This is a genomic window from Methylobacterium planeticum (assembly GCF_008806345.1).
Taxonomy (GTDB): domain Bacteria; phylum Pseudomonadota; class Alphaproteobacteria; order Rhizobiales; family Beijerinckiaceae; genus Methylobacterium; species Methylobacterium planeticum.
Genome location: NZ_VZZJ01000008.1, coordinates 1 through 54,317, shown reverse-complemented (window position 1 = coordinate 54,317; position 54,317 = coordinate 1). Strand labels below are relative to the sequence as shown.

Below are 54,317 nucleotides of genomic sequence, written 5' to 3'. Positions count from 1 at the left end.
CGATCTCGTTCACGAGCAGCGCCAGGGCTGTCGACTTCTCGGCGGCCACCACCACGGAGGCGAGATCGAGCTCGACCCGGATGTCGCGGCGGCCCGTGGCGCCGACGAGATCCGTCACGAGGTCGCGCACGAAATCGGCGACGTCGAAGCGTGAGACGGTCTCCGACTGGTGCAGCAGCCGGTGCACCGTGCTGAGCGCCTCGATGCGCTGGAGCGTGTCCGACAGGGACCGGCGCACGGCGGGGTCGGGGATGCTCTGGCTCTGCAGGACGATCATGGCCGAGATCATCTGCAGGTTGTTCTTCACGCGGTGGTCGATCTCGTGGATCAGGGTGGTCTTCAGGTCGAGCACCCCCTGCAGGGTGCGGTTCGCCTGCTCGCACTTCTCCAGCATCCGGTAGCGGTCGGTGACGTCGTGCTGCGCGGCGAAGAAGAAGCGCAGGCTGCCGTCGTCGCCGTGCACCGGGCTCAGGTAGAGGGCGTTGTGGAAGGTCGTGCCGTCCTTGCGGTAGTTCAGCAGGTCGATGTGGATGTCGACCTCGTCGCGGATCGCCGCGCGCACCCGGGCCACCGCCTCCGGGCAGGTGCCGGGGCCCTGCAGGAAGCGGCAATTGCGCCCCGTCACATCCAGGCGCTCGTAGCCCGTGAGCCTGAGGAAGGCCGCGTTGGCGAAGACGATCGGGTTGTCGTGCCGGCGCGGATCGGTGACGATCATGGGCATGCGGGCCTCGCGCATGGCGGCGGCGAATGCGGCGCCCCTGCCGAATTCCGCCTGTTCCGAACCCGCAAGGCGCCGTGCCTCGGCCTGCTCCATCTCGCTCCCCCGGCCGCCCGTGGCGCGGCATGCGCCCTTTGGGCTGCAGCGCGCTCGGATGGACGCTAGCCCGCGACCGCGCTTCGTCAAGGTCAAAACGAGCACCGAATGTCCAGTCGGGGATTTTGCCTGGAAGCATCGCACGTCAGAGCCCGTCGACGGCCAGACTAGCCGGCAGGATGAACTGTTATTGGTCTTGGCGAATCCCTGCGCGGCGCCGGCGAATCAGCGCGACGCCCGCGCGGACCTGCGCGGCACCGGCCCCGCGCCCGGGCCGGGGCACCCGATCCGGCAAGCGGCGCCTTTCGTCTTGCCGGTGTCGCGGCTGCATGCGACACCGCCCGCCGATCTTGGACGGGAGATGTGGGACCGATGCTGGAGCGGACGTTCGAGCGGGCTTTGTTCGCGTGCCGGTGGCTGCTGGCGCCGTTCTACGGCGCCCTGGCGGTCGGCCTGTTCGTGCTGCTGGTGAAGCTCCTGCAGGAGCTCGCGCATTTCGCCCTGCACGCGATCGAGTCGAACGAGTCCCAGACGATCCTCGGGGTCCTGACCCTCGTGGACCTGTCGTTCACCGCCTCGCTGCTGATCATCGTGATGTTCTCGGGCTACGAGAACTTCGTCTCGAAATTCGACCATTCCGACCACAAGGACTGGCCCGAATGGATGGGCACGATCGACTTCACCGGGCTGAAGCTGAAGCTGATGTCCTCGATCGTGGCGATCTCGGCGATCCAGCTCCTCAAGGCCTTCATGGACCTGAAGGCGAACACCGACCGCGAGCTCGCCTGGCTCGTCGGCCTGCACATGGTGTTCGTGGTCTCGGGCCTGCTGATGGCCCTCACCGACCGGGTCGCGGCCGGGCACCACGACAAGTAGGGCAGCCCCCGGATCATCCCCGAGGCGCCGGGAGGCGCGCGTCGCCTCAGCGGGTCTTGAGCACCGAGCGGCAGGCGGCGGGGAGCGCGGCCATCGTCATCGGGGGCCTGGGCTTCGGCTTCACCTTCGGGGGCTTGGGGTGCAGCACCGCGTCGCTGAACCAATAGGCCAGCTCCTCGCCGCAGCCGTCGCCCGCGGGCGGGGGCGCCTGGTCGCCGCACTCGCCCGCGCCGTCCGGGCAGGCGAGGCGGATATGGTAGTGGTAATTGTGCCCGTACATCGGGCGCACCTTGGTGAGCCAGCCGCGATCCCCGCCCGCCTCGCGGCAGAGCGCCTTCTTGATCGCCGCGTTGACGAAGATGCGCGCCACCTCCGGCTGCTGGGCCGTGAGGCGGATCAGCCGCAGGTGCTCGGGCGTCCAGACCCGCGGGTCGATGTCGAGGCGGTCGCCCCGCACCATGTCGGTGGCGGAGGTCTCCTCGCGCTCGGCCCGGCTCATGCGGTGGCTCGGCATCGGGGTCAGCCAGACATCGGCGTCGAGGCCGAGCTGGTGCGAGGCGTGGCCCGTCAGCATCGGGCCGCCGCGAGGCTGGGACATGTCGCCCACGAGGAGGCCGGTCCAGCCGACCTTCGGCGCCTTGGCGGCGAGGCGCTCGATGAAATCGACGAGGTGGGGCGTGCCCCACATCCGGTTGCGGGAGAGCCGCATCACCTGCCAGGTCGCCCCGTCGACGGGCAGCGCCTCGCCGCCCGAGAAGCAGCCCTTGGCATAGGAGCCGTAGGGATGGGCGGGGCCCGGCGCCGGGGTGGCGGCGCGGCCGAACAGCTCCTTGGCGGGGGTCGAGGGTGCGTCGGGGTCGGCGAGGGGCGGCAGGGGCCTCGGGTTCACGCTGCCCTTGTCCTGAGCTCCGGCCGGGGCCGTGAGGCCGAGGAGCAGGAGGGCGGCGAGGGGGGCGAAGCGCGGCTGTGTCGGCATGCGGGGCAAGCTATCCGGTCGGGCGGGGCGGCGTCGAGGGCGGCGCAGCGCGCGGGCGGCCCCGCGCGCTGCGCCGGAACGTCGCCGTCGCGGGCGGCGTTTTTCGGGCAGACGCAAACATCCTTGTCCGGGAGTGACGCCATGGAGACGGCCACCATCGAGACCAGCCCCCGCAGCCTGATCGCCAGCGACCGGGTGATCGGCACCGGCGTGCGCCGTCCGGGCGGCGAGCGGGTCGGCACCATCGAGCGCCTGATGCTTGACAAGCAATCCGGCCGGGTCGCCTACGCGGTGATGAGCTTCGGCGGGTTCCTGGGCCTCGGCGAGGGCTACCACACGCTGCCCTGGAGCGTGCTGCGCTTCGAGCCCGAGCTCGACGCCTACGTGGTCGACATCACGGAAGAGCAGCTGCGCGACGCGCCGCCCCGCTCCCCCGAGGGCACCGACCCCTCCCAGGACCGGGACTGGGAGGACCACATCCACCGCTACTACAACGCCACGCCCTACTGGGGCATCTGAGCCCGGCGGGGCATCCGAGCCCGGCGCGGGGGCCCCGCCTCACGCGGCCGGGCCGCACCAGCCCGGCAGGTAGGCGGCGTCCGGCGACTTCGCGTGGCCCATGGCCGCCTCGAGGGCTTCGGAGAAGTCGCCCTCGATGCGCTTCGCCTTGACGCGGTGGCGCAGGAAGTCGGCCCACAGGAACTCGCTGAAGGGCGTCGTGTCCTTGGCGAAGCCCCCGGCGCGGCGGAGCTCGCCCGCGAGGCTCCGGTAGGGGTCGTCGGCGAGGTCGGCGACCGCCTTCGGGATGTCCTGGAAGCCGACGCGCACGCCCTCCGCGTCGTAGGGATGGGCCCACGCCTTGTGGTCGCAGACCGTCCAGAAGGCGGCCTTGTCGAGGTTGTGCAGGTCGGCCACCACGGTCACCAGCACGTTCTCGACGCCCTCGAGCTGCAGGGCGCGGGCGAGGTGGTGGTGGTCGATGACGTAGTGGCGCTTCTTCGGCCCGAGCAGGGTCGGGATCATGTGGGCGCCGAGGAACTCGGCCTTCTTGTCGGCGTCGTGATCGCGCCAGCGCCGCCGCTTCTCCTCGACCTCGCGATAGCCGACCGTCATCTGGGTCGGGCGCAGCTCGGCGATCGGAACCGGCTTGAGAAGGGGTTCGCGCAGGGTCATGGGGGCATCTCCGGATTGAGGGCGCGCTGAGCCGCCAGAGACACCCGCAGCAGCCTGGGGGATAGGGGGACGCCGCTCACGCTTGTGTGTTCAGGCCAGGCCCCCGAGGGCGCGGATCCGCCGCCACTCGGCCTCGGTCACGGGCTGGACCGAGAGGCGGGAATTCGTGACGAGCACCATCTCGGCGAGAACCGGGTCCGCCTTGATGGCGTCGAGGCCGACCGGGCGGGGCAGCGCCTCGACCGCGCGAAGGTCGACCATGCCGAAGCGGCCGGTCTCGTCGGTATGGTCGGGATAGTAGGGCCGGATCACCTCGACGATGCCGACCACCGCCTTGCCCTCGTTCGAGTGGTAGAAGAAGCCCCGCTCGCCGACCTCCATCGCCATCAGGTGCTTCTTGGCGAGGTGGTTGCGCACGCCGTTCCAGTGGGTGCCCGCCGCCCCGGCCGCGACCTGCCGGTCCCAGGACCAGGTCGCGGGTTCGGACTTGTAGAGCCAGTACGCCATGCGGGGACCCCTTCGCGGATGCGGGGGCAGGTTTAGCGCAGAATGCCGGGCCGCTCCCATGGGTCCGGGGGCGTCATCCCGCCCCGCGAACGGGCTATCCGGCCTCGGCCCTGAGCGGGCGCGCGAGGAGGCCCGCCACCACCGCCTCGACGCTGGCTCCGCCGGACACGATGGCCGCGACCGCCTCCGCCACCGGCATCTCGACCTCCCGGGCGCGGGCCAGCGCCACGAGGGCGGCGGCCGTGAAGGCGCCCTCCGCGAGCTTGCCGCCGGAGGCCGCCTCCGGCGTCGCGCCCTCGCCGAGGCGCTGGCCGAAGGCGAAGTTGCGCGATTGCGGCGAGGAGGCCGTGAGCACGAGGTCGCCGAGGCCCGACAGGCCCATCAGGGTCTCGGGCCGCCCGCCATAGGCGCGGGCGAAGCGCATCAGCTCCGCGAAGGCCCGGGCGATGAGGGCGGCGCGGGCGCTCTCGCCGAGGCCCCGGCCCGCGACGATGCCGGAGGCGATGGCCAGCACGTTCTTGCCCGCGCCCCCGATCTCGACGCCGCGCACGTCGTCGGTGTGGTAGAGGCGCAGGCTCGGGCCCGACAGCATCCGGGCGAGGCGCGCGGCGAGATCCGCATCCTCGGACGCCAGGGTGACGGCGGTCGGCAGGTTGCGGGCGACATCCGCCGCGAAGCTCGGCCCGGACAGGACCGCGACGGGGGTGCCCGCCGGCAGGCCCTCGGCCGCCACCGCGCTCATGAAGGCGTCGCTTCCCCGCTCGATGCCCTTGGCGCAGAGCACGGCCGGGGCGCCGGGCCTGAAGGCGGGCCCGAGCTGCGCCAGCACGCCCCGCAGGGTCTGGGCCGGGGTGACGAGGAGCACGGCCTCCGCCGTCCGCAGATCCGCGCCCTCGGCGGTCGCCCGGATGCCCGGGTGCAGGGGCACGCCCGGCAGGTAGCGGGCGTTCTCGCGGGTCCGTTCCAGGCGCTCCGCGGCCCCGGCGTCGCGCAGCCAGAGGGTGACGGGCCGGCCCGCCGCCGCAGCCGCGTTGGCGAGGGCGGTGCCCCAGGCGCCGCCACCCACGACCGCGATCGTGCCATTCGGTTGCGCGCTCATGCCCGTCCTCCCGCCGCCGCCCCGTCCTGCGCCCCGAACGCGGCGCCGGTCAGGCGATACAGCACGTGCCGCCGCAGCGGGTCGTCGGCGGCGAGCGCCGGATGATCGAAATCCTCGGCCGGGTCGCGGGTCATGCCGAGCCGCTCCATCACGCGCCGCGAGGGCGCGTTCCCGGCGGCCGTGAAGGCCACCACGGCCGCGACCCCGCAGCGGGCGAAGAGGTCGCGGAGGGCGAGCCGGGCCGCGCGGGTGGCGAGCCCCCGGCCCCAGCCGGACTGCGCCAGTCGCCAGCCGACCTCGACCAGGGCGCCCGGCCGCTCGCCCCCCGCGAACGGCATCGGCCGCATCAGCCGCATGGCGCCGACGAAGCCGAGGAACGGCTCCGCCGGCGCGGCTCCTCCCTCGAGGCCGACGGCCCAGGGGCCGAACCCGTCCGCCTCGAAGCGCCGGTCGAGGGCACGGGCCTCCCACAGGCTCTCGCTCCGGTTCTTGAGATCGGGGAAATGGCGCATCACCGCCGGGTCGGCGTTCAGGGCCGCGAAGGGCGCGTCGTCGCCCCGGCGCCAGCGGCGCAGGATGAGCGCTCCGTCCCGCAGGCCGTCGGGGGCGGCCGGCACCTTGCGCTTGCCGCGCCACTGCAGGGAGCGGCGGTTGAGGAGGTCGAGGTCGGCGCGGTCGGCCAGCACGGCCTCGCCGAGGTCGATCGCGGTGGCGAGGCGGGCCGGCGGCATGTTCGCCCAGGCCGGAGCCGTCACGCTCTCGCGCCAGGGACCGCCGCAGGCATTGTCGAGGAGGATGCGGGCGAAGCAATGGTCGAGGCGCACCGGCCAGCCGGGCCGTCCCCGCGCGGCCTCCGGCAGGCGCCGGTCGACGAGGTCGCGCCAGCGGGCCTGGATCTCGGGCGGGGCGCCCGCATCCGCCGGGAGCGGCGCGGGCGCGAATGCGGGCTCGGGTGCGGCGGGGGGACGAACCGCTTCCAGGAAGTTGCCCCGCGGCAGGACGAGGCGCCCGGTGCGCCTCACGCGGCGGGGGCCTCCGCGAAGGGCCAGCGGGCGCGGGCGGGCGCCGTGAGGTCGTCGACGAGGCCGAGGCGCAGGCGCTCCAGCCCGGCCCAGGCGATCATGGCGCCGTTGTCGCCGCAGAGGGCGAGCGGGGGCGCCACGAAGGCGAGGCCCGCCTGGCCGGCCTGGGCCGCGAGGGCGCGCCGGATGGCGCCGTTGGCGGAGACGCCGCCGGCCGCCACCAGGGCGGTCGGGTGTCCGGCCACGGCCCCGAAGCCGCGCAGGGCGACGCGCAGGCGGTCCACCACCACGTCCACCACGGCGGCCTGGAAGCCGGCGCAGAGATCGGCGACGTCGCGCTCGGCCAGCGGCGCGATCCGCTCCGCCTCGATGCGCAGGGCCGTCTTGAGCCCCGAAAGGGAGAAGTTCGCCTCGCGCCGGCCGAGCATCGGGCGGGGCAGCGCGAAGCGCTCGGGATCGCCCGCCTCCGCCATGCGCTCGACCTCGGGGCCGCCCGGGTAACCGAGGCCGAGGAGCTTGGCGACCTTGTCGAAGGCCTCTCCGATGGCGTCGTCGATGGTAGTGCCGAGCCGGACATACTCGCCGACGCCCTTCACGGCGACGAGCTGCGTGTGGCCGCCCGAGGCGAGCAGCAGCAGGTAGGGGAATGCCAGCCCGTCGGTGAGCCGCGCCGTCAGGGCATGCGCCTCGAGGTGGTTGACGGCGACGAGCGGCCTGCGGGCGACGAGGGAGAGGGTCTTGGCCGTCACGAGGCCGATCAGCACGCCGCCGATCAGGCCGGGCCCGGCCGCCACCGCGATGCCGTCGAGATCCGCGAGCCGCATCCCGGCGGTTTCGAGGGCGCGGGCGATCAGCCGGTCGAGCACCTCGACATGGGCGCGGGCGGCGATCTCCGGCACCACGCCCCCGTAGGCCGCATGCTCGGCGATCTGGCTCAGCACCTCGTTCGCCCGGATCAGGCCGCGCCCGTCCTCGCCGGGGGAGACGATGGCCGCGGCGGTCTCGTCGCAGGTGGTTTCGATGCCGAGGACGTTCATGGCGATCAGTCGCGTTCCGCTGCCGGGGACGGGCCGGCACCCTACCCGCCAACGCCCCCGGGGGGCAACGAGGGGCAGGGCACGGCAGCCCGGCCCCGCGCCCGCGGCGCTACTCGACGGGGGCGATCGCGATCTTGATCGTGTCCCGCTTCGCGCCGCTGATCTCGATGATCACCGGGGCGGTGCCGAACTGGTAGCGCAGGCTCTTGCGCAGGGTCGGGCAGGCGGGATTGAGGGTGTGCGCCATCGGCGGCCGCGTCGTCTGGCCGTCCTGGCTGACGTCGATCCAGGCCTCGTCCGAGAGGGTGACCTGGTAGATCCCGGGCTGGATCGGGGCGGGGAAGCGCAGCACGCCGCCGTAGCTCCCCGGCGGGGGGACCTTCGAGGGCGAGACCGGGAAGGCGACCTCGGCATCGGGCTTCAGCGCGAGCACGGCCCCGGGCATCTCCGCCCGCACGGCGTCCCCCGAGGCGACCTGCGCCAGCCCCGGCGCGGCGAACCACGCCTCCTCGCGCATCAGCGACCACGCGAAATCCGTGCAGGCGGAGGGGACGGGCGCGGCCGGACCCGACGCGGGCCGGGCGGCGGCCCCGGCTTGGCTCTCCGGCGCGGCCTGGCCCTCCGGCGCGGGCTGCGCCCGCGCCCCGGCGCCCGCGAGGACGAGGGCCAGACCGAGGAGCGCCCGGCGCATCCGCCTCAATCCACCGCCACCATCACGTCGGAGGCCTTCACGACCGCGTAGGCCTGGCCGCCATTGGTGAGCTTGAGGGCGTCGACGGAATCGTTGGTGATCGAGGCGGTGACGATCTGGCCGGGGGCGATCTCGATCTTCACGTGCGCGGTGGTCGCGCCCTTCTCGATCGCCACGATGGTGCCCTTGATGACGTTGCGCGCGCTGATCTGCATGTCGTGTCGCTCCTGTCGGGCCACCGATCGCGGCGGCCTCTCCCTAACACCGGGCCGGCGTGACGGTTCGATCACGCGCGGTCAACAATCCGCGGCCCCGTCAGGGGTCCGTATCCCCAGCCGTCGGATCACCGTCCGCCTCGGGGATGGGCGGAGCGCCCCAATCCGCCAGCACGGCGTTCAGCGCGTCGAGGACGAAGTGGCGGGCGCTGTCGCGATCGTAGCCCTCGGCGAGGAGATCGTCGTAATCGGTGAAGGCATGGCGGGCATACGCGATCAGCGCGAGGCGCGCCGCGGTGTCGGGCGCCGCGCGGCGGAGGCCGGGGCTCGCGAGCGCCCGGTCGAGGGCCGCCTCGGCCTCGAAGGCGGGGAGCCGCGGGGCGAGGCGGCGCAGGCACGCGGCGACGGCCTCGCGGCGGTTCGACGGGGGCATCCCGGTGGCTGGTCTCGGCAAGGCCTTCTCCTGAGCCCGCACTTTTCGCTTGCGGCGAAACGCTTTGTCGACACCCTGCACGCCATAATTTCCGCCACTCCGCGCGCTACCGCGCGGGTTGCAGCCGGTTGACGGCCTGCCCCGGCCCGAGTGTCGAGGCGGGCCGCGGCACCTCATCCTGGGGATCACAATCCATGCGCCGCATCCTGGCCGCAACAGCCCTCGTCTCGACCCTCCTGACCGGGGCCGCCCTCGCCCAGGAGCCCGGCCGCTCGGGAGCGCCCCCGCGCAACATCACGTCGACCGGCGTCACCAAGCCGCCGGGCGGCGGCTCGCCGATGGCGCCGGCGGCCCAGGCCGAGATGGCGAAGGCCCAGAAGGCCGCGACCAACCGCGACAAGGCCTGGGACTCGAAGATGCGCACCACCATGGGCTCGATCTGCAAGGGCTGCTGAGGGTGGGCGGCTGAGGCCGCGCCCGTGAGGACGGGCCGCTGAGCCCGCCACCCCGGCCGCGCCCCTCGCGCGATCGCGGCCGGCCGTGATCCGGTTCGAGGGCGTCTCGAAGCGCTTCCCCGGCTCCGCCGACCCGGCGGTGGACCGGCTCGACCTCACCATCCCGGAGGGCACGACCTGCGTGCTGATCGGTCCGTCGGGCTGCGGCAAGTCGACGACCCTGCGCATGGTCAACCGGCTGGTGGAGCCCGATTCCGGCCGCATCACCGTCGGGGACGCCGACGTGATGGCGATGGACCCGATCGCGCTCCGGCGCGGCATCGGCTACGTGCTGCAGGGCATCGGCCTGTTTCCCCACCGCAGCGTCGCCCAGAACGTCGCCACGGTGCCGCACCTCCTCGGCTGGCCGCGCCGGCGCATCGCCGAGCGGGTCGAGGCCATGCTCGACCTCGTCGGCCTCGATCCCGCGACCTTCCGCGACCGGCGCCCCGAGGCGCTCTCCGGCGGCCAGCGCCAGCGCGTCGGCGTCGCCCGCGCCCTCGCGGCCGACCCGCCCGTGCTCCTCATGGACGAGCCCTTCGGGGCGGTCGATCCCGTGGCGCGCGGGCGCCTGCAGGCGGAGATCGGCGCGATCCTGCGGCGGCTGTCGAAGACCGTGATCATCGTCACCCACGACATCGACGAGGCCATGCTGATGGGCGACCGCGTCGCCCTGATGCGGGCCGGGCGCCTCGTCCAGGCGGATGCGCCGGCCGAGATCCTGGCCCGGCCTGCGGACGCCTTCGCGGCCGCCTTCGTGGGGCAGGACCGGGCGCTGCGGCGCCTCGCCCTCACGACGGTGGCGGAGGCCGCCGAGCCCGGGACGGCACCGGAGGCGGCCGAGATCGCCGCCGATGCGCCCCTGCGCGACGCGCTCTCGGAGATGCTGGCGCGGGGTGCGACGCGCCTGCGGGTCGCGGGCGACCCGGACCGGGTCCTGACCCTCGAGGCGATCCGCGCGGTGGCGGCGGTGGCGCGCACCCCCTCGGATTAGGCTCCCCGAACGCGGAAAGGGCCGCCCTCGCGGGCGGCCCTTCCGGATCTCGATGATCGTCTCGGCGACGGGCCGGGATCAGCGCGAGTAGAACTCGATCACGAGGTTCGGTTCCATCTGCACCGCGTAGGGCACCTCGCCGAGGCCCGGGACGCGGGTGACGCGCGCGGTCATCTTCTGGTGGTCGACCTCGATGTAGTCGGGCACGTCGCGCTCGGCGAGCTGGCTCGCCACGACGACGATCTCGAGCTGGCGAGAGGCTTCCTTCACCTCGATCACGTCGCCGGGCTTCACGAGGAAGCTCGGGATGTTCACGCGGCGGCCGTTGACCTTGATGTGGCCGTGGTTGACGAACTGACGCGCCGCGAAGGGGGTCGCCACGAACTTCGCCCGGTACACCACGGCGTCGAGGCGGCGCTCGAGCAGGCCGATCAGGTTCTCGCCGGAATCGCCGCGCAGGCGGATCGCCTCGGCGTAGTAGCGGCGGAACTGCTTCTCGGTGATGTTGCCGTAATAGCCCTTGAGCTTCTGCTTGGCGCGCAGCTGCGTGCCGAAGTCGCTCATCTTGCCCTTGCGGCGCTGGCCGTGCTGGCCGGGGCCGTACTCACGGCGGTTCACGGGGCTCTTCGGGCGGCCCCAGATGTTCTGGCCCATGCGGCGATCGAGCTTGTGCTTCGCCTGAATCCGCTTCGACATCGCGTGTCCTCTCGGTATCCGAGTCTATCGAGGAACGCGCCCTCCTCTTCCCGATGGCGAGACGCCGCCGGGACGACAGAGCGGGGCTGAGCCCGCTCACGGGTGCGTATGAAAAAGCCACGGGGCCCCTCATCGGAGCCCCGCGAACCCGGCGTCCTTAGTGCAGCCGGGCGGAATGGTCAATCCTCGGCGATCGACGCACCGGCGGGGCCGGGTCTTGCCGGCCGGGGCTTGCCGGCCGAGCCCTATTGCAGGGCGAGCGGCATCGCCTCGAGCGTGACCTCGGCGAGCCCGCGGCCCGCGAGCGAGGCGCGCAAGGGGGCGTTCAGGCCCTCGCCCCCCGTGAAGGCGCCGAGGACCGGGGCGTCGCCACGCACCGACCGGTCGCCGGGGCCGAGGAGCTGCGTCACCCGCCGGGCGATGGCGGGAGCCGGGTCGATCCAGGTCACCGGCCAGGGCGCGAGGCGCTCGAAGCGGGGGAGCAGCAGCGGGTAATGGGTGCAGGCGAGGCAGACGACGTCGGTGCGCCGGCCGTCCTCCGCCGTGACGAAGCAGGGGGCGAGCTCGGCCATCAGGGCGGCGTCGTCGACGGGCGTGCCCGCGAGCTCGGCCTCGGCGTAGTTGGCGAGGTTCGGCGAGCCGACGAGGGCTACCCGGCAGGCGCCCGCGTAGGTCCGGATCAGGTCGTGCGTGTAGGCGCGGGCCACGGTGCCGGGGGTGGCGAGGAGCGAGACGAGGCGCGAGCGCGTGGTCTCGGCGGCGGGCTTGATCGGCGGCACGACCCCCACGAAGGGCGTCTGGAAGGTCTGACGCAGCCCCGGCAGCACGAGGGTCGAGGCCGTGTTGCAGGCGATCACCACGAGATCGGGACGGTGGCGCGCGAGCAGCCGCTCCATCACGGCGAGCACCCGGGCCACGAGGGTCGCCTCCGAGAGCCGGCCGTACGGGAAGGCGGCGTCGTCCGCGGCGTAGACGTAGCGGGCATCCGGCCGGGCGCGGCGCACCTGCTCCAGCACGGTCAGGCCGCCGAGGCCGGAATCGAAGACGAGGATGGTGGGCTCCGGCGCCGCCCGGAGGACGGCAGCGGACAGGCTGGCCCCGGCCATGAGATCGATCCGCATCTGACGCGCGTTCCGGCACCGTAGGAAGGGCACAGTGTCGGGCCCGAGGGTTAAGGCCATCTCACTGAGTCCGGAAAATGGCCGTCGAACGCGGAGGCGATCTCGTAACCGCACCGTTAGGTGCGAGACGGCACGGGGCGGGATGCCGCGACGAACGGTGCCACGGCCCCGAGCGTTGCCGAAAACCTGTGGGCACATATTTCCCTCGGCCACGCCTCCCCGTGGGACGGGTTTCTCCGTCGCGCGGGCAACAGGGGACGATCGTCATGGCAGCGACGGCGGCAATCCGCCCGATGGGCTCGTATCAGGCGCAGGCCGCCTTTCCGCCTCCCGCCCTCTCGGCGCGTCCGGCCGACCGGCAGGCCTGGATCGCGGCCTTCCGGCATGTGCGCGACGAGACCGAGCGCCGCGCGGCCCCCCTCTCGCCGGAGGATCAGCAGATCCAGTCGATGGCGGATGCGAGCCCGACGAAGTGGCACCGCGCCCACACGACCTGGTTCTTCGAGCAGTTCCTGCTGCGCGAGCACGCCCCCGGCTACGCCATCTACGACGAGCGCCTGCACTACCTCTTCAACTCGTATTACGTGGCCGCCGGCCCGCGCCAGCCGCGCATCCTGCGCGGGCTGATCACGCGGCCCACCGCCGGCGAGGTCGCGGGCTACCGCGCCCACGTGGACCGGGCCGTCGCGGCGCTCCTCGCCGGGGCGACGCCCGCGGCCCTCGACGTGGTGCTGCCGATCCTCGAGATCGGGCTCTACCACGAGCAGCAGCACCAGGAACTCCTTCTCACCGATATCCTGCACGCCTTCGCGCAGAACCCCCTCGGGCCGGCCTACGACCCGGACTGGCGCTTCCCCCGGCCCGAGGCGTGCGCCGGCACGGTCGACCTGCCCGGCGGCGTCACGACGGTGGGGCACGCGGGCGAGGGCTTCTCCTTCGACAACGAATCGCCGTGCCACGACGTGCTGATCCTGCCCGTCCGCATCGACCGGGCGCTGGTGACGAACGCGCAATGGCTCGCCTTCATGGAGGACGGGGGCTACGCCCGGCCGGATCTCTGGCTCTCGGACGGCTGGCTCGCCGTGCAGGCGGAGGGCTGGGAGGCGCCGGGCTACTGGCGCCGCGACGCGCAGGGCAGCTGGGCCACCATGACCCTGGCCGGCCTCCGGCCGGTCGATCCGGGCCTGCCCGTCACCCATATCAGCTACTACGAGGCCGACGCCTACGCGCGCTGGGCCGGGCGCGACCTGCCGACCGAGCAGGATTGGGAGGTCGCCGCCCGCGACGGGGCGCTGGACGACGCTTTCGGCCTCGTCTGGCAATGGACCCGCAGCGCCTACACCGCCTATCCGGGCTACCGCCCGATCGCGGGAGCGCTCGGCGAGTACAACGGCAAGTTCATGTCGAACCAGTTCGTGCTGCGGGGCTCCTCGGCGGCCACGCCGGACGGGCATGCGCGGGTGCCCTACCGCAACTTCTTCTACCCGCATCAGCGCTGGCAATTCACCGGCCTGCGCCTCGCCGAGGTCCATTCCTGATCGGACATCGCGCCCCGTCCCACACCCCGCGTTGCCATCGCGTTCCTGGAGAGAGCCCGTGACCATCAAGCCCGTCTTCAAGGACGCGACACCGCTCAGCCGCCTGCCCGACGATCGGGACTTCCTCGCGGACGTGCTCGCGGGCTTCGCCAAGCCCCAGAAGCAGCTCGCCGCGAAGTACTTCTACGACGCGGCCGGCTCGGACCTGTTCGAGGCCATCACCCGGCTGCCCGAATACTACCCGACCCGGACCGAGCTCGGCATCCTGGACGCCCGCGGGGCGGAGATCGCGGCGGCGCTGCCGCGGGGCGCGAGCCTCGTCGAGTTCGGCAGCGGCTCCACCGTCAAGGTCCGGCGCCTGCTGCGCCACCTGCCCGAGCTCGCCGCCTACGTGCCGGTCGACGTCTCCGAGAGCTTCCTGCGCAGCGAGGCCGAGGCCCTGCGGGCGGACTTTCCGAGGCTGCGCGTCGAGCCGGTCGCGGCGGATTTCACGCAGCCCTTCACGCTGCCGCAGGATCTCGGTGGCGCGGCCTTCGCGGGCTTCTTCCCCGGCTCGACCATCGGCAATTTCGAGCCGTTGGAGGCCGCGCGCCTCCTGGCCCAGTTCGGGCAGGAGCTCGGGGCCGGCGCCAGCCTGATCGTCGGCGTCGACCTCGTGAAGGATCCGTCCGTGCTGGAGGCGGCCTACGACGACCGGGCGGGCGTCACGGCGGCGTTCAACCGCAACCTGCTGACCCGGATCAACCGGGAGCTCGCGGGCGATTTCGACCCCGAACGCTTCCAGCACCGGGCCGTGTTCAACGCCGCCGCCTCGCGCATCGAGATGCACCTCGTCAGCACCCGCGCCCAGACCGTCACGGTGGCGGCCCGGCGCTTCGCCTTCGTGGAGGGCGAGACGATCCATACCGAGAACAGCTACAAGTACACGATCGACAGCTTCCGCAGCCTCGCATTGCAGGCCGGCTGGACATCGGCCGCCGTCTGGACCGACCCGCAGGCCCTGTTCTCGGTCCATGCCCTGACGCGGGCGGAGTGAGGAGGGGTCCGGCGTCCCGCGAGGGAGCGCCGGCACACGACCCGAGACGGTGTCGCCGACGCGCGGGATCTCGCCTCAGCTCGCCAGGACCCGCAGGACCGCCGCCGCGGCGCGCGCGCCGTCGAGGGTGGCGCCGCCGACCGTCATGGCACCCCCGTCCGCCAGCGCCTCCCCCGCGAGGAAGACCCGGTCGGCGATGGGACGGCGCAGCCCGAGGCGGGCCTCGGCGCATCCGGGCCTGGCGATCGAGTAGCCGCCCCGGGCGAACGGATCGGTCCACCAGCCCGCGAGACGCCCGCCCGTGACGGCGCCGCGGGCCTCGGTGCCGAGGATCTGCACGAGGCGGTCCGTCGCCTCCGCGATGGCGGCGGCCTCGCCCGCCTCGCAGAGGGCGCGGGCCCCGTCGCCCCCGAGATTGGCGATCGCGAGGGGACGCCCGAAGGGCGCCATCTCGAAATAGAGCGTCAGGTCCCGCTCCCCCCGCCGCGCCACCGAGACGGCATCGCCGACGGCCTTCAGATCGAGTCGGGCCGGGTCGAGGCGCAGCGCGATCTTGGTGTAGGCGCCCATGCCGAGGCCGGCGAGGGCGGCCTCGGTCCCGGGGGGCAGCCCGGGCGCGAAGCGGATCGCCCCCGAGGCCAGGACGCCGACCGGCACCGTCACGATGACGGCGGCCCCCGCGAGCGTGCCCCGGCTCGTCGCGACCGTGACCCCGGCCCCCGACCAGTCGATGCCGGTGACGATGGTCTCGCGCCGCACCGGCAGGTCGGCATGGTGGCGCGCCACGAGGGCACCGTAGCCGTCGACCCAGAGATCCTCCCCCGACCAGAGCCGGTCGTAATCGGCGAGGGAGACGCGCTCGGGCTCCTCGCCGAGGGACAGGCGGGTGAGGTTGGCGGCCGCCTGCGCGGCCCCGGCGCCGCCGACCTGCGCGGCCGCCCGGATCGAGCGGTCGTCGCCCGAGGGGACGAGGAGCGCCGTGAGGGTGCCGAAGCCCGCGCGGCGCGCGTCGCGCTCCGCCTCGGTGGCGGGCCGGCCGTCGATCAGGAGGGTGCGGGCCCAGCCGGAATCCGCGCCGATCCGGGCCTTCTCGCGCTCCGCGATCCCCCGCCAGGGATTGCGGTCGGCCCAGTGGATGTACTGCGCCCCCGCGTCGAAGGCGGCGTCGGGGCCGAGGCTCGCATCCGTGAAGGCGCGTCCGCCGATGCGCCCGCGCGCCTCGACCAGCGTGAAGGCGTGCCCGGCCCGGCGCAGGACCTCGGCGGCCGCGAGACCGGCGGCGCCCGCGCCGACGACGATGACGGGACCGTCGCGCTGCGCGGCCCGCAGGGGTGGGGCTGCCAGCAGGGCAACGCCGGCGAGAAGGCTGCGACGGGTGAAGTCCATGGGTGACCGGACGCGCTCGCGGATGCGGCGGGCTGAAGATCAAGTCCTGCGCCGGCCGAAAGCTCCCGGGCGCGGGGTCAGCTCCGCTTCTCCATCATGGCCTTGACCTGCATGAGCTGGTCCCAGACCTGCCCCGGCGAGGTGCCCAGGAGATCGAAGCCCGCGCTGATGCCCCAGTAGATGCCGAGGATGATCACCGGAACGAGGATCCAGGCCAGGATCTCCTCGCCCCGCCGGCGGCGCTTGCGCCGGCGCCGGCGCTCCTCGCGCCGCGTCAGCTTCGGCGGCGGAGCCTGGCGGGAGACCGGCGTGAGGGGGCCCTCATGCAATTCGCTCGTCATGTTGCCCCCTCAACGTCCCGCGCGGCACCTGCGCGCCGCGCTCTTACCCTCTGATCACGAAAGACTGAAGCCTCGGCGGGCCTTTCCGGCGCTCGTGAGCGGATTAGGCCCGCACGAGCGGCACCTTGGGCACGGTGCGCACGCCGCCCGAACCGCCGGACCCGCCGCCCTTGTCGTCCTTCTGGGCCTTTTTGCGGGTGGTCGCGCGGGGCTTCGAGCGCTTGTGCTTCCGGGTCGCGTTGGTAACGTCCTTCTCGGGTTTCGGCGTCACGGGGCCGGCCGGGAACTCGAAGCCGAGGCTGTCCTTCTCGCCCGCCTTGGCCTCCGCGTCCTCCGGCTTCTTGACCACCACCTTCACGGCACCGCCATCCTTGAGGCGTCCGAACAGGACCTCGTCGGCGAGCGGCGTCTTGATGGTCGACTGGATCAGCCGCGCCATCGGGCGGGCGCCCATCGCGTCGTCGTAGCCGTGCTCGACCAGCCAGTCGCGCGCCTCGTCCGAGAGCTCGATGGTGACGTTGCGGTCGGCGAGCTGGGCCTCGAGCTGGAGCACGAACTTGTCGACCACCTTGGCGACGACCTCCTTCGGCAGGTGGCCGAACGAGATGATCGCATCGAGGCGGTTGCGGAATTCCGGCGCGAACAGCCGGTTGATCGCCTCGACGTCGTCGCCCGAGCGCTTGGTCTGGGTGAAGCCGTAGGCCGACTTCGCCAGGTCGGACGCCCCCGCATTCGTCGTCATGATGATGATGACGTTGCGGAAATCGACCTGCTTGCCGTTGTGGTCGGTCAGCTTGCCGTGGTCCATCACCTGCAACAGGATGTTGAACAGGTCCGGATGCGCCTTCTCGATCTCGTCGAGGAGAAGCACGCAATGCGGGTGCTGGTCGATGCCGTCGGTCAGCAGGCCGCCCTGGTCGAAGCCGACATAGCCGGGGGGCGCGCCGATCAGGCGGCTTACGGTGTGGCGCTCCATGTATTCCGACATGTCGAAGCGCAGCATCTCGATGCCGAGGGAGGCGGCGAGCTGCTTGGCGGCCTCGGTCTTGCCGACGCCGGTCGGGCCGGCGAACAGGTAGGAGCCGATCGGCTTGTCGGGATCGCGCAGGCCCGCCCGGGCGAGCTTGATCGCCGAGGTCAAGGCCTCGATGGCGTTGGTCTGGCCGTAGACCACCCGCTTCAGGTTCTCGGTGAGGTGCTGCAGCACCACCGCGTCGTCCTTCGAGACGGTCTTGGCGGGGATGCGGGCCATCGTGGCGATGGTCGCCTCGATCTCCTTGACGCCGATGGTGCGCTTGCGGCGCGCCTCCGGCAGCAGCATCTGCGAGGCGCCGGTCTCGTCGATCACGTCGATCGCCTTGTCGGGCAGCTTGCGGTCGTTGATGTAGCGCGCGGACAGCTCGACCGCCGCCTTCACGGCATCGGTCGTGTACTTGAGCTTGTGGAACTCCTCGAAATACGGCCGCAGACCCTTCACGATCTCGATCGCGTCCGGGATCGACGGCTCGTTCACGTCGATCTTCTGGAAGCGGCGCACCAGGGCCCGGTCCTTCTCGAAGTACTGGCGGTACTCCTTGTAGGTGGTCGAGCCGATGCAGCGCAGCGTCCCCGAGGCGAGGGCGGGCTTCAGGAGGTTCGAGGCATCCATCGCGCCGCCCGACGTCGCGCCCGCACCGATCACGGTGTGGATCTCGTCGATGAACATGATGGCGTTCGGGTGCGCCTCGATCTCCTTCATCACCTGCTTGAGGCGCTCCTCGAAGTCGCCGCGGTAGCGGGTGCCGGCCAGCAGCGTGCCCATGTCGAGGGAGAAGACGGTGGCGTCGGCCAGAACCTCCGGCACCTCGTGCTGGATGATCTTGCGGGCGAGGCCCTCGGCGATCGCGGTCTTGCCGACGCCGGGATCGCCGACGAGGAGCGGGTTGTTCTTCTGCCGGCGGCAGAGCACCTGGATCGTGCGCTGCACCTCGGATTCGCGGCCGATCAGCGGGTCGATCTTGCCGTCGCGGGCCTTCTTGTTGAGGTTGACGCAGTAGGCGTCGAGGGCGTCGCCCTTCTTCTTGGTGCGGCTCTCCCCGTCCTCGCTGCTCGGACGCTCGCCCGAGCCCTCCTCGTCGGCCCCGCGCACGGGCTTCGCCTCGGAGGCGCCGGGGCGTTTGGCGATGCCGTGGCTGATGTAGTTGACCGCGTCGTAGCGGGTCATGTCCTGCTCCTGCAGGAAGTAGGCGGCGTGGCTCTCGCGCTCGGCGAAGATCGCCACCAGCACGTTCGCCCCCGTCACCTCCTCGCGGCCCGAGGACTGGACATGGATCACGGCGCGCTGGATCACGCGCTGGAAGCCGGCCGTGGGCTTGGCGTCCTGGCGTCCGTCGCCGGTGAGGTTCGAGAGTTCGGTGTCGACATATTCGACGAGGCTGCGCTTCAGCGCGTCGATCTCGACGTTGCAGGCCCGCATGACGGCGGCCGCGTCCTGATCGTCCACGAGGGCGAGGAGCAGGTGCTCCAAGGTCGCGTATTCGTGCCGGCGTTCGCCGGCGAGCGCCAGGGCGCGGTGGAGGGCTTGTTCTAGGCTACGTGAGAAGCTTGGCAAAGCGCTGCCCTCTGTCTGGGGTGCCTATTTCTTTTCCATAACGCACTGGAGAGGATGTTGATGTTTGCGGGCAAAGTCCATCACCTGCGTCACCTTGGTCTCCGCGACCTCGTAGGTGAACACCCCGCACTCTCCCACCCCGTTGTGGTGGACGTGCATCATGATCTGGTAGGCGTCCTCGTGGCTCTTGTTGAAGAACCGCTCGACGACGTGGACCACGAACTCCATCGGCGTGTAGTCGTCGTTCAGCAGCAGCACCCGGTAGAGGCTCGGGCGCTTCGTGCGCGGCTTCGTCCGCGTGATGATCGCGGTGTTCGAGCGGTCGTCGCCCCCCGGTGCACGCGGATCCGAGGCGGCGACGACCGGGGTCCGCTCTGTGCCCGGCCGAGGCGCGGCAGGCAGGGATGCGGAGCCCCGCATCGTCGGGACGTGAGACATCTGAATCGAACCGACCCCATCTGGCGGCATGGCTGCTCGCGGGGCGCGCCGGCGAGGCGCGCTCGCTACGACGGCAATCTATAGAGCGGGACGCGACTTCGCCAGTCGGCTGCGCGCACTTGTCCGTCACTCCGCGTCGATCGGTGCGAAGCCCGGCGACGGCCTGTGCGCCGGGGCACCGGGCCGCGCCGGGCGCAAGGCCTTGATCGAACACGGGAAGGCCGTCCGGCAGGGCGCCCGGACGGCCAGGAGCGCCCGGACGGCCAGGAGCGCCCCGACCGGGGTGCGGGCGTCAGGCGACCTTGGAGGTCAGGCCCGCGAACGGCTTCGCCAGGTCCCGGGCGAGGGCCACGTAGAGATCGCGCAGGGTCGCGGCCTGGGCAAGCGAGCGCTCGTAGGAGCCCTTCACGTAGGCGGTCTGGACCTCCACCGCCTTGCCGAGGCTGCCGGCCTTCGTGAGCTTCTCGGCGGTCGCGACGGTGTCCTCGAAGGACTGCTTGGCGAAATCGACCATCTCGATGCCGATGGTCTGGGTCGTCTTCGAGGCGGCGCCGACGCTCTGCATCACGGCGCTCATGCCGGTCTTGAGGGCGGCTTCGGTGGTCTCGAGGCTGTTGCTCATCGTCGATCCGGCGCCCCGCTCGGGACGCCCCTTCCAGGTTGGAGTGTGCAAGGGCGCCGGATCCGGCTCGCCCGAGGCGAGCCTGCCGGCAAGCCAAATATGTGCACTGCAACATGGATCGTCAAGACCATGTTGCAGTGCGAAACAAAGCCGCGAAAGCGCCTCAATCCATTAACCGGCCCGTAACCGCATCCTCCTACCGTAATTGACAGACGTTGCGAGGGCACGGCGCAGGCGCGCCCCTCGTGCAGATGGTGCGTTGCAAACCGGCGATGCCGGAAGGTCGGGGGCGGTCAGTCGTGATGCGTAGCGTATCGAGCCGCTCCGGGATGTCCCGCGCGCTGCCTGCCGCCCTCGCCGCCGCCGCGGTGCTCACCGCCCTCGCCTCGCCCGCCGAAGCCCGGCGCCGGCACGGCCATGCCCGCGCGGGCGGCGGCTACAACCCGCCCTACGCCGCGATGGTCGTCGACGTGAAGACGGGCAAGACCCTGCACGCCGTCAACGAGGATTCGCTGCGCCACCCGGCCTCCATCACCAAGGTGATGACCCTCTACATGCTCTTCGAGCAGATGGAGAAGGGCCGGTTCGCCCTCGATTCCGAGCTGACCATCTCGGCCCGTGCCGCCGCCCAATCGCCCTCGAAGCTCGGCCTGCGCCCGGGCTCAACCATCGAGGTCGAGGACGCCATCAAGGCGATCGTGACGAAGTCGGCCAACGACGTGGCCTGCGCCATCGGTGAGAACATCTCGGGCTCCGAGGAGCGCTTCGCGCAGGCGATGACGGCCAAGGCCCACGCCCTCGGCATGAGCCGGACGAACTACGCCAACGCCTCCGGTCTGCCGGATGCGGACCAGGTCACCACCGCGCGCGACCTGACGATCCTCGCCCGCGCCATCCAGGATCGGTTCCCGCGCTACTACCGCTACTTCCAGACCCGCTCCTTCGCCTTCCGCGGGCGGGTCATCGGCAACCACAACCACCTGCTCGGCCGGGTCGAGGGCGTGGACGGCATCAAGACCGGCTACACCCGCGATTCGGGCTTCAACCTGATGACGGCGGCGAAGTCGGACGACCGCCAGATCGTCGCCATCGTGCTCGGCGGCAAGTCGGGGGCGAGCCGCGACCGGATCATGGCCGACCTCGTGCGGGCGAGCCTGCCCCGCGCCTATGCGGGAGCCCGCCAGACCAGCCCGACCACGGACGTCGCCGAGCGCACCCGCCCCGCGGTCGTGGCCGACGCCGTCTCCCGTACCCGCACGCAGGTCGCCTCGGCGGAGGACGACGAGATCGAGACCACCGCCTCGACCGACCGCAACCAGCCCCTCGACATCAGCCCGAACCGCGCCACCACCACCCCCGGCAGCGCCGGCATGGCCTGGAAGTCTGGCCCGCAGGCCCTTCCGAAGGCGGCCCAGGCCTACGCGGCCCCGGCCGGCGGCCAGGCGCCCTTCCCGGGCTCCGCCAAGTCCGAGGCGCGCCTCGCCTCCGTCGATGGCGGCCAGGCCCGCACCGAGGCGCCGAAGCCCCTGTCCGGCCCCCGCGTCGTGCCGAGCCCCTGGGTGATCCAGCTCGGTGCGATGGACGACGAGGACAAGGCGAAGTCGATGCTCGCCGAGGCCCGCAGCCGCGGCGGCGGCGCCCTCGCCAAGGCCTCGCCCTACACCGTCAAGGTCGAGCACGGCGGAGCCACCCTGTTCCGGGCGCGCTTCTCCGGCTTCTCCGAGCAGGATTCGGCCCAGGATGCCTGCAAGGCCCTGAAGCGCAGCGGATTCAACTGCTTCGCCACCCGGAGCTGAGGCTCCGTCGACGGGATTCGGGGGCGGCCGTCAGCCGTTCCCGCAGAGTTCGCCGCAGGACGCGGGGTTGAACCCGGCCGCGGCGAGGACCGGCGCGCGCGCCGGTCCCGAGCGACGCCGCGCGGGGCCCGGGAGGGGCGCCGGGCGTCACCACTATCTGGCAACGCGCGTGGAGTATCAGCGATGTCGGTTCGTCAGTCTGTCCCGAGCCGCGTTGACGCGCGCGGCCCGCTCGGCGGTTCCGCCCTGGTCGGGGTGAAGCCGCTTCATCAGCGCCCGATGGGCCGTGCGGATCTCCTCTGGGGACGCCCCGCGCTGAAGCCCCAGGACCTCATAGGCCTCATCCTGCGTCATCGCCCCTGGGTCCGCCGGGCGGCGCGCCCGCGCGTCGGCATCGCGCTGAGCGTCTACACGCCAACCGGGGTGCCGGCCGTCGAGATACGCCTCTAGCAGGCGCGCGCCCTCGGGGTCGCGCAGGCGGCAGATCCCGAGCAGGTCGCGCAGGACGTCCGGTGCCAGCCGGTCGAGGGGCTCCCCCGCCAGCGGTCCGGCGCGCACGAAGCCGGGGCCGAGGCTGCCGTCGGGGAGGATCGCGAGCTCGATCACCGGGGAGCGGCGCGGCCGGGCGGCCGGCCGCAGCCGCTCGGCGAGGCCGCGCAGGCCGGCCGCACCCCATAGGCCCCGGGCGCCCGGCTTGCCCTTGAAGACGCCGCGCAGGCGCCGCCCGAGATTCTCCGGCCCTTCGAGGAGCCAGACCCCGCCGAGCCCGAGGACGAGCGCGAGGTCGATGCGCCCGCGCAGCAGGAAGAACGCCGCCAGGACGAGGGCGCCCCAGGCCGCCACGCGCCGCAGCAGCCGCCCGGTCAGGGCCGGGCCGAACCGGGCGCCGTTCTTCGAGAACCACCAGAGGGCGAGGCAGGCGAGCAGGCCGAGCGCGAGGGCCATGCTCAGCGCCGCACGTCGTAATCGGCCGAGACCCGGCCGCCGATGCGCAGCTTCACCCCGTTGCCGAGGTCCCGGAACCCGTCGGACGCGGCCGCGGCGCGCGGACGCGCCTGCGGGCCGCAGCCCGGCTGCGGCGGCAGGCGCACCCCCTCCGGCGCGTCCTCCGGGCAGAGGCGCGCGCGGGCGGGACGCTCGCCGGCCGGAGCCGGGGCGGCGGCGAGGAAAGCCGCCATCAGCATCAGGGCTCTCACAGCCGGTTCTCCGCGACGTCCGTCGTCGTCACCCGCACCGTGCGGGTGCGCCCGCCGCGCTCTACGGTGAGATCGATCGGCTTGTCGATGCCCGCCGCCTCGATCGCGGCCGTGAGGTCGGCGAGCCGGTGCACCGGGCGGTCGCCGACGCCCACGATGACGTCGCCGATGTCGCCGGTCTGCAGGTCGACGCCGCGCAGGCCCGCCTGGGCCGCCGGGGAGCCGCGCAGCACCCGCAGCACCACGACGCCGTCGATGCCGAGGCGGGCGGCGGTCGCCTCCTGGCCGGCGATGATGCCGATGCCGGGGTTGCGCACGCGCCCGTTGCGGATGAGGTCCGGGACCACCCGGTTCACTACGTCGACCGGCACCGCGAAGCCGATGCCGGCGCTCGCGCCCGAGGGCGAGAAGATCGCGGTGTTGACGCCGATCAGCCGGCCGGCGGAATCGAGCAGGGGCCCGCCGGAATTGCCGGGATTGATCGCCGCGTCGGTCTGGATGACGCCGGACAGCTCCCGCCCCTCCCCCGTGGGCAGGCGGCGCTGCAGGGCGCTGATCACCCCCGTGGTGAGGGTGTGGTCGAGGCCGAACGGGTTGCCGATGGCGTAGGTGGCCTGCCCGACCTTGAGATCGGCGGAGGTGCCGATGGCGAGGGGTGGCGGCGTCCGGGTGAGGCGCCCGAGCTGCAAGACGGCGAGGTCGTAGGCCGGCGCGGTGCCGACGACGCGGGCGGAGACCACCTCGCCGGAGGAGAGGCGCACCGAGATCGAGCCGCCCGACTGCGTCGCGCCCTGGACCACGTGGTTGTTCGTGACGACGTGGCCGGCCGCGTCCCAGACGAAGCCGGTGCCGGTCTGCGTGCCGCTGCCCTGCCCCTGCCCCTGGCCCTGCTCCTCCTCGTCATCGAGGCTCATCAGGGCGCGGCCCTGCGCGGCGGCCTGCGCGAAGACGTGGACGACGGAGGGGCTCGCCCGCTCGAACAGCGCGACGGTGGTGGCTTCCGCGGGCGCGAGGTCGCCCCGTGCCGTGATGGCGCGCGGCGTCTCGACCGAGAATAGGAGGGCGGTGAGGTAGGGCTGCGCGACGAAGAGCGTGAGGAGCACCAGCACCGCGGCCAACGCGATGCGCGCGAAGCGATCCGGCACGAGTGAACACTCCACCCCGTTCGTCCTGAGGCCGCAAAGCCACAGGGCACGCGCGTCCCGACGCGGGACGGACGCCCTTAACTGGGCGTTCAGGTTGCGGGCTTCAACGCTTGATGACGCCTGAACGCCGAGGTGTGGCAGCGCACGGTTGCACGGCGGCAGTCAAGCTAACGAAATGGTCACCCCTCGGGCTCACAATCTTCATCAAGTGAATGGGGAGCATCCTGGGGCGGCAGCCGAGCGCTTTGTGTCGAAATCATGGAGCGCGACGCGTTTAACTTGCGTCAATAGTTTGACCGACGACAGCAATGTGGGCGGAATGACCGCAAAGCCGCCCAAGTGATGCTTCCATTTGCAGGCAAACACATCCGGCCTTGGCTGACCCGTCTACTCAGGCCGTCAGCCGGCCCTCTACGGACGAACACGGTTCGGAAGGAACAGACTGAGATGGAAACCGAAGCTCTCGAACGCCCCGCCGATCTGACGATCTGGCGCACCGTGCCGGCGACCTCCCCGCTGGCGCAGCCCGAGCGCTATGGCACCCTGCGCGAGGCGATCGCCGCGGCCGCCGGAGCGCTGGCCGACCCCGCCAAGCAGCCCTGGATCATCACCGAGGAGGGCGAGATCCTCTCCCCGAACTGGATCCGCACCTACCTGAACTGAGGACCGCCCGAGGATTGCGGGGATAACGCCGAGGCGACTTTCGCCCGAGCGACCTCCGATCCGGCCCGGTCCGCCAACGACGCGGCGCTGCCGCCCGGGACCGTTCGGTCCGAGGGGCGGCTCCGTCGACAGGTCTGGGCAGGAACGGCCGACGGAGCTGTCGGACGAGGAAACCGATCCGACCGGCTCCGAGGGTCCCGAAATCCGATCCAAGCCGCATTCACAGACTTGAAGCCAGGCGGCAGAGCGTCGGCCGTGCGAAGCGCACCCTCGCCGAGCGCCGGCCCGCCTCCTTAGCCAACGTGAAGGTCGCCCCTTCCGGGCCGGATTAGCGTCGCTCTCCGGCAAGGCCCGGAGAGGAGACCGTGATGGCGCGCTACTTCTTCCATCTTCTGACCGGCCGCACGTTCAGCCGCGACGAGGAGGGCGTCGAGATCGGCACCCTCGACGATGTCCTGGCCCATGCCGCCGTCCTCGCCCGCCGTCTCATGGAAGAGACCTGCCTCGCTGGGTCCGCGACGCGCAGCGCCTTCGCGGTCGAGGATTGCGAGCGCCGCCTGATCCTCCACCTCTCGTTCTCGTCCCTCGACGGCTTTCGCCTCCACAAGTCCGGCCTCGACATGTCCGGGCTCGACACGCCCTGCGCCGACGCATCCCGGCCCGATCCCGTTCCTCCGACCCTGCACTGAGGCGCGGCACCGGCCTCTTCGGCACCCGCGCGCGTCGGGTCAGAGGGTCGCAGGCGCGCCGTTGCGCCCAGGTGCCGGAGGGCCGGCGCGGCCCCCCTCGATCACGGTGACTAACGCACGTTAATCCGGGGCCCCTGGCCCGCCGCTAAGGTCGCGGCGTCGCGTATCGAGCCGTCTGGATCCTGGCTGGTGGACAATCCGATCATCCGCAGGCTGGAGGGGTTCACGCGGCTGTCGCGCGACGAGAAGCAGGCCCTGGCGGAGGCGGCCTCGCAGCGGGTCCGGCGGCTCGGGGCGCGCGAGGACATCCTCGTCGAGGGCGAGCTGCCCCGCGACGTGCACCTCGTGCTCGACGGCTGGGCCTGCCGCTACAAGACCCTGGAGGACGGGCGGCGCCAGATCATCGCCTTCCTCGTGCCGGGGGATACCTGCGACCCCCACACCCTCGCTTTCCGGGAGATGGACCACTCCCTCGGCGCCCTGACGGCCGTGACGCTGGCCGAGATCTCGCGCGAGGGGCTGCAGAGCCTCACCGAGACTTCCCCGCGGCTGAGGCAGGCGCTGGTCTGGACGATGCTCGTCGCCCTGGCGGTGCAGCAGGAATGGACCGTGAGCCTCGGCCAGCGCACGGCCCTCGAACGCCTCGGCCACCTGTTCTGCGAGCTGTTCCTGCGCCTGCGCGCCGTCGGGCTCACGGACGGGAACAGCTGCGAGCTGCCCCTGACGCAGGGCGATCTCGGCGACGCCACCGGCCTCTCGAACGTCCACGTGAACCGGGTGCTGCAGGTATTGCGCAATTCCGGCTTGATCATCCTGAAGGGACGCATCCTGACCATCCCGGACCTGGCGCGACTGCAGGAGGTCTCGTTGTTCAGCGCCACCTACCTGCATCTCGACCGGGAGGGAGGCTCGCTCGACGCGAACGAGCCCTGAGACGGGCTCGCGCACGGCGCGAGCGTACCGGAACCGCGGTTTCTCTCGCGCTCTTCACGTATGTGAATGTCGCCTCACCCACCCCGCCCTACCCATGGTGGGGCCGGAGGAGCCAACCCCCCTCTCGTCCGGCTGGCACCGCCGGTCGAACTTTCCCCCGATCGCTTGAGCCGGCGGTGCCTATTTCCCGACAGCACCCGGATCGGATCGCGCCGCGCGCGGTCACTCGGCCGCGTCGCGCCCCCGAAAGCCCTCGATGCCCCGGCGCTCCGGGTTGATCGCCGCGAGGGCGCGCTTGGCCGCCTCGAGAGGATGCTCGGATTCGATGCGCACGGAGGTCAGGTCCGGGCTCTTGTAGACCGTCACGATGGTGTCCATCACCTCGGTCAGGGTGGTGCGCTTGTCCTCGGGGGCCGCGATCAGGAGTTGCAGGCCCCAGGCACGGTAGAGGTCGACGAGCCCCTGGGAGTTGCGCACGTCGAGTTTGGAGAAGGCCTCGTCGAGGAGGCAGAGGCCGAGGCCCGGATTCTCGTCGCCCGGCCGGTCCCCCGGATAATAGGCGCTCGCGAGGGAGGCCGCGATCGCCACGTAGAACGGCGCCTGCGCCTCGCCGCCCGAGCCCCGCAGCGCCCGGCTCGACATGGTGGTGCGGTTGCCCGCCCGGTCGCGCATGCCGATCTCGTAGACGAAGTAGTTGCGGTAATCCGCGAGGCGGGCCGCGTCCTCGCTGCCCGCGATGAGCTGCGAGATCTCCTCGAGCGCCGCCGCCATCGGCCCGTCGCCGGAGGCCGGCAGGACCGTCTGGGCCGCGTCCGGCGAGCGGGCGACCTCGGTGGCCAGCGCGTGCACGGCGGCGTAGCGCCGGTCGACCGTCGCCTCGAAGGCGTAGGTCTGGCCCGTGAAGGTCTGCGAGGAGAGACGCTCGTTCAGGGCATCGAGGCGGGCGCGCACCCGCTCGAACTTGTCGGCGAGGCGCGTCAGCAGGTCCTCGGTCATCAGGCGCCGCATCTCGCCCTCGGCCCGCTCGGCCTGGGCCCGGTAGCGGCGCAGCTCGTGGCCCGCCACCTCGTCGTGCTCGCGCTTGGCCCAGGCGTAGCCGAAGGTCGCCGGGACGTCGCCCTTGGCCAGCGGATTGTCGATTCGCCACTGCGCGCAGTACTCGGCGAGGTCGCGCTCGGCGGCACGCCCGTGCGAGCGGGCGCTCTCGGCGGCCTCCTTCGCGGCAGTGCGCTCGCTCGCCGCGAAGGCGCTGATCTCCTTGGCCTCGAGGCCGCGCAGCTCCGCCCGCACGCCCGCCGCCTCGGCGGGATCGAGGGCCTGGCCGCGGGCGAGGCGGATGCGGAGCGCATCGCCGCTGCGCAGGCGGTGCAGCGCGCCGCGCCGCGCCACGAGGGCGGCCCGGACCGCCTCGCGGGCGGAGGCGAGGCGCGCCCGGAGCTGCGCCTCCTCGCTGAGCAGCGCGTCGAGCTTGGGCTCCAGCATCTCGGCGAGCTCGCGCAGATAGGCGGTGCGCTCGGCCGCCAAGGCCTTGATCTCGGCCGCGATCCCGTCGGTGTCGCGCTTCTCGATGGCCTCGCGCTCGGTGGTCAGGGTGCGGCGGCGGCCCTCGATGCCGTCGGCCTCCTCGCGCAGCACGTCGATGTCGAGATCGCCCCGGGCGATGCGGGCGCGGATCTGCGCGGCGGCACGGGCCGCCTCGCGCAGGACCACGGCCTCCTGGCGCAGGCGGCGCGCCTCCACCACCGCGGCCTCGTGGTTGCGGCGGCTCTCGGGGGTCGGGCCGCGTTGGCCGCGGGTCATCAGGAGGTCGACGGAGCGCGTCACCGAGTAGGCCATGCCGGCGGTGGTGCGCCCGCTCGGCGCCACGGCGCGGCTCATCTGGGCGAGCTGCGCGTCGTTGGCCGCGAGGTCGTAGCCGCCGAGGCGCACGCCGAGGAACGCCTCGGCATGGGGATCATGGGTCTCGATCACCGACATGGCGCCGTCGTCGTAGCGCCGGGCGCGATGGCGCGCCGTGTCGGTGGTCTTCACCAGGATGCAGCGATGGTACTGGTTGCGGCCGGCCTGGAGCACGCCGAGGGCCTCCTCCAGCCGATCGGGCGGGACTACGAGGGCCTCGCGCGCCCGACCGAGCAGCGCCTCGAGGGCCGCCCCCCAATGGGGCTCGGCCACCTCGGCGAGCTCGCAGATCGGCACCGCGTCGATGCCGCGGCGGGCGAGCTCGCTCCGGAACGCCACCGTGTCCGGGGAGAGCCGCGCCGCCGCGGACCCTCCGCCGGCCGGCGGGGCGCAGCGCTCGGCCTCGACCTCCTGGGCGCGGGCCTTCAGGGCCACGTCCTCGGCGGCGCGGTCGAGGGCCTCGTCGAAATCCGGCAGGCGCGCGAGCCCGTCGAGGAGGCCGGCCAGCACGCCGTCCGGCCGCAGGGTCTCGTCGAGGGGCGCTTCCTTGCGCAGGCCCGCGCGGGCGCAGGCCTCCGCGAGCCGGGCCGCCTGGGGCGCCGCCTGCCGCAGGGTCGCGGCGACCGCCTGGAGCTTGCCCATCTGCTGGATCAGTCCGACGCAATCGGCGACGCGGGCGTTCAGCTCGCGCCGGTCACGCTCCAGCATGGCGAGGCCCGCATTCGAGGCGGCGAGCCGCCCCTCCGCGGCGCTGCCCGCCACCAGGGCCTTGCGCTCGGCGATCTCCCCGTCGATCTCGCGCACGAAGCCCTGGCTCGTGCGCACGCTGTCCCGGGCGATGCGCAGGGCCTCGCTCCCCTCGCGCAGGCGCCCGCGGACGGCCAGAAGGTCGACGGTGCGCCGCCGCAGGTCGGCGAAGGCGGCGCGGGCCTCGTGGGTCGCGGCGGCCAGCACCCCGTCGCCCCAGGATTCGTAGCGGCCGACGAGGCGGCCGAGGCGCTGGAGCTTGGCCTCCAGCTCCTCGATGGTCTCGAGGAGCCGGCGCCAGTTCTCGACGGATTGGCGCACCCGGGCGACGTCGAGGGGCTCGGGATCGAGCACGAAGGAGCGCACGAAGGCGCTCGAATCGAAGATCGGCTTGAACGCGACGGCGTTCGAGAAGGTGCGCAGGAAGTGGCGCGGGTCCGGCACCGGCGCGCCCTCCCGCAGGGTGGCCAGCACCTCGTTGGTGAAGCGTTCGCCCGAGGTGCGGAACTCCTCGAAGCGCTCGGACCGGGCGCGCAGGTCGGCGGCAATCTCCGACCAGGGGGCCGTGAAGCTGCCGTCCGGCGTGCTCCGGGCGTAATCCGCGATCTCGAAGCGATGTCCCGTCGCGATGAAGCGCGACAGCACCTCCTCCTTCGGCTCGTCGGAGCGCGCGGCGAGCGCGAGGCCGAAGGACACCGTGCGCCCCGTCACCTCGTTCTCGAAGACGAGGCAGATCACCGTCTCGCAGGATTCCCGCGTCGGCCGCCCGCCCTCGGCAGGGTCGCTGATCCAGCCGAGGCAGTAGTCGCGCACCGTGCGGGCGCTGCGGCCCGAGGCGGAGGCGTTCAGCGCCAGCCGGCTCGCGTTGTTGCCGGCCAGAACCGTTCCGACCGCGTCGAAGATCGTCGACTTTCCGGCTCCCGTCGGCCCGACGAGCGCCGCCGCGCCTCGGATCCGGATCTGTTCACGCCGGATGAGATACCAGTTCGAGAGGGCGATGTCGGTGAGGAGATACAAACCGGGCTTTCCGGCCGCGACGGCGGGGAGGTGGACGGAGCGCCCAGTTGGCCGGACTTTCCGGGCGATACAAGGGCGGCGGCGACACGGTTGGGCGGTGATCGCGCCCTGCCCCCGTCGCCGGGGCGGGCCTGCCCTAATCCTCGCCCGCCTCCGACCAGGCGCGGATCGCCTCGATCCAGGCATCCGGCGCGATCACCGCGATGCCGGGAAGGATCGAGACCGGGGTGATGCGCTCCGTGCGGTCGCGCTCGCCCAGGCGCAGCGCGCCGCGGCGGGCGAACAGGCGCAGGCACTCGATCAGGCGCGCCTCCTCGGGCGGCTCGCTGCGGGCGGCAGTGCGGATGCGGTCGGCGATGTCGTCGGTGGTGCACTCGACGAAGCCGTCGGTGGTGACCCGATGGTCGCGCAGCCCCTCCTCGTAGGCGAGACGCAGCGCCAGCAGCACCAGGGTCTCGTCCTTGCGCAGGCGCTCGGAGGCCATGTCGTGGCGCACGCCCGCGGGGGGCAGGCGCAGGCAGACCATCTGGTCGCGGTGGGCCACCTCGAAGGCGTAGCCGAGGCAGGCGAAGTAGTCGCGGAAGAACGGGGCGTAATGGCGGGCGAGCTCGTAGGAGCGGCCGATGCCCGGGGTGTCGGTATAGATCACCTGCGTCTTCAGGAGCACCTGCAGCGCGCGCGCGAGCTCGTCCGCGTCCGGCGCCCGCGCGCCCGGGGGCGCCGGCTCGTCGCCGTCGACGATGGCGCGGAAGGCCTCAAGCATGGGGCCTCGCCCGGGACTTGGTTGCGGGGCGGCCCTGAACTCCGAGGCCGGACCCGGCCCCGCGTCGCTCGACCACGAAATCAGGGCATTCGAGCCAGCCGTTCGAGACCCGGCCCTCGGCGCGCGACAGGGTGTAGCGCTGCATCAGGTGCCCGTCGAACAGGACGTCGATCTCGCGCAGGCGCTGGAAGATCACGAACTCGTCCACGTCCGCCACCGGGATCTCCGAGCCCCGGATCGCCGCGGCGCGGCCGAGCTTCCCCTCGAGGAAAGCCACGATCGCCTCCGGCGTGACGGTGGTGCGGCGGCGGAACTCGGCCTTGGCGTTGACGAAGGCCTCGATCGCCGGATCGAGGACGACCTCGGGCAGGGCCTCGACGGTGACGGGGGCCCTGCGCTGGCGCGGCCCGTAGAGATGGCCCTCGCCGATGGGCGGGCGCAGGAGCGAGAGCGCGGCGGGCAGGTCCGGCGGCTCCGGCGCGGCGCCGACCGCCCGCAGGGCCGCCGCGGTCCGCTCGATGCCGAGGGAATCCGGCCGGTCCATGTAGCGCACGGCCGCCGCGATGCGCCGCTCCATCCGCGCCACGATGTCGTCGACGACCTCGAGATGCCGGTCGAGGCCCTCGAACACGGCGAGGATCTCGGCGAGGTCGAGGCGCACCGCCCGCTCGGCCGCCGCGAGGTCGGTGGCCCGGCCCTCGCGCAGGCGAGCCTCGGCCAGCGCCCGGATCAGCAGGAAATCGCGCAGGGCCTGGCCCGCCTCGCGCACGATGGCGGAGCGGAAGCGGAATGGGTTGAAGCGCGTGTGCAGCGTCCGGTAGTCGCTGATCAGGTGGCGCTCGACGAAATCCTCGAAATAGAGGCGGAAGGCCGCGCGCAGGTCGTCCTCGCGCAGGATGCGCTCCTCGATCTTGCGCATCGAGCCCGCGAGGGAGCGGACGTGGCCGAGGAAGGTGCGGGCCGCCTTGGCGGCGTTCGAGAGCGCCTCCGAGCGCTCGCCCGGATTGGCGACGGCGCTCTCGAGGCTGCCCAGCACGTCGAGGACGGCGCCCCCGTAGGAGCGGGTCTCGCCGCGCTCGAGGCGCGACAATTCCTCGAGGAGGAGGCGCGCCTCCGGGTCGAAATCGACCACCGGCACGTAGCGCTCGCGCCGCTCGACCAGCCAGCCGGATTCGGTGAAGCGCCGGTAGAGGGCCGAGCGCCGCTCGACCGGATCGGCCGGGATCGCCTCGTCGTCGGCGATCTGCTCCGACGTCCAGCCGGCGGCGAAATCGCCGATCGCGGCGAGGAGCTCGCCCTTGCGGATCGGCTCCACCGAGGCACCCATCACCCGCCGGTGCAGGTGCAGGAGGAGCGCCGCGTTGAAAGCCCGGCTCGGCGAGGCGAGCGGCCGGAACAGGTCGTCGGCGAGGTGCGTGAAGAGCATCGTTCGCCCCCGCCGGGACCGTGGATGCGCCTACTTGGCGCCGAGGAGCTCGACGTCGAAGATCAGCGTCGCGCCCGGGGGAATCAGGCCGCCGGCGCCGCGGGCGCCGTAGCCGAGCTCGGCCGGGATCACCAGGGTGCGCTTGCCGCCGGTCTTCATGGTGGCGACGCCGAGGTCCCAGCCCTGGATCACCTGGCCTGCGCCGATCGTGAAGGTGAAGGGCTGGTTGCGGTCGCGGGACGAGTCGAACTTCTTGCCCTTCTGGCCGCTCTCGTCGAGCCAGCCCGTGTATTGCACGGTCACCTTCTGACCGGCCTTCGGCTCGGGGCCGGTGCCCACGACCTCGTCCTTGTACTTGAGGCCGGACGGCAGGGTGACGTAGTCGGCGGCGTTGGCGCTAGCGGTCATGGCGATCAGCACGGCTCCGGCAAGGGGTAGGATCGAGCGAGGCATGGGTCCTCCGAGGGGTCCGATGTCGCGGACCTTCGCGGGGCCTCTTACGAGGTCGGGCGCCCGGACGCCAGCCGCGGGAAGCCCGTGCGCGGCGAAGCCGGACGGAGCCCTCCCGGCCCCTCGCGCGTTCTCCGGCCTTCGAGCCGCCGAGACGGAAGCCCCGGAGATCCGATGAGCGTCACCGCCGAAGACTGGGATGCCCGCGTCACGCGCCTTTCGGAGAAGATGCCGGACAACCTGCGCCGGGCCGTCGACTGGCTGCGCGAGCCCTCGCGGCTCTGGATCCGCGTCATCGCGGCGATCCTGCTGATCCTCGGGGGCATCTTCTCGATCCTGCCGGTGCTCGGCCTGTGGATGCTGCCCCTCGGCCTCGCCCTCCTGGCCCAGGACGTACCCGTCCTGAAGGTGCCGATGGAGCGGGCGGCGCGCTGGATCGAGGCGAAGTGGGCGGCGTTCCAGGCCTGGCGCAAGTCCTGAGCACGCCTCAGCGGCAATCGCCCCAGGCGCCGAGCGTCTCGGTCTCGTCACGGCTGATGTTCTCGGAGGCCGCGGCCGGGGGCGCCTCGTCGCAGAGCCGGTCCCCGCCGATCGCCGAGAAGGCCGCCCGCACGTCCGGATCCGCCAGCGCCCGCGCGTAGGCCGCCCCGTCGCGGCAGGTCAGGCGGCCCCGGTCGAGGCTGGCATAGACCCGGCCGGTGGCGTGCTCGGCGAAGCGGATCGTCGCCATCCGTCGCGCGCATTGGCGCAGGAAGTCGGTGTTGCGCTCGGGCGCCATCTGGCTCGGGTCGGGATAGACCGCCTCCGGCCCGTCCGCGTCGATGTTGATCTTCCGGAACCGGTCGACGTCGAGGAGGAACTTCAGGTCGAGGATCGTCATCACGCCGTTGACCCCGAAGGCCACGGTGCGCGGGCGCTCGCCCTCGGGCACGCTGTTGTCCAGGAACTCGTAATGGACGCGCTTGTCCGCCTTGAGCGCCCAGGTGAAGAACAGGCGCGGCATCCCCGTATAGGCCTCGACATTGTGCGCGAGCAGGTCGTCCACCGCCTTGTAGCGGCCGAACTGCTCGCCCCGCTTCCAGGCCCGCTCCACCGTGGCGTCCGGGGGCGTGATCATGAACAGCATGAAGACGAGATGGCCGAACCGGGTGAGGAGCTGGCTGCCATCCTCGCTGCTGGCATCGGCGTTGAAGCTGTCGAAGCGGAAGCGGTCGATCAGGAGGTGCGACATCCGCCCCTCGCGGGCCTTGCGGGCCATGTAGCGGTCGAGCTTCTTGTCAACGACCTCCACTTCATGGCCCGTCAGGGTGCCGGCGTAGCGGCGCGCGGGCCCGAGGGAATCGTAATCGAGGAGGTACTTGCGCCAGATGTCGGGGGTGATCACGGCGAAGTCGGACCATTGCACGCCGATGCGCCCCGCGAGGGCCCGCTGCAGCGGGCGCATCGTGCTCTTGCCCGAAGCGGAGGCGCCCTTCACGTTCATGACGATGGGGTGTTCCTGCGCCGCGAGCGCGTGGTAGCCCTCGCGGACCGCCGCCTCATGGAACCAGGGCTCGATCAGGCGCCCGATCTGCCGGCTGCCGTAATCGTTGGTCACGAGGGTGCAGGCGAGCGAGCGCAGCAGCGCAGCGTCTCCGATGAGCTTGCCCCGGTGGCGGATGATCGCCGAGACGACGCGCTGAAGGGCCGCCGCGGCCGCGGCCGCGAGGGAGCCCGCATCCGCCGCCTCCCGCGCGCGCCATTCCGCGATGTGGCGCTGCGCCCGCTCCTCCAGGCTCTCGCGCACCGGCGCGACGGGGGGCGGGGCGCGGTCCCCGAGACCGAGCCAGGCGCGCCAGGACGAACCCCTCCGGATGTCCGGCGCGGGTGCCGGGCCGGGCGACAGGATGGCGGCGATCTCGCGCTCCAGAAGCGCCTCGGCCTCACTCCGCACCGCCTCGAAGCTGCGGCTGATCTCGGGGGCGTGCGGGGTGATGAAATCCGACAGGATCGTCGTGACGATGCGGCGGAAATTGACGCCGAGATCGGCGTATTTCTCGCCCACCGGCACCGAGAGATCCGCCATCACGCGGATCAGAAGCTCGTGCACGGCGAGGCGTTCGGGCCGGAAGGCCGCGAGATCCTGCAGGGGCAGGCCGGAGAAGCTGCCGAGCTCGAGAGCGTCCTCGAGGCGGGTCGAGACGTTTTCCGGCCGGTATATCGTGGCGAGGGGCAGGTAAGCCCGCGGCAGCGCGGATTCGATGCCCGGCCGCCAGGGGCCGAGGTCGGACGTCTCATGCTCCGTCGTCGCGCTCGTCACCGGCATCGGCCCTCGCCTGTCCGTTGAAGCGTGCCGCGATCCCCACCCTTCGCACCCCGGAGGCGCGCGGCGATGCGGCTCAGGCGGCGGCCGGCTCCGCCCGGAACAGGCTGGCGCAGCCGGAACTGCGGTGCATGCTCAGGATCGAGGCGCGGTCGATATCGGGGTTCTTCTCGAGGACGCTGCGGACGCAGGCGACCACCTTCTCGTACTGGCCGGCGTCGTAGTTCTGCTCGAGCGGGCTGACCGCGATGTAGGTCTCGACCACGAGGACGCGCTCGGCGCGCTCCCGGGTCACCTCGACCGCAATCCAGGCGGATTTTACCAAGCGGCTGCTGGCAAGCATGGGCGAACCTCCAAGTTTCGGCCGGTCTGACCGGCTCTTGCGGCAAGAATGGACCGCGAAGGCCTGCCTGCCAAGACCCGCTCCGCCCCGATCCGGCAGGTCTCGGGGGATCCGTGCCGGAGTTCATCGCAACATCGCGCGGCCCGAACCCTCGTCAGAGACTTCGCGGGACCCGTCCGGCGAGCGGGAGCCTCAGCTCTGGTAGGCCCGGCTGATCGTGTCGAGGATGATGCGCGAGGCCTCCGAACCATCCGGGTAGAACGCGATCAGCGACGACAGCAGGCCGAGCGCGACCACCAGCAGGACGGTGAGCTCGTCGCGGCCACGCTCCGTCTGGGCGATGGCGAGACCGGCGAAGGGGACGCTCTGCAGGACCAGGACTGCGGGAATGTTCATGGTTCGGGTCCGGAAGGTGGAGGGCCGTGTCGGCCTGCGATGGATGTTTCGGAGAGGTGCCGGACTCCTGGCACCAAATCTTTTTCGGAGGGAGTGGATTAAAAACGCATCAGATGCGTGTTTGGAATATTGCATACCAGAGACGATTGTTCCATCCTTGCGGGAACGGCCCCCGGGTCGCCAAAAAAGGAATCAGGGATGGAACGTCAGGATCCACCGTCGGCCAAGTGGCGCCAGCTCGCCCTCGGCGTGCTCTGCATGGCGATGATCGCCAACCTGCAATACGGATGGACGCTCTTCGTCGATCCGATCGACGCCCAGTACCATTGGGGCCGCGCGGCCATCCAGCTGGCCTTCACCTTCTTCGTCGCCACCGAGACCTGGCTGGTGCCGATCGAGGCCTGGTTCGTCGACAAGTACGGCCCGCGCATCGTGGTCTGCTTCGGCGGCGTCATGATCGGGCTCGCCTGGATCCTTGACGCCTACGCGTCGTCCCTGCCGCTGCTCTATCTCGCGGCGGTGATCGGCGGCATCGGGGCAGGCTCGGTCTACGGCACCTGCGTCGGCAACGCGCTCAAGTGGTTCCCGCACCGGCGCGGCCTCGCGGCGGGCGCCACCGCCGCCGGGTTCGGCGCCGGCGCGGCGCTCACCGTGGTGCCGATCGCCAAGATGATCGCCGCGAGCGGCTACCAGACGGCCTTCCTGACCTTCGGGATCATCCAGGGCGGCGTGGTGATCCTGCTCTCCTTCTTCCTGCGCAAGCCCTCGGTGGCCGCGCCGGTGCAGCGCAAGACCCTGCGCCTGCCCCAGGCCCAGTTCGACCGGACGCCGCGCGAGGCGGTGCGCACCCCGGTCTTCTGGGTGATGTACGCCATGTTCGTGATGGTGGCGGCGGGCGGCCTGATGGCGGCGGCACAGATCGGGCCGATTGCCCACGACTTCGAGGTCGCGGACGTTCCCGTCAGCATGCTGGGCTTCCAGATGGCGGCGCTTACCTTCGCGATCTCCCTCGACCGCATCTTCGACGGGTTCGGGCGCCCCTTCTTCGGCTACGTCTCGGACAATATCGGCCGCGAGAACACCATGTTCATCGCCTTCAGCATCGCGGCCCTCGCGGTGATCCTGCTGATCTCGAACGGGCACAGCCCGATCGTCTTCATCCTGGCGACAGCCGTGTATTTCGGCGTGTTCGGCGAGATCTACTCGCTGTTCCCGGCGACCTGCGGCGACACGTTCGGGTCGAAATACGCCGCCACCAACGCGGGCATGCTCTACACCGCCAAGGGCACCGCCTCGTTCCTCGTGCCCTTCGCGAGCCTGGTCTCCACCGCCTATGGCTGGTCGGCGGTGTTCGCGATGGTGATCGGCCTCAACGCGGTGGCGGCGATGCTCGCCCTGTTCGTGCTGAAGCCCCTGCGCACTCGCTATCTGACGGCCGAGCCCGCCGGGGCCGTGCTCAGTCCGAACTCCGCCCGGGCGGCCTGACCCCGGCCCCCGGCCTCGCCTTTTCCAGGAGCAGCCGACCCTGCGGCGGCGGATCCCGAGGGGTCCGCCGCCGTCGATGTGTCCGGACCGGTGGCGCCGCGCCTCGATCTTGCGCGCATTTTCAGCGACACTCGCGCGGCGCCGGGCGGAAGCGCTGCAGTGACAAATTTCAGATTTGACACTTGGTATCTGGTATGCCAGATTTCGATCGTGCGCGAACCGGCTTTCCGGTTTGCGCCGCGCTCGATGGGCCGACCGGGCGGGGCCTTCGCGAGCGTCTTGCCGCAGGATCGAGCGCGCCCGGCCAGACGCACGAGGCTGCCCTCGCGCGGGTCTGACGAACCCGCCAGGCCCTCCCCGATGCTTGAGACCCACGCGGACGACGTCGAATCGACGCGGCGCGCACACGACGCCGCGCGAGGCCATCGCGCGTGCGAACCGGAGGAAATGGCCATGGAACAGGAATTCCGCGTCCGGGCGCGCGCCGCCGCGGACGCGCCGCGCCGCAGCATCCGCGACAGGCCCAGGATCGGGCTACGCGACCGGTCCGAATGCGCCGCGATCCCGAATATCCCCGTGCGGGCCGACGTCTGGCACCTGAAACCAGACGATGTATAAGTCATAGGATATACCGCCTACCACGCGCCGGGCCCCGCCCTGGTCACCGCCGACCTGCCGTGCGACGCCCCGCAAGCCCGAAGACCGGGCGTGGCGCCGGCATCCCGTTCACTCGTTCAGGACTGAGAGTAACCCATGGACAAGGCTCTCGAAGGCGTGAAGATCCTCGACTTCACGCACGTGCAATCCGGCCCCACCTGCACCCAGCTTCTGGCCTGGTTCGGCGCCGACGTGATCAAGGTCGAGCGTCCCGGAGCCGGCGATGCCACGCGTCAGCAGCTCCAGGACATCCCGGACGTGGACAGCCTCTATTTCACGATGCTGAACCACAACAAGCGCTCGATCACCCTCGATTCGAAGAACCCCAAGGGCAAGGAGGTGCTCTGGCGCCTCGTGAAGGAGTGCGACGTCCTCGTCGAGAACTTCGCTCCCGGCGCCCTCGCCCGCATGGGCCTGACCTGGGAGAAGATCCACGAGGCCAACCCGCGCATGATCCTGGCCTCGGTGAAGGGCTTCGGCCCCGGCCGCTACGAGGATTGCAAGGTCTACGAGAACGTCGCGCAATGCGCCGGCGGCTCGGCCTCGACCACGGGCTTCCGCGACGGCCTCCCGATGGTGACGGGCTCCCAGATCGGTGATTCCGGCACGGGCCTCCACCTCGCTCTCGGCATCGTCACGGCCCTCTACCACCGCACCCATTCGGGCCTCGGCCAGCGCGTCGACTGCGCCATGCAGGACAGCGTGCTCAATCTCTGCCGGGTGAAGCTGCGCGACCAGCAGCGCCTGGCCCACGGCCCGCTCCACGAGTACAGCCAGTTCGGCGAGGGCGTGCCCTTCGGCGACGCCACCCCGCGCGCGGGCAACGATTCCGGCGGCGGCCAGCCCGGCCGCATCCTGAAGTGCAAGGGCCACGAGAACGATCCGAACGCCTACCTGTACTTCATCACCCAGGCCGCGGTCTGGGAGCCGATCTGCGACATCATCGGCGAGCCGGGCTGGAAGTCGGACCCGAACTACGCGACCCCGAAGGCGCGCCTGCCGCACCTCAACGAGATCTTCACCCGCATCGAAGCCTGGACGATGACGAAGACTAAGTTCGAGGCGATGGACATCCTCAACGAGTACGACATCCCCTGCGGTCCGATCCTTTCCATGAAGGAGATCGCCGAGGACGACGCGCTGCGCCGGACCGGGACGGTGGTCGAGGTCGATCATCCGACGCGCGGCAAGTACCTGACGGTCGGCAACCCCATCAAGCTCTCGGCGAGCCCCTCCGAGGTGGCGCGCTCGCCGCTGCTCGGCGAGCACAACGACGAGATCCTGCGCGACGTCCTCAAGTACACCGACGAGGAGATCCTCGAGATCTCCGGCTCCGGCGCCATCGGGGCTGTGCAGAAGATCGCCGCCGAGTGATCCTTCGCGGCCCCCGGTCCCCGGACCGGAGGCCGCCGCGATCCCGTCGTTCCGGGGTGCCTCGGCCGGGCCCGGAATCGAGACCACGGGTGGCGCTCCAGCCTGCTTTGCCTGAGTGTCTGGATTCCGGGGCCGCCCGCGGCGCCCCGGACCGTCGGCGTTTCCACCGTCCGCCGGTCACACCCGAACAGGTTCGGAGCCCTTCATGCGCATCGCATTCATCGGTCAGCAGGATTTCGGCAAGTCCGTGCTCGAGGCCTTCCTGGCGCGGGGCGACGAGGTCGCCGGCGTGTTCTGCGCCCCCGAGAAGGAAGGCGCGCGGCCGGACGTGCTCAAGGTCGCCGCGCTGGAGAAGGGCCTGCAGGTCTTCCAGTTCCCGAGCCTGAAGAGCGCCGAGGCCGAGGAGGCGATGCGGAGCCTGAACGCCGATCTCGGCATCATGGCCTACGTGCTGCAGTTCGCGCCGCAGAGCTTCGTCAACATCCCGACCCACGGCACCATCCAGTATCACCCCTCCCTGCTGCCGAAATATCGGGGCCCTTCCTCGATCAACTGGCCGATCGCCAAGGGAGAGACGGGGACCGGGCTGTCGATCTTCCGCCCGACCGACGGCCTCGACGAGGGCCCGGTGATCCTGCAGAAGACCTGCGAGATCGCGCCCGACGACACGATCGGCGAGGTCTATTTCAACCGGCTCTTCCCCCTCGGCGTCGAGGCGATGCTGGAGGCGGCCGACCTCGTGGTGACCGACCGGCACGTCGAGATCGCCCAGGACGAGGCGGCGGCGAGCTACGAGGGTTGGTTCCGCGCCCGCGAATCCGCGATCAACTGGGCGAACCACGTCGATCACATCTACAACATCATCCGGGCCGCCAATCCGGCGCCGGGCGCCTGGACGACCCTGAACGGCCAGAAGCTGCAGATCTTCGATGCCCGCAAGCACTCGGTGCGCACCATCGGCGCCGTCAGGGGCAAGATCGGCGAGGTGACGGAGGTCGGCGAGCAGTCGATCCGCGTCACCGCGCAGGGCGGTCAGATCGAGATCTTCAAGCTGAAGCTCGAGGGCGGCAAGAAGGTCTCGGCGGCCGAGCTCGCGCAATCCGGCGCCCTGAGCCAGGGCACGATCCTGGGCGGCTGAAGGCGCGTCGCGCCGGAGACAGCGCCCGTTTCACACTCAATCCTGCTGGGGCGATCAGGGTCGTTTGACATTGGGTATCTGGTATACCAATATTTCTTCATAAACTTGGCGCGCACTCCTTGCGGCGGAACCGCTGGCCCGGCCGGAACGGTCCGCCGACCACAGCGGGATGCGCCGCGGGCAGCCCGACGGCTAGGAGTCGGGGCAGCTTTGCGCTAGGTCTCGGCGACCGAGGCTTGGGCGTGAACCGGAGCGAGGCTCGGAACGGTTATTGGGTGATGTGATGGTGAAGAGCGACCAGTTCAGTATTACGCCGATCGTGGCCAGCTCCAGCCTGCGCACGCTCGCCTACGAGGCGCTCAAGGCGGCGATCACCAAGATGGACATCTACGGACGCCCCGACGAGGTGCGTCTCGACGAGCGCAAGCTCTCGCAGGATCTCGGCGTCAGCCGCACCCCCGTGCGCGAGGCGCTGACCGTGCTGGAGCAGGAGGGCTTCGTCCGCTCCGAGGCGCGACGCGGCGTGTTCGTGATCAAGAAGACCAAGAAGGAGATCGTCGGCATGATCCACGCCTGGGCGGCGCTGGAGAGCATGGCGGCGCGCCTGGCCTGCGAGCGCGCGACCGATGCGCAGCTGAAATCCCTGCGGGAGATCTTCCCCGAGTTCTACGAGGGCAAGCCCTCCGAGCACATCGATGAGTACTCGGACGCCAACATCCGCTTCCACCAGACCATCATCTCGCTCGGACAGTGCGAGGTGATTCAGGACCTCTCCAGCAACCTGCTGATGCATGTGCGCGGCATCCGCAACACCGCCCTGCGCCAGGGCGAGCGGGCCGAGAAGTCGATCAGGGAGCATGTGCAGATCATCAAGGCGCTGGAGGCCCGCAGGGACGATCTCGCCGAGCGCCTCGTGCGCGAGCACGGCCTTGGTCTCGCGGCGCACGTGCACCAGTACGGCGACTACCTCGAGTAGCCTTTCGCAGCAGCCCCTGCCGATCGCTCGGGACACGCCGCGGCGCATCGATCGCCGGGTACGAGACGTGGTGATCCGGCTTGTCTGCGGTCGATCTGCCGGACCTTGGTCTCTGGCTGATCTCTCGTCGATATCGCTTCGAAGCGGCGGGGTGCCGGATCGTTTCGGAACGCTGGCCCACTCCGGATCGCAAACATTTCCGATCAGGGCAGCGCGAACTGCCCCGCCGAACGCCATGCGCTCATCTCATGCAGGGCGCTCCGGAACGGCGCCCTATGCGGCTCGCACATGAATGGCATGTGGTGTTTGGCATTCCATACTGCAGGGCACCATGCGATCCATTGCATCGCAACATGCTCTCCGGGAGCCCACCATGATCCTCACCCTGTCCGCCGCCTTCCTCGCCTGCGCCAGCCTGCAGGCGCTGCTCCTCGTCATGCTGGCCGATCACCTCACCGAGGCCTCGCAAGCGGCGGGCGACAGCAAGGATCTGAGCCCCGCGGGTCGCTACGCGGGCATCGCCTGAGCCGGCGCGCGCGACGTGGGTTCGAGATCGGCACCGTCCAGGCATCCGAAGGCGTCGTGGCATTGGGCGAATGTCCCGGTTGCGGCACGTCCCGCGCGTTCAGGGTCGTAACGGGCCGGCGCACGGACAGGGCAGCAAATCCCAAGAGATTCGCGGTCCGACACTCTGGTATTTGGTATACTGTGATGTTAGCATCGATTCGTCCTTCCTGAGACATGGGACTACCTTCAGCGCGCCCTCCCCCAGGGGCGCGTTTTTCTTTAGTTGCACTGCACAATGTAAGATCGGCAGTCTCAGGTCCTACGGGATACGATCGAATAATCTGCCGATCGTCTGCCTGACATCGAGCACCTGGTTGCTCCTTCCGGCAGCTTCGCGGATCAACCCCTCGCCTTCCGGCGTTGAGGGATCTTCCGAATGACCGGCCGCATCCTGTCGGCACGGTCGGTCGCGGAGCCTGAGGGGAGCATGAGCATATGACGGGTCAGCCTGCCCGAGCCGAGACGTCCTGGGCCGCGATCATCGCGAGCGCCTACGCGGCAGACACGAAGCCACCGCTCACCCCCGAATTGACCAGCCGCGTCCGGACGGATCTCGCCGCCCTCGACCTTCCGGAAGGGGCACTCGATCCATCCAGGATCGAGGCTGTGAACGGGAGCCTCGACGCCTTCGAACTCGCCCTCGAGGCCGTTGCGGGGCCGCGCCTCGTCACGACGGATGCCTCGGGGCATGCCGACATGGCCTACCGCTCCGAAGCCGGCCGTCCGCTGCGCTCGTTCGGTGGCCAGTGACGGCAAGTTCGACCCGAACACTACGACCCGGATTTTCCAACACCGGACGTATGCGCAGCGGTGGGACCAGGCATTCGCGAAAGTCTGGCCTGACGGGCCAAACGGGCTTGTGAGAAGCCGGAACCGGCCCTGACGGTCAGCCGGGAGGGCGTGCGAATTAAAATTCTATCGTTCGCACGTGCCCGTTTCGCACGTTTCAACCCTTCTAAACTCCTCTTCGAGCGATATCGGCCCGAAATCCTGCATCATCGTGCCGGATTTTTGGCACCGCAAAAGGAAATATTGCAGCATTGCCGTAATCCTGAAGATGCGGCGGGCATGCGACCGCATCCTTAAAGATCCTCGGAGGCGGTTCGTCGGAAACTTCTCGCACCTGAAAACACGTGCTATGCCGCCGGGCAGAAAACGTTCAGCGTGATGGAACGGTTTTTCTGCACTGCACAATGCAACGGCGCGCTTCGGCGTCACGAGACCCCAGAGTCGCGACCTTGCTGAAACTTGTATTTTGTATGCCAGTGATTAGAGTGGCGGGATGAGCCAGCACGATATCTCCCGCGTCCAGCGGTTCGACCATCCAGGCCGTGGACGCGACCGGGCGAGACCGGTGCCGAAGGGCCGTCAGGTCGATCCGACAGCCAAGGTCGAGATCGAAACGCTGCTCGGCGGCGCCTCGCGCCAGCGCGATCTCCTGATCGAGTACCTGCACCTGATCCAGGACACCCATGGGCAGATCAGCGCGGCCCATCTCGGCGCGCTTGCCGACGAGATGGGTCTCGCCTTCGCGGAGGTGTTCGAGACCGCGACCTTCTACGCGCATTTCGACGTGGTGAAGGAGGGCGACACCGCGATCCCCGCCCTCACCGTGCGCGTCTGCGACAGCATCACCTGCGCGATGCACGGGGCCGAGCCGCTCCTCGCCGCGCTCCAGGCGGAGCTCGGGGCGGGCGTGCGCGTGGTGCGGGCGCCCTGCGTTGGTCTCTGCGACCACGCCCCCGCGGTCGAGGTCGGCCATAACTTCCTGCATCGGGCGGACGTCGCGAGCGTCAAGGCCGCCGTGGAGGCTGGCGACACCCACGCGCATGTGCCGGACTATGTCGATTACGACGCCTACGTGGCGGGCGGCGGCTACGAGACCCTGGGACGCCTGCGCGCGGGCGATCTCACGGTGGACGACGTCCTGCAGGTCCTCGACGACGGGTCGCTCCGGGGCCTCGGCGGCGCGGGCTTCCCGACAGGCCGCAAGTGGCGCTCGGTCCGCGGCGAGCCGGGGCCGCGCCTGATGGCGGTCAATGGCGACGAGGGCGAGCCCGGCACCTTCAAGGACCAACTCTATCTCAACACCGATCCGCACCGCTTCCTCGAGGGCACGCTGATCGGCGCCCACGTGGTCGAGGCGGACGACGTCTACCTCTACATCCGCGACGAGTACCCGATCGCCCGCGAGATCCTGGCCCGCGAGATCGCCAAGCTTCCCCCGGGCGGTCCGCGGCTCCATCTGCGCCGCGGCGCGGGGGCTTACATCTGCGGCGAGGAATCTTCGCTGATCGAATCCCTCGAGGGCAAGCGCGGGCTGCCGCGGCACAAGCCTCCCTTCCCGTTCCAGGTCGGCCTGTTCGGCCGCCCGACGCTGATCAACAACGTCGAGACCCTGTTCTGGGTGCGCGACCTGATCGAGCGCGGGGCGGAGTGGTGGAAGAGCCACGGCGCCAACGGCCGCGTCGGCCTGCGATCCTACTCGGTCTCGGGCCGGGTGAAGGAGCCGGGCGTGAAGCTCGCGCCGGCCGGCATCACCGTGCAGGCGTTGATCGACGAGCATTGCGGCGGCATGGCCGAGGGCCACAGCTTCGCGGCCTACCTGCCGGGCGGCGCCTCGGGCGGCATCCTGCCGGCCGCGATGGGAGACATCCCGCTCGATTTCGGGACCCTCGAGAAGTACGGCTGCTTCATCGGCTCGGCCGCCGTCGTGATCCTGTCCGACCGGGACGACGTCCAGGGCGCGGCGCTCAACCTGATGCGCTTCTTCGAGGACGAGTCCTGCGGGCAGTGCACGCCCTGCCGCTCGGGAACCCAGAAGGCCCGGATGCTGATGGAGAACGGCATCTGGGACACCGAACTCCTCGGGGAGCTCTCGCAATGCATGCGCGACGCCTCGATCTGCGGCCTCGGCCAGGCGGCCTCGAACCCGCTGTCGAGCGTGATCAAGTACTTCCCCGACCTGTTCCCGGCCCCGCGCCCGATGGCGGCCGAGTAGGCGGGACCACGAGCGACGTCGCCCGACCCAAGGCCGCCGTCCGCGGCGGTCCATGAAGACAGAGGGCTCCCTGGGGCCAACCCGGGAGTGGGAGCGAAACCTGATGAGCAGCGGCACCCAGAACAGCAACCCGAGCGGCACCGATCCCCTGGTCAAGGCGCCGACGGGCCCGCAGGATGCTGGCGGTCAAGGCGCGGGCGCGCAGTCCGGCGGCTCTGACGCGCAAGGATCGAAGTCCGGCGGGCAGGCGGGGCCGGTCGCGAGCGGCACCCTCGGCCTCAAGAACATCCCGGCCGGCATCCCGGGCGTGATGTTCGAGCTGAACGGCGAGACCGTCGAGGCGAGGCCCGGCGAGACGATCTGGGCCGTGGCCCAGCGCCTCGGCAACCATATCCCCCATCTCTGCCACAAGCCCGATCCCGGCTACCGGCCGGACGGCAATTGCCGCGCCTGCATGGTCGAGATCGAGGGTGAGCGCGTGCTCGCGGCCTCGTGCAAGCGCGTGCCCGGCGTCGGCATGAAGGTGAAGACCGACAGCGACCGCGCCGAGAAGGCCCGCGCCATGGTGCTCGAGCTCCTCGTCGCCGACCAGCCGGCACGCGAGACCTCGCACGACCCGGATTCGCATTTCTGGCATCAGGCCGACCACGTCCGGATCAGCGAGAGCCGCTTCCCGGCCTCCGAGCGCTGGGAGGCCGATGTCAGCCACCCGGCCATGAGCGTCAATCTCGACGCCTGCATCCAGTGCAACCTCTGCGTCCGCGCCTGCCGCGAGGTCCAGGTCAACGACGTCATCGGCATGGCCTACCGCTCGGCCGAGGCCAAGGTGGTGTTCGACTTCGACGACCCGATGGGCCAGTCGACCTGCGTCGCCTGCGGCGAGTGCGTCCAGGCCTGTCCGACCGGTGCCCTGATGCCGGCGGCCTATCTCGACGACAACCAGACCCGCACGGTCTATCCCGACCGCGAGGTCGACAGCCTCTGCCCCTATTGCGGCGTCGGCTGCCAGCTCTCCTACAAGGTCAAGGACGAGACGATCGTCTACGCCGAGGGTCGCGACGGCCCGGCCAACCACAACCGCCTCTGCGTCAAGGGCCGCTTCGGCTTCGACTACGTCCACCATCCCCACCGCCTGACGAAGCCCCTGATCCGCCTCGACAACGTGGCCAAGGACGCCAACGATCAGGTCGATCCGGCCAATCCCTGGACCCATTTCCGCGAGGCGACCTGGGAGGAGGCCCTGGAGCGCGCCGCGGGCGGCCTGAAGCAGATCCGCGACACGCACGGGCCCCGCGCCCTCGCGGGCTTCGGCTCGGCCAAGGGCTCGAACGAGGAGGCCTACCTCTTCCAGAAGCTCGTGCGCCTCGGCTTCGGCTCGAACAACGTCGATCATTGCACGCGCCTCTGCCACGCCTCCTCGGTGGCGGCCCTGATGGAAGGCCTGAACTCCGGCGCCGTGACGGCCCCGTTCTCGGCGGCCCTCGATGCCGAGGTGATCGTCGTCATCGGGGCGAACCCGACGGTGAACCACCCGGTCGCCGCGACCTTCATCAAGAACGCCATCAAGGAGCGCGGCGCCAAGCTGATCATCATGGATCCGCGCCGGCAGGTCCTGTCGCGGCACGCCTACAAGCACCTCGCCTTCAAGCCGGGCTCGGACGTGGCGATGCTGAACGCGATGCTGAACGTCATCGTGGAGGAGGGCCTCTACGACGAGCAGTACATCGCCGGCTACACGGAGAACTTCGACGCCCTGAAGGAGCGCATCCAGGAGTTCACGCCCGAGAAGATGGCGCCCGTCTGCGGCATCGACGCCGAGACCCTGCGGGACGTCGCCCGACTCTATGCCCGCTCGCGCGCCTCGCTGATCTTCTGGGGCATGGGCGTCAGCCAGCACGTGCACGGCACCGACAACGCCCGTTGCCTGATCGCGCTCGCCCTGACCACGGGCCAGATCGGGCGCCCCGGCACGGGCCTCCACCCCCTGCGCGGCCAGAACAACGTGCAGGGCGCCTCCGATGCCGGCCTGATCCCAATGGTCTACCCGGATTACCAATCCGTCGAGAAGGCGGCGGTGCGGGAGTTGTTCGAGAACTTCTGGGGTCAGTCCCTCGACCGCAAGGCGGGGCTCACCGTCGTCGAGATCATGCGGGCGATCCATGCCGGCTCGATCCGCGGCATGTTCGTCGAGGGGGAGAACCCGGCCATGTCGGACCCCGACCTCAACCACGCCCGCCACGCCCTGGCGATGCTCGACCACCTCGTGGTGCAGGATCTCTTCCTCACCGAGACGGCCTTCCACGCCGACGTGGTGCTTCCCGCCTCGGCCTTCGCCGAGAAGGCGGGCAGCTTCACCAACACGGACCGGCGCGTGCAGATCGCCCGGCCCGTCGTGCCGCCCCCCGGCGAGGCGCGCCAGGATTGGTGGATCATCCAGGAGCTCGCCAACCGGATGGGGCTGTCCTGGACCTACAAGGGCCCGGCCGACATCTTCAACGAGATGGCGCAGGTGATGCCGTCCCTGAACAACATCACCTGGGAGCGCCTGGAGCGCGAGGGCGCCGTCACCTACCCGGTCGACGCGCCGGACAAGCCCGGCAACGAGATCATCTTCTACGCCGGCTTCCCGACCGAGAGCGGGCGCGCCAAGATCGTGCCCGCCAACATCGTGCCCCCGGATGAGATCCCCGACACCGAGTACCCGATGGTGCTCTCGACGGGCCGCGTGCTGGAGCACTGGCACACCGGCTCGATGACGCGGCGCGCCGGAATCCTCGACGCGCTGGAGCCCGAGGCCATGGCCTTCATGGCGCCGCGCGAGCTGCACCGGCTCGGGCTCGAGCCCGGCGACACGATGCGCCTCGAGACCCGGCGCGGCGCCGTGAACGTCAAGGTCCGCTCCGACCGCGACGTGCCGGTCGGCATGATCTTCATGCCGTTCTGCTACGCGGAGGCCGCCGCCAACCTCCTGACGAACCCGGCGCTCGATCCGATGGGCAAGATCCCGGAGTTCAAGTTCTGCGCCGCCCGCGTCTCCTCGGTGGTGCCGACGCAGATCGCCGCCGAATGAATGCGAGCGCCCCGTGGACCGGAAGGTCCGCGGGGCGCTCGGTGATCGCTCGTCGTCCTGACGCTGCTCGACGCGAGGGCGGTGCCCCCTCGGCGCCGCGCCTCACTCGCCCGCGTCGACGAAGCTCAGGCGCAGCCGGAAGCCGTCGTTCAAGGAGGCCGGGAGCGGAGCCGGCGGCGCGCTCTCACCGCTCAGGCGCAGGGCGTAGGTCAACGGCTCCGGCAGGGGCTTCAGAGCCGCGGGCGCCATCGCGTAGGCGACGCAGGTGGTGAGGCAGGCCGTCGCCGCGACCTGGGCGGCCGCCCAGTGCAGCAGGCGGCGCCGGAAGGCGCGGCCGCTCCACATCGGATCGCTCCGCTCCTGGCCCGGGAGGATCGCCGCGTCGGCGGACGCGGCGACCTGCTCCTGCGGGCCCGTGCTGAACTCGAAGACATCCCGGACGGGATCGATGGTGTGCAAGAGCATCGTCATGTCGCGCAAGATCGCGTGAATTCGCTAATCCCTCGTAAACCCCAAGCTTTACGACGGCACCCTGGGTCGTCGACCGGACAGCGTGATTGCAACCTGCGCAGTTACAAGCGTTGAAGGCAGACCTGCCCGAGATCGCGACGACGACTCTGTTTCGAGCAAGGGCCTCTTTTCCGGGACATGGGGAGGGCTATCCTCAAATCATGCTTTCGCCCTGGACGACGCAGGGCGGTACTCGTCATGAACCAGACGGAAACGATTGCCTTACAAATTTTCCGGTAGAGTCAGGCCGACGTTTACCGAGCGAAGGGGCACTGGCACTTGGCTCACGATTGGGCCCGATCGCTGGCGATGATGCAGGATTCCTTCGTTCTCCTCATCACCGATCGGCAGGCGCAGATGCGGGGCCTGGCGAGCGGCGTCGAGCGGATGGTGACCTGCACGTGCCTGCCCCCCGGCGCGAGCCTGCCGGAGGAGCGTCCCCTTCTCGTCATCGTCGATGTCGACGAGGCCCGGCCGGACAATGCCGCGGCGATCGCCGCCCTGACGCAGCGCACTAGCGCGGGGGCGGTGCCCTGCCTGACTCTCCTGCGAAATGCCTGGATGCGCGAGGGCCGCACCGGGGACCTCCCCGAGAATCACCGCGTGCTGCCAGCCACGACCCCGCGCGACACGATCCTCGCCAAGGTCCTGGAGATGATCACCGTAGCGGCGAGGGCCTGCTCCGCGAAGGCGCAGCGCCTCGAAGCGCGGGCGGTGGCGGCCACCGGCGTCGTGACGGACATGTTCTTCACTGCGGCCGCCGGTGCCCCCCTGAGGCCGGCCGAGGCCGACCGCGGCACCGAGACGGTGCTCGACGCGATCTCGGAGACCGGCATCCGGGCTTGGCTCGAGATCATCTGGAAGCACGACGCGCAGGTCTACCAGCACACCCTGAGCGTGGCCGGCTACGCGGCGGCCTTCGGCAACGAGATCGCCCTCAGCCGCGACGACCACCATCGCCTCACCAAGGCAGCGCTCCTGCACGACATCGGCAAGTCCAAGATCCCGGCCGCGATCCTGAACAAGCCCGGGGGCTTGACCCGGGACGAGATGGCGCTGATGCGCGACCACGCCGCCCTCGGGGCCGACCTCCTCATCGCCCAGGGCGGCTTCGAGCCCGAGATCATCGACGTGGTCCGCCATCACCACGAGAAGCTCGACGGGAGCGGCTATCCGGACGCGCTCGCGGGGTCCGCGATCACCGACCTCGTGCGCATCGTGACGATCTGCGACATCTTCTCGGCCCTGACCGAGCGCCGCGCCTACCGGGCGCCCCTCGGCATCACGGAGGCCGTCACCGTGATGACGGGGATGCGGGGGGAACTCGACCGGACGCTGATGCACGCCTTCGCGCCCATCATCGCCCGTACGACGGCGACGGACTGGCTCTGACGGAATCACCGGTCGCGATCCGGCCGCGGACCAAGCGTGGCTGCAAAGGCACAGCGGTGCCTTTCAGCACGCGACGCGATGCCGTGCAGGTGGGATGGCGCCTGTTTCACCGCCGCAAGGGCGGTTGAGGAGTTGGGCTCAAGATGTTGCCGCCTGAACGATTTTCCGGCCAGGACTGAGTATTCTAGACTGTTGCAGAGCGCCGCCCGCTAGCCTCAAGGTACTCCGACGTACCTCTTGGGGATATTGCGTTCAACTGCATTGTTGATCATACAGTGAATCCCACACCCGGCCCAGCGGGCCGTCTCGCACAATCCCCGTCCCAGCACGAATCAATCGTGAGAGGTCATCCCATGGCCCGATACTTCTTTGACTTCCTTGGCTCTTCATTAACGACTCATGACGACGAGGGAGCGGATTGTCCTGACAAGGACGCGGTCTCGCGAAAAGCGCTCGAGGCCCTCTGCGAGATCGCGGCCGACCACCCGCAGCGCTATCTCGGGCAGCACCTGCGGATCGCCGTGCGCAACCAGGCGGATCAGGTCGTGATGACCGCCTCCCTGCAGCTCTCCGCCTCCTGGCTCGCCGCCGAGCAGACCGCGGCGGCCTGAGGCGCGCGGACCGCGGCGGACGGTCTCGCGTCCCCGGCCGCATCCAGGCGTCGGGGCGCCCGGATCAAATCCCGCTCCCATCCGTCTTTCCTGCGAGCGATCTGCGGCCGGACAGCCGGGCTTGCGCGGGTGGGCGGCAGGAGAAGGGTTTCCCGTGAGCATCGGATTGATCGCGCTCCTCGACGACGTCGCGGCCTTGGCCAAGATGGCGGCGGCCTCCCTCGACGACGTCGGCGGGCAGGCGGCCCGGGCCGGCGCCAAGGCGGCGGGCGTCGTCATCGACGACGCCGCGGTCACCCCTCGCTACGTAGTGGGCTTCGCGGCCGAGCGTGAATTGCCGATCGTCGGCCGAATCGCCGCGGGCTCACTGCGCAACAAGCTGATGTTCCTGTTGCCGGGCGCCCTGGCGCTCGGGGCCCTGGCACCCTGGGCCATCACGCCGCTGCTGATGCTCGGAGGCGCCTACCTCTGCTACGAGGGGACCGAGAAGGTCTACGAGGCCCTGGTCCCGCATCAGGCCCACGCCCACGAGGCGCAGATCGAGGCCGGCGCGGAGAGCGGGCAGGCCCTCGAGGATCGCCGGGTGGCGAGCGCGATCAAGACCGATTTCATCCTCTCGGCCGAGATCATGGCGATCACCCTGGCGGCCGTGCCGGAGGGCGGGTTCTGGACCAAGGAGGTGGTGCTGGCGATCGTGGCGATCGGGATCACGGTCGCGGTCTACGGCTGCGTCGCCCTGATCGTGAAGGCCGACGATGCCGGCGTCGCCATGGCGAGGAGCACCGCCCCCGCCGTCCTCGGCCGCCTGATCCGCGGCTTCGGCCGCGCCCTGGTCAAGGGCATGCCGGTCTTCCTGAAGCTCCTCGGGATCGTGGGCACGGCGGCGATGATCTGGGTCGGCGGTGGCATCCTAGTGCACGGCCTGGAGGCCTACGGGCTGCCCTGGCTCGGCCACGCCATTCACGAGGCGGGCGCGTGGGCCGCGGATGCGGTGTCTCCGGCCGGCGGCATCGTCGCGTGGTTCGTCACCGCGGCGGGTTCGGGCCTCGTCGGGCTCGTCGTCGGCGGCCTGCTGATCCCGGTGACGAGCCACGTCCTCGTCCCGGCCTGGAAGGGGGTTTCGCAGCTTCGCGAGAAGGCGGCCTGAGGCGCGCCCGCGGGGCGGCCTGCCTGCGTTTGCGCAACGACAGCGGCAACACCGGCCGCGGGGCGCGATGGTCCCCCCGCAAACCGGGCGCTCCGTCATGGTCTCGTGCTGAGGGTTGAGGGTCGGGCTGGTCGCGCCTGCGGGGCGCGCAACGGCCTCTCAGGCCGCCGCGGCGGCGCCCTCCCGAGAGCGCATGGCGCCGACGATCATGCGCTCCTCCTCGAGGAAGAACGCGTGCATCGAATTGTAGAAGCGGTGCATCGAGCGGCACGCCTCGTAGACCGAATCATCGCGCTCGCCCTTTGCAAGCTTCAGGTATTCCTCGGCCTTGAGCGTAGAGATGCGTGCACCGTCGGCACAATCGGCAAGAGCTCGGCGGACCTGTGGCGGATAAAGATCATCAGCAACGACGCGTTGTGACATGTGGAAGCGTTCTCCCGGCGTAATTGTTCGCTCTCGACCAGCATCGGTGCTGATTTGACGTTGATGCGTGATGCCGCTTGAGACCAGCCCGGAGCAGACCTCGGGCGCAATCTCGGCCTAGCTGGCGATCCACGCCAAAATAAAGGCGAATACAAATTGCAGCAGCATCAACGATAAAGTCAGGCTAATCTGAGGTACAAAGCCAGACATCGATTGACAAGCCCCAGCAACGCAGGGAAAGACATACTCCAGAAACCATCAACACTTCCAGATCCGGTGCGGTCCCGTACGCCGCGCGGGACGGCCGCGGAACGGCCGACCGGATGGGCGTGTGATCGCGGTCGCGACCAGCAACGACCGCCCGAATGTCGGCGACGCCACGAGATTGAGGGATGCCGACCGCGTCCGGTTGTTTCGCGCCATGTGGGCCTATGCCGGCACCTCTTCGCTGAGCGGCAACTCGGTGATGCACGAGATCGATACATCCTGGAACGAATTCTGGACCGGAAACAGCGTTACCCGGGATATCGAGGTCCGGGACGGCAAGCTCGTCTTCACGACGATGCCGCGGATGTCCGTCCAGGAGGGGAAATCGGAAGTCCTGACCCTCGTCTGGGAAAAGATGACGTAGCCGCCCCGCCTCGCGGCCTCTGCGCCGCCCCGTGGGCAGGCTTCGCCGGTGCCACGCAGGGAACCCGCAGGTTGCGGCGGGCGGAGCATGAGCCTGCGGATCAGTTCGGCGCGGAGCGGCGTTCTTCCGTCACAGGGCCGCTGCCCCAAGGAGCACGCCCATGGCACTCGTCATCATTACCGAAATCAATGGCCGGCCGTTCTCCGAAGCCTACGAATCGGTCGGAGAGGTCCTGAAGCGGGCGCGGACGCTCAGCGCGACCTCGCAGAACGTCCAGATCCGCGATTCCAGCGGGAAGCGCTACACGCCGGACGACTTCGCGAGGAGCCTGCAGGGGGCGGCGATCCGCTAGCTCAGGCCCACGGGTCCGACACGGGACCCGATCCCGCCTCACCCAGCATGGTCACTCCGGGCGCCTGCTCCGAAAAGCAAGCTTTGCCTTGCCCGCGTGCATCAAGGTACGAATCGATACGCGCGGATCTCCAGTACACTTGCTACGGATGCGCATTCCCTTACCTTCGATGACTGGCAAATCGCGAATTGGTCGGGTTTCATTAACCCGATACGACTTAACTGCAGCCATGCGAGACGAAGGAGTTCGAGACTGCCGGTGACGGCGGGCGCCGGGACTCTGCCGACGAGGTTTGCCGATGCCGGGACGTTCGCCTTCGCGTGGCACCGTGACCAATCTCGAGGAGAGGTCGGCCCGCCCCCCTCCCGCGGCGACATCGAGGCGGTCCTGATCCGGTTCGCCTTCCAAGAGGAATTGCTGTTCGAGGGCCTGTGCGACATCCCGCCGGCTGCCAGCAGGGTCCGGACGCGCCTGCAGCGGACAACCGATGCCCTGATGGCGCTCCTGCAAACCCGCTGAGCCGTCCCCCACAAGCCAAGCCCGAGGTGCCACCGTGATGCTTGCCGAATCCAGTCTCCTGGCCGTGTCCCTGCTGAGCACCGGCCTGATGGCCATCCGGGGCCTCAGTGCGCGGCCCTACGACATTCTCCTGATGATCCTGTCGGCCGCGACCACCGGCCCGCTGCTCCTGCTCGGCCTGCACTGAGGCTCCCGCATGCGGCGGCTCCGATCCCCCGGCGCGTCCACCCGCACGGGCGGCACGAGATCGTCGACGCGCTGACCGCGTCAGTTGCCCCTCGACGCCCGGTCTTCATTGCGGCATGCCGCGGCGGACGCCGACGCAGGGCGTCCTTGCAAAATAATCACCTGTGACAACCGGGATGAAACGCACGCCCTGGCCGTGGGGTCCGGTAGGCGTGGCCGCCCGCCCTTGCTATGCCTCCGCATCGGCCGGAAGACCGGGCAACGGTCGCCGTGGGAGGACACCATGGAAACCACCGCAATCCGTACGTCGGCGCATCCCGCGCCGAGCTGGCTGTCGCGCGAGCACATCGTTGCCAAGCCGGGGTTCAACCGCTGGCTCGTGCCGCCGGCCGCCCTGGCCATCCATCTCTGCAT

Annotated in this window: 56 protein-coding genes (1 of these 56 running past the window's edge); 27 read left to right on the top strand and 29 right to left on the bottom strand. The window is 70.7% G+C overall.

Features of this window, described 5'->3' with window-relative positions; all coding sequences use genetic code 11:
* Positions 1-814 carry the 5' portion of a histidine kinase dimerization/phosphoacceptor domain -containing protein gene (locus F6X51_RS11590; RefSeq protein WP_150963747.1) on the bottom strand. It extends 275 nt beyond the left edge of the window, so the window shows 814 of its 1,089 coding nt (coding positions 1-814); it begins with the start codon at positions 812-814; the stop codon falls past the left edge of the window.
* A 372-nt stretch (positions 815-1,186) separates the two neighbouring features.
* Here F6X51_RS11590 and F6X51_RS11585 point away from each other — a divergent pair, with 372 nt between their 5' ends.
* Positions 1,187-1,690: a TIGR00645 family protein gene (locus F6X51_RS11585; protein ID WP_150963744.1), complete on the top strand. Its 504-nt coding sequence runs from the start codon at positions 1,187-1,189 to the stop codon at positions 1,688-1,690.
* A gap of 46 nt (positions 1,691-1,736) precedes the next feature.
* Here the strand turns inward: F6X51_RS11585 and mepA are convergent, their stop codons facing one another.
* The gene (mepA, locus tag F6X51_RS11580) at positions 1,737-2,666 is read right to left on the bottom strand and encodes a penicillin-insensitive murein endopeptidase (RefSeq protein WP_150963742.1); all 930 of its coding nucleotides are present in this window, start codon (positions 2,664-2,666) and stop codon (positions 1,737-1,739) included.
* A 141-nt stretch (positions 2,667-2,807) separates the two neighbouring features.
* On the opposite strand from mepA, the gene F6X51_RS11575 reads away from it, so the two are divergent.
* Positions 2,808-3,185 (top strand): PRC-barrel domain-containing protein, encoded by a 378-nt coding sequence (locus F6X51_RS11575; protein ID WP_150963740.1) that lies wholly within the window; start codon positions 2,808-2,810, stop codon positions 3,183-3,185.
* Between the two features lie 39 nt (positions 3,186-3,224).
* Here F6X51_RS11575 and F6X51_RS11570 read toward each other — a convergent pair whose 3' ends face one another.
* The 8 genes from F6X51_RS11570 to F6X51_RS11535 form a co-directional block, all read right to left on the bottom strand.
* A complete protein-coding gene (locus F6X51_RS11570; protein WP_150963739.1) occupies positions 3,225-3,839 on the bottom strand; it encodes a ParB-like protein in 615 nt (204 codons plus the stop codon).
* A 90-nt stretch (positions 3,840-3,929) separates the two neighbouring features.
* Entirely contained in the window at positions 3,930-4,346 is a 417-nt protein-coding gene (locus F6X51_RS11565) for an EVE domain-containing protein (protein ID WP_150963737.1), read from the bottom strand.
* Positions 4,347-4,440: 94 nt separating this feature from the next.
* On the bottom strand, positions 4,441-5,445 hold the full coding sequence (locus F6X51_RS11560; RefSeq protein ID WP_150963735.1) for an NAD(P)H-dependent glycerol-3-phosphate dehydrogenase: 1,005 nt from the start codon (positions 5,443-5,445) through the stop codon (positions 4,441-4,443).
* Positions 5,442-6,341 (bottom strand): GNAT family N-acetyltransferase, encoded by a 900-nt coding sequence (locus tag F6X51_RS11555; protein WP_150963952.1) that lies wholly within the window; start codon positions 6,339-6,341, stop codon positions 5,442-5,444. The genes F6X51_RS11560 and F6X51_RS11555 overlap by 4 nt, the downstream gene beginning before the upstream one ends.
* A 122-nt stretch (positions 6,342-6,463) precedes the next feature.
* A complete protein-coding gene (tsaD, locus tag F6X51_RS11550) occupies positions 6,464-7,504 on the bottom strand; it encodes a tRNA (adenosine(37)-N6)-threonylcarbamoyltransferase complex transferase subunit TsaD (protein WP_150963733.1) in 1,041 nt (346 codons plus the stop codon).
* A gap of 109 nt (positions 7,505-7,613) precedes the next feature.
* Positions 7,614-8,195 carry a hypothetical protein gene (locus F6X51_RS11545; RefSeq protein ID WP_150963731.1) on the bottom strand — a complete coding sequence of 194 codons (582 nt, stop codon included), beginning with the start codon at positions 8,193-8,195 and terminating at the stop codon, positions 7,614-7,616.
* 5 nt (positions 8,196-8,200) lie between these two features.
* The gene (locus F6X51_RS11540; RefSeq protein ID WP_150963729.1) at positions 8,201-8,410 is read right to left on the bottom strand and encodes a TOBE domain-containing protein; all 210 of its coding nucleotides are present in this window, start codon (positions 8,408-8,410) and stop codon (positions 8,201-8,203) included.
* 100 nt (positions 8,411-8,510) lie between these two features.
* Complete coding sequence (locus tag F6X51_RS11535) at positions 8,511-8,843, bottom strand: DUF2293 domain-containing protein (RefSeq protein WP_150963951.1); 333 nt, start codon at positions 8,841-8,843, stop codon at positions 8,511-8,513.
* A 194-nt stretch (positions 8,844-9,037) separates the two neighbouring features.
* Here F6X51_RS11535 and F6X51_RS11530 point away from each other — a divergent pair, with 194 nt between their 5' ends.
* Together F6X51_RS11530 and F6X51_RS11525 are read left to right on the top strand one after the other, a co-directional pair.
* On the top strand, positions 9,038-9,298 hold the full coding sequence (locus F6X51_RS11530) for a hypothetical protein (protein ID WP_150963727.1): 261 nt from the start codon (positions 9,038-9,040) through the stop codon (positions 9,296-9,298).
* A gap of 85 nt (positions 9,299-9,383) precedes the next feature.
* Entirely contained in the window at positions 9,384-10,331 is a 948-nt protein-coding gene (locus tag F6X51_RS11525) for an ABC transporter ATP-binding protein (protein ID WP_150963725.1), read from the top strand.
* A 78-nt stretch (positions 10,332-10,409) separates the two neighbouring features.
* Here F6X51_RS11525 and rpsD read toward each other — a convergent pair whose 3' ends face one another.
* Positions 10,410-11,027 carry a 30S ribosomal protein S4 gene (gene rpsD / locus F6X51_RS11520; RefSeq protein ID WP_150963723.1) on the bottom strand — a complete coding sequence of 206 codons (618 nt, stop codon included), beginning with the start codon at positions 11,025-11,027 and terminating at the stop codon, positions 10,410-10,412.
* A 245-nt stretch (positions 11,028-11,272) separates the two neighbouring features.
* Positions 11,273-12,148: a glutamate racemase gene (gene murI, locus F6X51_RS11515; RefSeq protein ID WP_150963721.1), complete on the bottom strand. Its 876-nt coding sequence runs from the start codon at positions 12,146-12,148 to the stop codon at positions 11,273-11,275.
* 266 nt (positions 12,149-12,414) lie between these two features.
* Here murI and egtB point away from each other — a divergent pair, with 266 nt between their 5' ends.
* Both egtB and egtD read left to right on the top strand, forming a co-directional pair.
* Positions 12,415-13,686, top strand: a complete 1,272-nt coding sequence (gene egtB / locus F6X51_RS11510; protein WP_150963719.1) for an ergothioneine biosynthesis protein EgtB — start codon at positions 12,415-12,417, stop codon at positions 13,684-13,686.
* A gap of 58 nt (positions 13,687-13,744) precedes the next feature.
* On the top strand, positions 13,745-14,722 hold the full coding sequence (egtD, locus tag F6X51_RS11505) for an L-histidine N(alpha)-methyltransferase (RefSeq protein ID WP_246696754.1): 978 nt from the start codon (positions 13,745-13,747) through the stop codon (positions 14,720-14,722).
* A gap of 75 nt (positions 14,723-14,797) precedes the next feature.
* Here the strand turns inward: egtD and F6X51_RS11500 are convergent, their stop codons facing one another.
* The 5 genes from F6X51_RS11500 to F6X51_RS11480 all read right to left on the bottom strand — a co-directional run bounded on the left by F6X51_RS11500 (position 14,798) and on the right by F6X51_RS11480 (position 20,099).
* The gene (locus tag F6X51_RS11500) at positions 14,798-16,108 is read right to left on the bottom strand and encodes a flavin monoamine oxidase family protein (protein WP_150963715.1); all 1,311 of its coding nucleotides are present in this window, start codon (positions 16,106-16,108) and stop codon (positions 14,798-14,800) included.
* 77 nt (positions 16,109-16,185) lie between these two features.
* Positions 16,186-16,449, bottom strand: coding sequence for a hypothetical protein (locus F6X51_RS11495; RefSeq protein ID WP_150963713.1), 264 nt, complete (start codon positions 16,447-16,449; stop codon positions 16,186-16,188).
* Positions 16,450-16,552: 103 nt separating this feature from the next.
* Entirely contained in the window at positions 16,553-19,039 is a 2,487-nt protein-coding gene (gene clpA / locus F6X51_RS11490) for an ATP-dependent Clp protease ATP-binding subunit ClpA (protein ID WP_150963711.1), read from the bottom strand.
* 24 nt (positions 19,040-19,063) lie between these two features.
* Entirely contained in the window at positions 19,064-19,477 is a 414-nt protein-coding gene (gene clpS / locus F6X51_RS11485; protein WP_407658511.1) for an ATP-dependent Clp protease adapter ClpS, read from the bottom strand.
* Between the two features lie 292 nt (positions 19,478-19,769).
* Positions 19,770-20,099, bottom strand: coding sequence for a phasin family protein (locus F6X51_RS11480; protein WP_150963709.1), 330 nt, complete (start codon positions 20,097-20,099; stop codon positions 19,770-19,772).
* Between the two features lie 302 nt (positions 20,100-20,401).
* Here F6X51_RS11480 and F6X51_RS11475 point away from each other — a divergent pair, with 302 nt between their 5' ends.
* Positions 20,402-21,895, top strand: a complete 1,494-nt coding sequence (locus tag F6X51_RS11475) for a serine hydrolase (protein ID WP_150963949.1) — start codon at positions 20,402-20,404, stop codon at positions 21,893-21,895.
* 177 nt (positions 21,896-22,072) lie between these two features.
* Here the strand turns inward: F6X51_RS11475 and F6X51_RS11470 are convergent, their stop codons facing one another.
* Genes F6X51_RS11470 through F6X51_RS11460 form a run of 3 tightly spaced genes read right to left on the bottom strand, consistent with a single transcriptional unit; the run spans position 22,073 to position 24,236 of the window.
* Positions 22,073-22,840 (bottom strand): J domain-containing protein, encoded by a 768-nt coding sequence (locus F6X51_RS11470; protein WP_150963707.1) that lies wholly within the window; start codon positions 22,838-22,840, stop codon positions 22,073-22,075.
* A 2-nt stretch (positions 22,841-22,842) separates the two neighbouring features.
* A complete protein-coding gene (locus tag F6X51_RS11465) occupies positions 22,843-23,091 on the bottom strand; it encodes a hypothetical protein (RefSeq protein WP_246696753.1) in 249 nt (82 codons plus the stop codon).
* Positions 23,088-24,236 (bottom strand): S1C family serine protease, encoded by a 1,149-nt coding sequence (locus F6X51_RS11460; RefSeq protein ID WP_150963705.1) that lies wholly within the window; start codon positions 24,234-24,236, stop codon positions 23,088-23,090. The genes F6X51_RS11465 and F6X51_RS11460 overlap by 4 nt, the downstream gene beginning before the upstream one ends.
* Before the next feature lie 447 nt (positions 24,237-24,683).
* Here F6X51_RS11460 and F6X51_RS11455 point away from each other — a divergent pair, with 447 nt between their 5' ends.
* From F6X51_RS11455 to F6X51_RS11445, 3 genes are all read left to right on the top strand, one after another.
* Positions 24,684-24,899 (top strand): hypothetical protein, encoded by a 216-nt coding sequence (locus F6X51_RS11455; protein ID WP_150963704.1) that lies wholly within the window; start codon positions 24,684-24,686, stop codon positions 24,897-24,899.
* A gap of 368 nt (positions 24,900-25,267) precedes the next feature.
* A complete protein-coding gene (locus F6X51_RS11450; RefSeq protein WP_150963702.1) occupies positions 25,268-25,588 on the top strand; it encodes a DUF6894 family protein in 321 nt (106 codons plus the stop codon).
* 189 nt (positions 25,589-25,777) lie between these two features.
* Positions 25,778-26,521, top strand: coding sequence for a Crp/Fnr family transcriptional regulator (locus tag F6X51_RS11445; RefSeq protein WP_150963700.1), 744 nt, complete (start codon positions 25,778-25,780; stop codon positions 26,519-26,521).
* A 222-nt stretch (positions 26,522-26,743) separates the two neighbouring features.
* On the opposite strand, the gene F6X51_RS11440 is transcribed toward F6X51_RS11445, so the two are convergent.
* The 4 genes from F6X51_RS11440 to F6X51_RS11425 all read right to left on the bottom strand — a co-directional run bounded on the left by F6X51_RS11440 (position 26,744) and on the right by F6X51_RS11425 (position 32,826).
* The gene (locus F6X51_RS11440) at positions 26,744-30,184 is read right to left on the bottom strand and encodes an SbcC/MukB-like Walker B domain-containing protein (RefSeq protein WP_150963698.1); all 3,441 of its coding nucleotides are present in this window, start codon (positions 30,182-30,184) and stop codon (positions 26,744-26,746) included.
* Positions 30,185-30,320: 136 nt separating this feature from the next.
* Positions 30,321-30,947, bottom strand: a complete 627-nt coding sequence (locus F6X51_RS11435; RefSeq protein ID WP_150963696.1) for a DUF4194 domain-containing protein — start codon at positions 30,945-30,947, stop codon at positions 30,321-30,323.
* Positions 30,940-32,373: a Wadjet anti-phage system protein JetA family protein gene (locus tag F6X51_RS11430; RefSeq protein ID WP_246696752.1), complete on the bottom strand. Its 1,434-nt coding sequence runs from the start codon at positions 32,371-32,373 to the stop codon at positions 30,940-30,942. Before F6X51_RS11430 ends, F6X51_RS11435 begins: the two co-directional genes overlap by 8 nt.
* Before the next feature lie 30 nt (positions 32,374-32,403).
* Entirely contained in the window at positions 32,404-32,826 is a 423-nt protein-coding gene (locus F6X51_RS11425; protein WP_150963694.1) for an FKBP-type peptidyl-prolyl cis-trans isomerase, read from the bottom strand.
* A 171-nt stretch (positions 32,827-32,997) separates the two neighbouring features.
* On the opposite strand from F6X51_RS11425, the gene F6X51_RS11420 reads away from it, so the two are divergent.
* Positions 32,998-33,303: a hypothetical protein gene (locus F6X51_RS11420; protein WP_150963692.1), complete on the top strand. Its 306-nt coding sequence runs from the start codon at positions 32,998-33,000 to the stop codon at positions 33,301-33,303.
* 7 nt (positions 33,304-33,310) lie between these two features.
* Here F6X51_RS11420 and F6X51_RS11415 read toward each other — a convergent pair whose 3' ends face one another.
* From F6X51_RS11415 to F6X51_RS11405, 3 genes are all read right to left on the bottom strand, one after another.
* The gene (locus F6X51_RS11415; protein WP_150963690.1) at positions 33,311-35,128 is read right to left on the bottom strand and encodes a DEAD/DEAH box helicase family protein; all 1,818 of its coding nucleotides are present in this window, start codon (positions 35,126-35,128) and stop codon (positions 33,311-33,313) included.
* Positions 35,129-35,201: 73 nt separating this feature from the next.
* A complete protein-coding gene (locus tag F6X51_RS11410) occupies positions 35,202-35,468 on the bottom strand; it encodes a hypothetical protein (RefSeq protein ID WP_150963688.1) in 267 nt (88 codons plus the stop codon).
* A gap of 192 nt (positions 35,469-35,660) precedes the next feature.
* Positions 35,661-35,864: a hypothetical protein gene (locus F6X51_RS11405; protein WP_150963686.1), complete on the bottom strand. Its 204-nt coding sequence runs from the start codon at positions 35,862-35,864 to the stop codon at positions 35,661-35,663.
* Positions 35,865-36,062: 198 nt separating this feature from the next.
* Here F6X51_RS11405 and oxlT point away from each other — a divergent pair, with 198 nt between their 5' ends.
* The 9 genes from oxlT (at position 36,063) to fdhF (ending at position 48,132) form a co-directional block, all read left to right on the top strand.
* Positions 36,063-37,349, top strand: a complete 1,287-nt coding sequence (gene oxlT / locus F6X51_RS11400; RefSeq protein WP_150963684.1) for an oxalate/formate MFS antiporter — start codon at positions 36,063-36,065, stop codon at positions 37,347-37,349.
* 360 nt (positions 37,350-37,709) lie between these two features.
* Positions 37,710-37,967 (top strand): hypothetical protein, encoded by a 258-nt coding sequence (locus F6X51_RS11395; protein WP_150963682.1) that lies wholly within the window; start codon positions 37,710-37,712, stop codon positions 37,965-37,967.
* A 135-nt stretch (positions 37,968-38,102) separates the two neighbouring features.
* Complete coding sequence (gene frc, locus F6X51_RS11390) at positions 38,103-39,380, top strand: formyl-CoA transferase (protein WP_150963680.1); 1,278 nt, start codon at positions 38,103-38,105, stop codon at positions 39,378-39,380.
* 205 nt (positions 39,381-39,585) lie between these two features.
* Positions 39,586-40,518: a methionyl-tRNA formyltransferase gene (locus F6X51_RS11385; protein ID WP_150963678.1), complete on the top strand. Its 933-nt coding sequence runs from the start codon at positions 39,586-39,588 to the stop codon at positions 40,516-40,518.
* A 283-nt stretch (positions 40,519-40,801) separates the two neighbouring features.
* A complete protein-coding gene (locus tag F6X51_RS11380; protein WP_150963676.1) occupies positions 40,802-41,494 on the top strand; it encodes a GntR family transcriptional regulator in 693 nt (230 codons plus the stop codon).
* A gap of 373 nt (positions 41,495-41,867) precedes the next feature.
* On the top strand, positions 41,868-42,020 hold the full coding sequence (locus F6X51_RS27850) for a hypothetical protein (RefSeq protein WP_191970083.1): 153 nt from the start codon (positions 41,868-41,870) through the stop codon (positions 42,018-42,020).
* A 476-nt stretch (positions 42,021-42,496) separates the two neighbouring features.
* Positions 42,497-42,811 (top strand): hypothetical protein, encoded by a 315-nt coding sequence (locus F6X51_RS11375; protein ID WP_150963674.1) that lies wholly within the window; start codon positions 42,497-42,499, stop codon positions 42,809-42,811.
* A 532-nt stretch (positions 42,812-43,343) separates the two neighbouring features.
* Positions 43,344-45,062: an NAD(P)H-dependent oxidoreductase subunit E gene (locus tag F6X51_RS11370; protein WP_150963672.1), complete on the top strand. Its 1,719-nt coding sequence runs from the start codon at positions 43,344-43,346 to the stop codon at positions 45,060-45,062.
* Positions 45,063-45,165: 103 nt separating this feature from the next.
* Positions 45,166-48,132, top strand: coding sequence for a formate dehydrogenase subunit alpha (gene fdhF / locus F6X51_RS11365; RefSeq protein WP_407658509.1), 2,967 nt, complete (start codon positions 45,166-45,168; stop codon positions 48,130-48,132).
* A 102-nt stretch (positions 48,133-48,234) separates the two neighbouring features.
* Here fdhF and F6X51_RS11360 read toward each other — a convergent pair whose 3' ends face one another.
* A complete protein-coding gene (locus F6X51_RS11360) occupies positions 48,235-48,603 on the bottom strand; it encodes a hypothetical protein (RefSeq protein WP_150963670.1) in 369 nt (122 codons plus the stop codon).
* A gap of 348 nt (positions 48,604-48,951) precedes the next feature.
* Here F6X51_RS11360 and F6X51_RS11355 point away from each other — a divergent pair, with 348 nt between their 5' ends.
* From F6X51_RS11355 to F6X51_RS11345, 3 genes are all read left to right on the top strand, one after another.
* Positions 48,952-50,034 carry an HD-GYP domain-containing protein gene (locus F6X51_RS11355; RefSeq protein WP_150963668.1) on the top strand — a complete coding sequence of 361 codons (1,083 nt, stop codon included), beginning with the start codon at positions 48,952-48,954 and terminating at the stop codon, positions 50,032-50,034.
* Between the two features lie 353 nt (positions 50,035-50,387).
* Positions 50,388-50,645 (top strand): DUF6894 family protein, encoded by a 258-nt coding sequence (locus F6X51_RS11350; RefSeq protein WP_150963666.1) that lies wholly within the window; start codon positions 50,388-50,390, stop codon positions 50,643-50,645.
* Positions 50,646-50,799: 154 nt separating this feature from the next.
* Entirely contained in the window at positions 50,800-51,792 is a 993-nt protein-coding gene (locus tag F6X51_RS11345) for a DUF808 domain-containing protein (protein ID WP_150963664.1), read from the top strand.
* 159 nt (positions 51,793-51,951) lie between these two features.
* Here the strand turns inward: F6X51_RS11345 and F6X51_RS11340 are convergent, their stop codons facing one another.
* Positions 51,952-52,215: a hypothetical protein gene (locus F6X51_RS11340; RefSeq protein ID WP_150963662.1), complete on the bottom strand. Its 264-nt coding sequence runs from the start codon at positions 52,213-52,215 to the stop codon at positions 51,952-51,954.
* 331 nt (positions 52,216-52,546) lie between these two features.
* Between F6X51_RS11340 and F6X51_RS11335 the strand changes: the two genes are divergently transcribed.
* The 4 genes from F6X51_RS11335 to F6X51_RS27845 all read left to right on the top strand — a co-directional run bounded on the left by F6X51_RS11335 (position 52,547) and on the right by F6X51_RS27845 (position 53,904).
* A complete protein-coding gene (locus F6X51_RS11335) occupies positions 52,547-52,846 on the top strand; it encodes a lipocalin-like domain-containing protein (protein ID WP_191970082.1) in 300 nt (99 codons plus the stop codon).
* 160 nt (positions 52,847-53,006) lie between these two features.
* On the top strand, positions 53,007-53,198 hold the full coding sequence (locus F6X51_RS11330) for a hypothetical protein (protein ID WP_150963658.1): 192 nt from the start codon (positions 53,007-53,009) through the stop codon (positions 53,196-53,198).
* A 258-nt stretch (positions 53,199-53,456) separates the two neighbouring features.
* Positions 53,457-53,717 carry a hypothetical protein gene (locus F6X51_RS11325; protein WP_150963656.1) on the top strand — a complete coding sequence of 87 codons (261 nt, stop codon included), beginning with the start codon at positions 53,457-53,459 and terminating at the stop codon, positions 53,715-53,717.
* A gap of 37 nt (positions 53,718-53,754) precedes the next feature.
* Entirely contained in the window at positions 53,755-53,904 is a 150-nt protein-coding gene (locus F6X51_RS27845) for a hypothetical protein (protein ID WP_191970081.1), read from the top strand.
* Positions 53,905-54,317: the final 413 nt, after the last annotated feature.

What these genes read in the sequence shown, in the direction of transcription:
- F6X51_RS11385 (WP_150963678.1), top strand. Translation starts at nt 39,586, where the DNA reads ATGCGCATCGCATTCATCGGTCAGCAGGATTTCGGCAAGTCCGTGCTC.
- F6X51_RS11535 (WP_150963951.1), bottom strand. Translation starts at nt 8,843, where the DNA reads ATGCCCCCGTCGAACCGCCGCGAGGCCGTCGCCGCGTGCCTGCGCCGC.
- F6X51_RS11420 (WP_150963692.1), top strand. Translation starts at nt 32,998, where the DNA reads ATGAGCGTCACCGCCGAAGACTGGGATGCCCGCGTCACGCGCCTTTCG.
- F6X51_RS11575 (WP_150963740.1), top strand. Translation starts at nt 2,808, where the DNA reads ATGGAGACGGCCACCATCGAGACCAGCCCCCGCAGCCTGATCGCCAGC.
- F6X51_RS11530 (WP_150963727.1), top strand. Translation starts at nt 9,038, where the DNA reads ATGCGCCGCATCCTGGCCGCAACAGCCCTCGTCTCGACCCTCCTGACC.
- clpS (WP_407658511.1), bottom strand. Translation starts at nt 19,477, where the DNA reads ATGTCTCACGTCCCGACGATGCGGGGCTCCGCATCCCTGCCTGCCGCG.
- F6X51_RS11565 (WP_150963737.1), bottom strand. Translation starts at nt 4,346, where the DNA reads ATGGCGTACTGGCTCTACAAGTCCGAACCCGCGACCTGGTCCTGGGAC.
- F6X51_RS11450 (WP_150963702.1), top strand. Translation starts at nt 25,268, where the DNA reads ATGGCGCGCTACTTCTTCCATCTTCTGACCGGCCGCACGTTCAGCCGC.
- F6X51_RS27850 (WP_191970083.1), top strand. Translation starts at nt 41,868, where the DNA reads ATGATCCTCACCCTGTCCGCCGCCTTCCTCGCCTGCGCCAGCCTGCAG.
- F6X51_RS11405 (WP_150963686.1), bottom strand. Translation starts at nt 35,864, where the DNA reads ATGAACATTCCCGCAGTCCTGGTCCTGCAGAGCGTCCCCTTCGCCGGT.
- F6X51_RS11370 (WP_150963672.1), top strand. Translation starts at nt 43,344, where the DNA reads ATGAGCCAGCACGATATCTCCCGCGTCCAGCGGTTCGACCATCCAGGC.
- mepA (WP_150963742.1), bottom strand. Translation starts at nt 2,666, where the DNA reads ATGCCGACACAGCCGCGCTTCGCCCCCCTCGCCGCCCTCCTGCTCCTC.
- F6X51_RS11355 (WP_150963668.1), top strand. Translation starts at nt 48,952, where the DNA reads ATGATGCAGGATTCCTTCGTTCTCCTCATCACCGATCGGCAGGCGCAG.
- F6X51_RS11560 (WP_150963735.1), bottom strand. Translation starts at nt 5,445, where the DNA reads ATGAGCGCGCAACCGAATGGCACGATCGCGGTCGTGGGTGGCGGCGCC.
- tsaD (WP_150963733.1), bottom strand. Translation starts at nt 7,504, where the DNA reads ATGAACGTCCTCGGCATCGAAACCACCTGCGACGAGACCGCCGCGGCC.
- F6X51_RS11395 (WP_150963682.1), top strand. Translation starts at nt 37,710, where the DNA reads ATGCTTGAGACCCACGCGGACGACGTCGAATCGACGCGGCGCGCACAC.
- F6X51_RS11435 (WP_150963696.1), bottom strand. Translation starts at nt 30,947, where the DNA reads ATGCTTGAGGCCTTCCGCGCCATCGTCGACGGCGACGAGCCGGCGCCC.
- frc (WP_150963680.1), top strand. Translation starts at nt 38,103, where the DNA reads ATGGACAAGGCTCTCGAAGGCGTGAAGATCCTCGACTTCACGCACGTG.
- F6X51_RS11470 (WP_150963707.1), bottom strand. Translation starts at nt 22,840, where the DNA reads ATGGCCCTCGCGCTCGGCCTGCTCGCCTGCCTCGCCCTCTGGTGGTTC.
- F6X51_RS11415 (WP_150963690.1), bottom strand. Translation starts at nt 35,128, where the DNA reads ATGCCGGTGACGAGCGCGACGACGGAGCATGAGACGTCCGACCTCGGC.
- F6X51_RS11340 (WP_150963662.1), bottom strand. Translation starts at nt 52,215, where the DNA reads ATGTCACAACGCGTCGTTGCTGATGATCTTTATCCGCCACAGGTCCGC.
- F6X51_RS11480 (WP_150963709.1), bottom strand. Translation starts at nt 20,099, where the DNA reads ATGAGCAACAGCCTCGAGACCACCGAAGCCGCCCTCAAGACCGGCATG.
- F6X51_RS11475 (WP_150963949.1), top strand. Translation starts at nt 20,402, where the DNA reads ATGCGTAGCGTATCGAGCCGCTCCGGGATGTCCCGCGCGCTGCCTGCC.
- F6X51_RS11585 (WP_150963744.1), top strand. Translation starts at nt 1,187, where the DNA reads ATGCTGGAGCGGACGTTCGAGCGGGCTTTGTTCGCGTGCCGGTGGCTG.
- F6X51_RS11455 (WP_150963704.1), top strand. Translation starts at nt 24,684, where the DNA reads ATGGAAACCGAAGCTCTCGAACGCCCCGCCGATCTGACGATCTGGCGC.
- egtB (WP_150963719.1), top strand. Translation starts at nt 12,415, where the DNA reads ATGGCAGCGACGGCGGCAATCCGCCCGATGGGCTCGTATCAGGCGCAG.
- F6X51_RS11410 (WP_150963688.1), bottom strand. Translation starts at nt 35,468, where the DNA reads ATGCTTGCCAGCAGCCGCTTGGTAAAATCCGCCTGGATTGCGGTCGAG.
- F6X51_RS11430 (WP_246696752.1), bottom strand. Translation starts at nt 32,373, where the DNA reads ATGCTCTTCACGCACCTCGCCGACGACCTGTTCCGGCCGCTCGCCTCG.
- F6X51_RS11425 (WP_150963694.1), bottom strand. Translation starts at nt 32,826, where the DNA reads ATGCCTCGCTCGATCCTACCCCTTGCCGGAGCCGTGCTGATCGCCATG.
- F6X51_RS27845 (WP_191970081.1), top strand. Translation starts at nt 53,755, where the DNA reads ATGCTTGCCGAATCCAGTCTCCTGGCCGTGTCCCTGCTGAGCACCGGC.
- F6X51_RS11495 (WP_150963713.1), bottom strand. Translation starts at nt 16,449, where the DNA reads ATGACGAGCGAATTGCATGAGGGCCCCCTCACGCCGGTCTCCCGCCAG.
- F6X51_RS11360 (WP_150963670.1), bottom strand. Translation starts at nt 48,603, where the DNA reads ATGACGATGCTCTTGCACACCATCGATCCCGTCCGGGATGTCTTCGAG.
- F6X51_RS11330 (WP_150963658.1), top strand. Translation starts at nt 53,007, where the DNA reads ATGGCACTCGTCATCATTACCGAAATCAATGGCCGGCCGTTCTCCGAA.
- F6X51_RS11350 (WP_150963666.1), top strand. Translation starts at nt 50,388, where the DNA reads ATGGCCCGATACTTCTTTGACTTCCTTGGCTCTTCATTAACGACTCAT.
- fdhF (WP_407658509.1), top strand. Translation starts at nt 45,166, where the DNA reads ATGAGCAGCGGCACCCAGAACAGCAACCCGAGCGGCACCGATCCCCTG.
- rpsD (WP_150963723.1), bottom strand. Translation starts at nt 11,027, where the DNA reads ATGTCGAAGCGGATTCAGGCGAAGCACAAGCTCGATCGCCGCATGGGC.
- F6X51_RS11375 (WP_150963674.1), top strand. Translation starts at nt 42,497, where the DNA reads ATGACGGGTCAGCCTGCCCGAGCCGAGACGTCCTGGGCCGCGATCATC.
- murI (WP_150963721.1), bottom strand. Translation starts at nt 12,148, where the DNA reads ATGCGGATCGATCTCATGGCCGGGGCCAGCCTGTCCGCTGCCGTCCTC.
- oxlT (WP_150963684.1), top strand. Translation starts at nt 36,063, where the DNA reads ATGGAACGTCAGGATCCACCGTCGGCCAAGTGGCGCCAGCTCGCCCTC.
- F6X51_RS11545 (WP_150963731.1), bottom strand. Translation starts at nt 8,195, where the DNA reads ATGCGCCGGGCGCTCCTCGGTCTGGCCCTCGTCCTCGCGGGCGCCGGG.
- F6X51_RS11380 (WP_150963676.1), top strand. Translation starts at nt 40,802, where the DNA reads ATGGTGAAGAGCGACCAGTTCAGTATTACGCCGATCGTGGCCAGCTCC.
- F6X51_RS11570 (WP_150963739.1), bottom strand. Translation starts at nt 3,839, where the DNA reads ATGACCCTGCGCGAACCCCTTCTCAAGCCGGTTCCGATCGCCGAGCTG.
- F6X51_RS11500 (WP_150963715.1), bottom strand. Translation starts at nt 16,108, where the DNA reads ATGGACTTCACCCGTCGCAGCCTTCTCGCCGGCGTTGCCCTGCTGGCA.
- F6X51_RS11540 (WP_150963729.1), bottom strand. Translation starts at nt 8,410, where the DNA reads ATGCAGATCAGCGCGCGCAACGTCATCAAGGGCACCATCGTGGCGATC.